45 protein-coding genes and 1 tRNA gene (1 of these 46 only partly in view) are annotated in these 57,174 nt (G+C 73.4%); 24 read left to right on the top strand and 22 right to left on the bottom strand.

Going from position 1 to position 57,174, the window contains the following annotated elements; genetic code table 11:
- Positions 1-86 carry the 3' portion of a PadR family transcriptional regulator gene (locus ACZ6X9_RS10085; protein ID WP_469777676.1) on the top strand. 484 nt of this gene lie to the left of the window's left edge, so only the last 86 of its 570 coding nucleotides appear in the window; the start codon falls outside the window, past its left edge; it ends in the stop codon at positions 84-86.
- A gap of 408 nt (positions 87-494) precedes the next feature.
- The gene (locus ACZ6X9_RS10080; protein ID WP_469777455.1) at positions 495-1,724 is read left to right on the top strand and encodes a glycosyltransferase; all 1,230 of its coding nucleotides are present in this window, start codon (positions 495-497) and stop codon (positions 1,722-1,724) included.
- A gap of 36 nt (positions 1,725-1,760) precedes the next feature.
- Here the strand turns inward: ACZ6X9_RS10080 and ACZ6X9_RS10075 are convergent, their stop codons facing one another.
- Positions 1,761-2,255: a hypothetical protein gene (locus ACZ6X9_RS10075; protein ID WP_469777454.1), complete on the bottom strand. Its 495-nt coding sequence runs from the start codon at positions 2,253-2,255 to the stop codon at positions 1,761-1,763.
- Between the two features lie 431 nt (positions 2,256-2,686).
- On the opposite strand from ACZ6X9_RS10075, the gene ACZ6X9_RS10070 reads away from it, so the two are divergent.
- Positions 2,687-3,088 carry an NUDIX hydrolase gene (locus ACZ6X9_RS10070; RefSeq protein WP_469777453.1) on the top strand — a complete coding sequence of 134 codons (402 nt, stop codon included), beginning with the start codon at positions 2,687-2,689 and terminating at the stop codon, positions 3,086-3,088.
- Between the two features lie 251 nt (positions 3,089-3,339).
- Complete coding sequence (locus tag ACZ6X9_RS10065) at positions 3,340-3,948, top strand: GNAT family N-acetyltransferase (RefSeq protein ID WP_469777452.1); 609 nt, start codon at positions 3,340-3,342, stop codon at positions 3,946-3,948.
- A gap of 78 nt (positions 3,949-4,026) precedes the next feature.
- On the opposite strand, the gene ACZ6X9_RS10060 is transcribed toward ACZ6X9_RS10065, so the two are convergent.
- From ACZ6X9_RS10060 to ACZ6X9_RS10050, 3 genes are all read right to left on the bottom strand, one after another.
- Positions 4,027-4,497: a VOC family protein gene (locus tag ACZ6X9_RS10060; RefSeq protein WP_469777451.1), complete on the bottom strand. Its 471-nt coding sequence runs from the start codon at positions 4,495-4,497 to the stop codon at positions 4,027-4,029.
- A gap of 655 nt (positions 4,498-5,152) precedes the next feature.
- Complete coding sequence (locus ACZ6X9_RS10055; protein ID WP_469777450.1) at positions 5,153-5,632, bottom strand: MarR family winged helix-turn-helix transcriptional regulator; 480 nt, start codon at positions 5,630-5,632, stop codon at positions 5,153-5,155.
- Positions 5,629-5,949, bottom strand: a complete 321-nt coding sequence (locus ACZ6X9_RS10050; protein ID WP_469777449.1) for a helix-turn-helix domain-containing protein — start codon at positions 5,947-5,949, stop codon at positions 5,629-5,631. The genes ACZ6X9_RS10055 and ACZ6X9_RS10050 overlap by 4 nt, the downstream gene beginning before the upstream one ends.
- Before the next feature lie 406 nt (positions 5,950-6,355).
- On the opposite strand from ACZ6X9_RS10050, the gene ACZ6X9_RS10045 reads away from it, so the two are divergent.
- Positions 6,356-6,916: a quercetin 2,3-dioxygenase gene (locus ACZ6X9_RS10045; protein ID WP_469777448.1), complete on the top strand. Its 561-nt coding sequence runs from the start codon at positions 6,356-6,358 to the stop codon at positions 6,914-6,916.
- A gap of 450 nt (positions 6,917-7,366) precedes the next feature.
- Positions 7,367-8,344, top strand: coding sequence for an amidohydrolase family protein (locus tag ACZ6X9_RS10040; protein WP_469777447.1), 978 nt, complete (start codon positions 7,367-7,369; stop codon positions 8,342-8,344).
- 545 nt (positions 8,345-8,889) lie between these two features.
- On the opposite strand, the gene ACZ6X9_RS10035 is transcribed toward ACZ6X9_RS10040, so the two are convergent.
- Positions 8,890-9,411 (bottom strand): MarR family winged helix-turn-helix transcriptional regulator, encoded by a 522-nt coding sequence (locus tag ACZ6X9_RS10035; protein ID WP_469777446.1) that lies wholly within the window; start codon positions 9,409-9,411, stop codon positions 8,890-8,892.
- A gap of 60 nt (positions 9,412-9,471) precedes the next feature.
- Between ACZ6X9_RS10035 and ACZ6X9_RS10030 the strand changes: the two genes are divergently transcribed.
- Positions 9,472-10,749 carry a multidrug effflux MFS transporter gene (locus ACZ6X9_RS10030; protein WP_469777445.1) on the top strand — a complete coding sequence of 426 codons (1,278 nt, stop codon included), beginning with the start codon at positions 9,472-9,474 and terminating at the stop codon, positions 10,747-10,749.
- A 444-nt stretch (positions 10,750-11,193) separates the two neighbouring features.
- The gene (locus tag ACZ6X9_RS10025; protein ID WP_469777444.1) at positions 11,194-12,678 is read left to right on the top strand and encodes an MFS transporter; all 1,485 of its coding nucleotides are present in this window, start codon (positions 11,194-11,196) and stop codon (positions 12,676-12,678) included.
- A 142-nt stretch (positions 12,679-12,820) separates the two neighbouring features.
- Here the strand turns inward: ACZ6X9_RS10025 and ACZ6X9_RS10020 are convergent, their stop codons facing one another.
- The gene (locus ACZ6X9_RS10020) at positions 12,821-13,924 is read right to left on the bottom strand and encodes a DNA alkylation repair protein (RefSeq protein WP_469777443.1); all 1,104 of its coding nucleotides are present in this window, start codon (positions 13,922-13,924) and stop codon (positions 12,821-12,823) included.
- A gap of 629 nt (positions 13,925-14,553) precedes the next feature.
- The gene (locus ACZ6X9_RS10015) at positions 14,554-15,396 is read right to left on the bottom strand and encodes a class I SAM-dependent methyltransferase (RefSeq protein ID WP_469777442.1); all 843 of its coding nucleotides are present in this window, start codon (positions 15,394-15,396) and stop codon (positions 14,554-14,556) included.
- Between the two features lie 84 nt (positions 15,397-15,480).
- Here ACZ6X9_RS10015 and ACZ6X9_RS10010 point away from each other — a divergent pair, with 84 nt between their 5' ends.
- Positions 15,481-16,089, top strand: a complete 609-nt coding sequence (locus ACZ6X9_RS10010) for a TetR/AcrR family transcriptional regulator (protein WP_469777441.1) — start codon at positions 15,481-15,483, stop codon at positions 16,087-16,089.
- A 961-nt stretch (positions 16,090-17,050) separates the two neighbouring features.
- Here ACZ6X9_RS10010 and ACZ6X9_RS10005 read toward each other — a convergent pair.
- On the bottom strand, positions 17,051-18,127 hold the full coding sequence (locus ACZ6X9_RS10005) for a cobalamin-independent methionine synthase II family protein (RefSeq protein WP_469777440.1): 1,077 nt from the start codon (positions 18,125-18,127) through the stop codon (positions 17,051-17,053).
- Positions 18,124-18,813, bottom strand: coding sequence for a hypothetical protein (locus tag ACZ6X9_RS10000; RefSeq protein ID WP_469777439.1), 690 nt, complete (start codon positions 18,811-18,813; stop codon positions 18,124-18,126). Before ACZ6X9_RS10000 ends, ACZ6X9_RS10005 begins: the two co-directional genes overlap by 4 nt.
- A gap of 263 nt (positions 18,814-19,076) precedes the next feature.
- Between ACZ6X9_RS10000 and ACZ6X9_RS09995 the strand changes: the two genes are divergently transcribed.
- Positions 19,077-19,577, top strand: coding sequence for an EF-hand domain-containing protein (locus ACZ6X9_RS09995; RefSeq protein WP_469777438.1), 501 nt, complete (start codon positions 19,077-19,079; stop codon positions 19,575-19,577).
- Positions 19,578-19,674: 97 nt separating this feature from the next.
- On the opposite strand, the gene ACZ6X9_RS09990 is transcribed toward ACZ6X9_RS09995, so the two are convergent.
- Positions 19,675-20,028, bottom strand: coding sequence for a VOC family protein (locus tag ACZ6X9_RS09990; RefSeq protein WP_469777437.1), 354 nt, complete (start codon positions 20,026-20,028; stop codon positions 19,675-19,677).
- Positions 20,029-20,569: 541 nt separating this feature from the next.
- On the opposite strand from ACZ6X9_RS09990, the gene ACZ6X9_RS09985 reads away from it, so the two are divergent.
- Positions 20,570-21,904 (top strand): pyridoxal phosphate-dependent aminotransferase, encoded by a 1,335-nt coding sequence (locus ACZ6X9_RS09985; protein ID WP_469777436.1) that lies wholly within the window; start codon positions 20,570-20,572, stop codon positions 21,902-21,904.
- Positions 21,905-21,991: 87 nt separating this feature from the next.
- Complete coding sequence (locus tag ACZ6X9_RS09980) at positions 21,992-23,062, top strand: MBL fold metallo-hydrolase (RefSeq protein ID WP_469777435.1); 1,071 nt, start codon at positions 21,992-21,994, stop codon at positions 23,060-23,062.
- Positions 23,063-23,292: 230 nt separating this feature from the next.
- Here the strand turns inward: ACZ6X9_RS09980 and ACZ6X9_RS09975 are convergent, their stop codons facing one another.
- Positions 23,293-26,898 carry an NACHT domain-containing protein gene (locus tag ACZ6X9_RS09975; protein WP_469777434.1) on the bottom strand — a complete coding sequence of 1,202 codons (3,606 nt, stop codon included), beginning with the start codon at positions 26,896-26,898 and terminating at the stop codon, positions 23,293-23,295.
- A 232-nt stretch (positions 26,899-27,130) separates the two neighbouring features.
- Complete coding sequence (locus ACZ6X9_RS09970; protein WP_469777433.1) at positions 27,131-27,658, bottom strand: GNAT family N-acetyltransferase; 528 nt, start codon at positions 27,656-27,658, stop codon at positions 27,131-27,133.
- A gap of 116 nt (positions 27,659-27,774) precedes the next feature.
- Here ACZ6X9_RS09970 and ACZ6X9_RS09965 point away from each other — a divergent pair, with 116 nt between their 5' ends.
- Positions 27,775-28,569 carry an SGNH/GDSL hydrolase family protein gene (locus tag ACZ6X9_RS09965; protein WP_469777432.1) on the top strand — a complete coding sequence of 265 codons (795 nt, stop codon included), beginning with the start codon at positions 27,775-27,777 and terminating at the stop codon, positions 28,567-28,569.
- Positions 28,570-28,804: 235 nt separating this feature from the next.
- On the opposite strand, the gene ACZ6X9_RS09960 is transcribed toward ACZ6X9_RS09965, so the two are convergent.
- Positions 28,805-29,680 (bottom strand): SAM-dependent methyltransferase, encoded by an 876-nt coding sequence (locus ACZ6X9_RS09960; RefSeq protein WP_469777431.1) that lies wholly within the window; start codon positions 29,678-29,680, stop codon positions 28,805-28,807.
- A gap of 475 nt (positions 29,681-30,155) precedes the next feature.
- Here ACZ6X9_RS09960 and ACZ6X9_RS09955 point away from each other — a divergent pair, with 475 nt between their 5' ends.
- Positions 30,156-31,550, top strand: a complete 1,395-nt coding sequence (locus tag ACZ6X9_RS09955; protein WP_469777430.1) for an amino acid permease — start codon at positions 30,156-30,158, stop codon at positions 31,548-31,550.
- Positions 31,551-32,092: 542 nt separating this feature from the next.
- Complete coding sequence (locus ACZ6X9_RS09950) at positions 32,093-32,461, top strand: nuclear transport factor 2 family protein (protein ID WP_469777429.1); 369 nt, start codon at positions 32,093-32,095, stop codon at positions 32,459-32,461.
- On the opposite strand, the gene ACZ6X9_RS09945 is transcribed toward ACZ6X9_RS09950, so the two are convergent.
- Positions 32,451-33,257 carry a helix-turn-helix domain-containing protein gene (locus tag ACZ6X9_RS09945; protein WP_469777428.1) on the bottom strand — a complete coding sequence of 269 codons (807 nt, stop codon included), beginning with the start codon at positions 33,255-33,257 and terminating at the stop codon, positions 32,451-32,453. The genes ACZ6X9_RS09950 and ACZ6X9_RS09945 overlap by 11 nt on opposite strands.
- Before the next feature lie 125 nt (positions 33,258-33,382).
- Between ACZ6X9_RS09945 and ACZ6X9_RS09940 the strand changes: the two genes are divergently transcribed.
- Positions 33,383-33,688, top strand: a complete 306-nt coding sequence (locus ACZ6X9_RS09940; RefSeq protein WP_469777427.1) for a 4a-hydroxytetrahydrobiopterin dehydratase — start codon at positions 33,383-33,385, stop codon at positions 33,686-33,688.
- A gap of 363 nt (positions 33,689-34,051) precedes the next feature.
- On the opposite strand, the gene ACZ6X9_RS09935 is transcribed toward ACZ6X9_RS09940, so the two are convergent.
- The 3 genes from ACZ6X9_RS09935 to ACZ6X9_RS09925 all read right to left on the bottom strand — a co-directional run bounded on the left by ACZ6X9_RS09935 (position 34,052) and on the right by ACZ6X9_RS09925 (position 38,365).
- On the bottom strand, positions 34,052-34,894 hold the full coding sequence (locus tag ACZ6X9_RS09935; RefSeq protein ID WP_469777426.1) for an aldo/keto reductase: 843 nt from the start codon (positions 34,892-34,894) through the stop codon (positions 34,052-34,054).
- A 291-nt stretch (positions 34,895-35,185) separates the two neighbouring features.
- A complete protein-coding gene (locus ACZ6X9_RS09930) occupies positions 35,186-37,018 on the bottom strand; it encodes an AMP-dependent synthetase/ligase (RefSeq protein ID WP_469777425.1) in 1,833 nt (610 codons plus the stop codon).
- Positions 37,019-37,405: 387 nt separating this feature from the next.
- The gene (locus ACZ6X9_RS09925) at positions 37,406-38,365 is read right to left on the bottom strand and encodes a LysR family transcriptional regulator (RefSeq protein WP_469777424.1); all 960 of its coding nucleotides are present in this window, start codon (positions 38,363-38,365) and stop codon (positions 37,406-37,408) included.
- A 94-nt stretch (positions 38,366-38,459) separates the two neighbouring features.
- On the opposite strand from ACZ6X9_RS09925, the gene ACZ6X9_RS09920 reads away from it, so the two are divergent.
- A complete protein-coding gene (locus ACZ6X9_RS09920; protein WP_469777423.1) occupies positions 38,460-39,638 on the top strand; it encodes a bile acid:sodium symporter in 1,179 nt (392 codons plus the stop codon).
- 74 nt (positions 39,639-39,712) lie between these two features.
- Here the strand turns inward: ACZ6X9_RS09920 and ACZ6X9_RS09915 are convergent, their stop codons facing one another.
- Positions 39,713-40,645: a quinone oxidoreductase family protein gene (locus ACZ6X9_RS09915; RefSeq protein ID WP_469777422.1), complete on the bottom strand. Its 933-nt coding sequence runs from the start codon at positions 40,643-40,645 to the stop codon at positions 39,713-39,715.
- 137 nt (positions 40,646-40,782) lie between these two features.
- Here ACZ6X9_RS09915 and ACZ6X9_RS09910 point away from each other — a divergent pair, with 137 nt between their 5' ends.
- Positions 40,783-41,244, top strand: a complete 462-nt coding sequence (locus ACZ6X9_RS09910) for a MarR family winged helix-turn-helix transcriptional regulator (protein ID WP_469777421.1) — start codon at positions 40,783-40,785, stop codon at positions 41,242-41,244.
- 504 nt (positions 41,245-41,748) lie between these two features.
- Positions 41,749-44,175: a GTPase-associated protein 1-related protein gene (locus ACZ6X9_RS09905; protein WP_469777420.1), complete on the top strand. Its 2,427-nt coding sequence runs from the start codon at positions 41,749-41,751 to the stop codon at positions 44,173-44,175.
- A 183-nt stretch (positions 44,176-44,358) separates the two neighbouring features.
- On the opposite strand, the gene fdhD is transcribed toward ACZ6X9_RS09905, so the two are convergent.
- A complete protein-coding gene (gene fdhD / locus ACZ6X9_RS09900) occupies positions 44,359-45,192 on the bottom strand; it encodes a formate dehydrogenase accessory sulfurtransferase FdhD (protein ID WP_469777419.1) in 834 nt (277 codons plus the stop codon).
- 397 nt (positions 45,193-45,589) lie between these two features.
- Between fdhD and ACZ6X9_RS09895 the strand changes: the two genes are divergently transcribed.
- The 5 genes from ACZ6X9_RS09895 to ACZ6X9_RS09875 all read left to right on the top strand — a co-directional run bounded on the left by ACZ6X9_RS09895 (position 45,590) and on the right by ACZ6X9_RS09875 (position 51,201).
- Complete coding sequence (locus ACZ6X9_RS09895; protein ID WP_469777418.1) at positions 45,590-47,143, top strand: aldehyde dehydrogenase family protein; 1,554 nt, start codon at positions 45,590-45,592, stop codon at positions 47,141-47,143.
- Positions 47,144-47,522: 379 nt separating this feature from the next.
- Positions 47,523-47,610, top strand: a tRNA-Leu gene (locus ACZ6X9_RS09890).
- Positions 47,611-47,946: 336 nt separating this feature from the next.
- A complete protein-coding gene (locus ACZ6X9_RS09885) occupies positions 47,947-48,273 on the top strand; it encodes a putative quinol monooxygenase (protein WP_469777417.1) in 327 nt (108 codons plus the stop codon).
- 105 nt (positions 48,274-48,378) lie between these two features.
- Positions 48,379-49,386 (top strand): HNH endonuclease, encoded by a 1,008-nt coding sequence (locus ACZ6X9_RS09880; protein WP_469777416.1) that lies wholly within the window; start codon positions 48,379-48,381, stop codon positions 49,384-49,386.
- A 240-nt stretch (positions 49,387-49,626) separates the two neighbouring features.
- Positions 49,627-51,201, top strand: a complete 1,575-nt coding sequence (locus ACZ6X9_RS09875; RefSeq protein ID WP_469777415.1) for an FAD-dependent oxidoreductase — start codon at positions 49,627-49,629, stop codon at positions 51,199-51,201.
- Positions 51,202-51,276: 75 nt separating this feature from the next.
- On the opposite strand, the gene ACZ6X9_RS09870 is transcribed toward ACZ6X9_RS09875, so the two are convergent.
- From ACZ6X9_RS09870 to ACZ6X9_RS09860, 3 genes are all read right to left on the bottom strand, one after another.
- Positions 51,277-52,629 carry a cytochrome P450 gene (locus ACZ6X9_RS09870; RefSeq protein WP_469777414.1) on the bottom strand — a complete coding sequence of 451 codons (1,353 nt, stop codon included), beginning with the start codon at positions 52,627-52,629 and terminating at the stop codon, positions 51,277-51,279.
- A gap of 605 nt (positions 52,630-53,234) precedes the next feature.
- Positions 53,235-54,965, bottom strand: coding sequence for an FAD-dependent monooxygenase (locus tag ACZ6X9_RS09865; RefSeq protein WP_469777413.1), 1,731 nt, complete (start codon positions 54,963-54,965; stop codon positions 53,235-53,237).
- Positions 54,966-55,045: 80 nt separating this feature from the next.
- The coding region (locus ACZ6X9_RS09860; RefSeq protein WP_469777412.1) for a ferritin-like domain-containing protein at positions 55,046-57,174 on the bottom strand (2,129 nt) is incomplete at its 5' end.

Genomic DNA, 57,174 nt, shown 5'->3' with positions numbered 1-57,174 from the left:
TGTCCTTCGAACAGGGCAACCGCGACTGGTGCGAACGCGCGATCACCGCCCTGCGGACGAGACGACCCGGGTCCGCCGGGTCCTGACGGCGCACGAGCCGCCGTCGCGCCTGCGCCTTGGCGGGCTGACCGCGTACGACGCCGTCGGCGTCCTGCGCGCGCTGCCGACCGGCACGCACGCGCTGGGTCCGGCGGCGCACACGGACGCGCGGCCTTGCTCGCACTGATCCGCGAAAAGGGGCGCAAGGTCACGGACGCGGCGGATTCACGCGGTGCGTGGGCGGTGGGCTTCACTCACCGGTGGGCCTCACTCGCCGGTGAGGCGAACCGGCTGGTGAGCGAACCCACCGGCGGGGCTGGTCGGGCGAAAGCGAGAGGAACGGGCACTCCTCGCCACTCTCAACGTATAGCCCATAGGGGGGCTTGTGGCAAGGCCCCCGTGACCCCGCACAATCGGCGGTCGAAGCCGGAATACGGGGACATGGGGGTTGTGCGATGCGAGTTCTGCTGACGACATGGGGATCGCGCGGAGACGTCGAACCGCTGGTGGGACTGGCGGCCGCAGTGCGGGAGCTCGGCGCGGAGGCGCGTCTGTGCGCGCCGCCGGACGAGGAGTTCGCGACGCTGGCGGCACGGGCCGGCGTGACGCTGGTGCCGTTCGGCCCTGAGGTGCGGCCGATCGTGTCCGGGACCCGGCCGCCGACGAAGGAGGACGCGTTCCGGCTGGCCCCGGAGCTCGTCGCCGCGCGGTTCGAGACGCTCCCGGCGGCGGCCGAGGGGTGTGACGTCGTGCTGGCGACCGGCCTGATGCCGGCCGGAGCGCGGGACGTGGCCGAGAAGCTCGGCATCCCGTACCTGTACGGGTGCTTCCACATCTTCGGGCTGCCGTCGCGGCACTTCCGCCCCGGCGTACGGCCCGGCACCCCGTCCTCACCGGACGAGACCGACCACCGGGTGCTGTGGCGGCAGGACGCCGAGCGCGTGAACGCCCTGTACGGCGAGGCGCTCAACAGCGGCCGGGCGGCGATCGGACTGCCGCCGGTCGACAACGTCCGCGACCACGTCTTCGCCGACCGCCCCCTGCTCGCGGCGGACGAGACGCTCTGCCCGTCGCGGGGCATGACGGACCTCGACCTCGTCCAGACCGGGGCGTGGATCCTGCCCGACGACCGCCCGCTCCCGGACGGGCTGGAGGCGTTCCTGGATGCCGGTGCGCCGCCGGTGTACGTGGGCTTCGGCAGCATGGCCGCGCACGCCCCGGAGGGCATCGCCCGGGTGGCCGTCGAGGCCTGCCGGGCGCGGGGCCGCCGCGTGCTCTTCGCCCGCGGCTGGGCCGACCTCGCCCCGGTGGACGACAGCGGCGACTGCTTCGTCGTCGGCGAGGTCAACCAGCAGGCGCTGTTCCGCCGGGTGGCCGCCGTGGTGCACCACGGCGGCGCGGGCACCACGACGACGGCCGCTCGCGCGGGCGTCCCCCAGGTGGTGGTCCCCCGGATCGCGGACCAGCCGCACTGGGCCTCGCGCGTCGCCGAGTTGGGCATCGGCGCCGCCCACCACGCCCCGACGCCGACCGTCGACTCCCTGTCGGCCGCGCTCGCCACGGCCCTGGCGCCCGGGACCCGCGCCCGCGCGGAGGAGGTGGCCGCCACCGTGCGTCCCGACGGGGCGACGGTCGCCGCGAAGCTGCTGCTCGACGCGGCGGCGGGACGGGGGAGGGGCCGCTGACGGCCCGCCCGGCCCGTCTCCCGCACGGCGGTCGGCTCACGTGGTGACGTCGAGCATGTAGTTGTCGGTGATGACGAACGTGACGAGATTGGTCCCGGTGCCGAAGAGGCCGGTTCCGGAGTCACGGGCCTGGGCGCTGGAACCGCGTTCCGTGGCATGGCCGGAGGCCGCGGTGGAGTCGCGGTCGAAGCGGCGGTCGATGGTGAACCGGATCACCTGGCCGGTGTCCGTCCGCGTGAGGCTGTCGCCGGTCCGGGTCGTGAAGAAGAGGGCGCCGCTGCCGGTCACCGAGCCGGAGAGGGTGAGTTGGGCGGCGAAGGACTGGTCGGGCGTCGCGCAGCGGAAGTTGCTCCCGCTCTTGCCGTCCACGGCGCCGTTGGCGGGATGCACGTTCACCGTGATCGAACCGGCGCAGTTGACCGTCGCCAGCGGTGTGCCGGGCACGACGGCCGCGGCCGGGACCGCGGCCGTCGCCGCCAGCAGCAGGGCCGCGGCCGCGGTGGACGGGACACGAGTGGACACGAGGAACATACGGTCCTCCTTCACTCCGGGGTGCGCGCGGAGCGCGCACGACACGGGCGGTGTGCGCACCGCCCGCTCCCGAGTGTGGAGCAGGGGGCCCTGGGTGGGCATCGCTCGTTCAGGTGACCGCCCGGCCGGGTGTCCCCCCGGGGCCAGAGCCACCGGCAAGCCGTCGGCCTGGTCCCCGGGAACTCCTGCCGGGGACAAGGGCGGTACCACCTTCAACGAGGGTGTGAAGGTGCTGCGTTGGCCGACGTCGTACCAAGCCTTGCGACCGGTCCGGCCTGCGCCTTGCGGGAGGTCGTCACCACGCACACGAAGGACCACGTACACGAACGACCACATCCGCGAAGGACCACATCCGCCAAGGAGTTGTCCGACGACTGGGAGACAGCGAGCGCGTATCCTCCTGGACCGGCCGAGTACAGGGAGACTGACGCATGACAGCGGTCATCGACAAAGTGGCGTGGATACACACCGAGAACGGCATGGTGCTGAGCACACGCTCCCGTGGCAAGGACGCGTACTACCTGCCCGGAGGGAAACGGGAACGAGGGGAAAGCGATCTCGACACGCTGTGCCGGGAGATCGGGGAGGAACTCTCCGTGCGCGTCGTGCGGGACTCGGCGGCTCTGCTGGGCGTCTTCGAAGCCCAGGCACACGGGCACCTGCCAGGCGTGGTCGTGCGCATGACCTGCTACACCGCCGCGTACGAGGGAGTGCTCGCTCCGGCCGGCGAGATCGCCGAGATGGTGTGGCTGACCTATGGAGACAGGCACCGCACGTCTCCCGTGGACCACGTCGTCTTCGACCGCCTGCGGGCCGACGGACTACTGCGCTGACCCCGGCCCGCCTCCGGTGTGGCGTCGTGGTGGTGCCGGAATCGACGCCGGCGAGGGCACATCCACCTGGCGCATCCACCTGTCCGGCCGCGTTCACGCGCGTCTCTCGCGTCGGGCGCGACGGTGATACCCGGCCGTACGCGGTGCAAGAACGCTATGGCCGTGGACGTTTCGGTCATGGCCGACCGCCCTGGAGGGGAGGAGCCGGACCCCCCTTCGGGCTACAAGATCACTGGATGCACAATGCACGTATGCCGATAACGAACACGCCGACGGCGGCGACGGTCGACGACGCCGAGCCGATCAGCCGCTTCCTGGCCCGTGCCTTCGACGACGACCCGATGATGCGCTGGTTCTTCCCCGAGGACGCCTCGCGCGAGGCGGCGTTGACCGCCTACTTCTCGACCATCTTCACCCGCCAGTACGCCGTCAACGGTGTGTGCGAGCGCACCGAGGCCGCCGCGGCGTTCTGGGTGGCGCCGGAGGCGCAGGAAAAGGCCGTTCCCGACGCCGACACCATCCAGGACCTGGTGGCCCTGCTCGGTGACCGGGCCGGGCTGTTCGGGGAGGCCGTCGAGACGGCCGCCAAGCACACGCCCCAGGAGCCGCACTGGTCCCTGGCGTTGATCGGCGCCGACCCGGCCGCGCAGGGACAAGGCCAGGGCTCCGCCCTGCTGCGCTCCGGGCTGGCCAAGGCCGACGCGTCCGGCATGCCCGTCTACCTGGAGTCCTCCAAGGAGTCCAACATCCCGGTGTACGAGCACTTCGGCTTCACCGTGCGCGAGGAGATGCGGCTGCCGGGCGGCGGGCCCACGCTGTGGGGCATGTGGCGCGCACCGCGCCGCCCGGCCGACGCCTGAGCCGCGCGGTCCGCGCCTCGGGCGGACGCATCCGTGCCGCGGGTGGACGCATCCGCGCTACGGGCGGACGCCTCCGGGCTACGGGCGGACGTAAGGCCGGGTCATGATCTCCATGTTGTGACCCGACGGATCCTCGAAGTACGCGCCGCGCCCGCCGAACCAGTCGTTCACGCGGCCCGGTTCGGTGTGGTGCGGATCGGCGTAGTAGGTGACCCCGAGCGCCTCCAGCCGGTAGATCATCCCGTCGAACGCCTCCTCGGGCACGAGGAACGCGTAGTGCTGCGACTGGATCGGTTCGTCGCGCTTCTCGCAGTAGTCCAGCGTCACCCCGTTGCCGAGGTCGACGGGGAGGAACGGCCCGAAGGGCGCGCCCACCTTCAGCCCCAGCACGGTGGCGAGGAACTCCGCCGAGAGTCGACGGTCCGCCGCGTAGACGGCGGTGTGGTTCAACTGGACGGCGGGCGCCGGGGACTGGGGCCCGGAGGCGGGGGAGTGTGCGGGGGCGGTGGAGGGAGCGGGGGCGTGCGAAGGCTGGGGTGTGCTCGGCATGAGCGGTGGGTTCTCCGTGTCTCGGGTTCGCTGGTGCGCGGCGGCGCCTCGACGGGCGCCGGCGGAGGAAGACGCGGAGAGAACGGCGGGGCTCGCGCCCGCCTCGCGCTCACGCCGAGGCCGGGAACCCTGTTCGTGTGTGGCCCATGGCCGACCCGGCAGTCACGCGGACGACTCTAGATGATCTCTGCGCGGCGGCACAACGCCGGTGCGGACCCCGGGGTGTCGGCTCCGGCGGACGCCGGCTCCCGCGGCCGGAGTTCGACCCGGCGACGCGGTCGCTGACCGAGTGGAACCAGGCGAAGGCGGCCGAGTTGGGAGTGAGACGCGGACGGTGGAGCGCAAGCGGTCGCGCTGCCTGAAGCAGGGGCTTGGGGGGCTGGCCGATCAGCGCACGACGCTCCGGTGGGAGGCCACGGTCCCGGCGGATGCCCGGCTGGTGGCCGCGGTCCGCGAAGTGCTCGACGGCGAACGCCCCTTTCGGCCGGCACGCGGTCGCGGCTGATCCGCTGCGTGATCAAACGGCGGAGGCCGCCGCTTGAGACGACTGGGCGCGTGCAACGGAAGTGTCGCGTTGCAGTTCTCGGACGGCCGACGAAGCGGAAGGGCGGGGTCAACCCGGCGGCTGACCCCGGTGTGAGTGGTCGGGGCCGCGTCAGGGCCGGGGCGGGGTGCCGTCCTCTGCCTCCGGCGTCGCCCCGCCGGCTTCGAGGACGGCCGGGCCCCAGGGGCGTTCGAGGGTCTGGCGCAGGGCGGTGAGTGAGGACGGGCCGAGGCGTCTGCCGAGTTCGTCCTCGAGGCGGGCGATCAGGGTGCGGGCGAGGTTGTGCACGCGTCGGCCTTCGGCGGTCATGACGATGATGCGGCGGCGCGCGGACGCGGGGTCGGGGGTTTGTTCGAGCAGGCCCATGGCGATGAGGGCATGGACGGCCTGGTGGGCGCTTTGGCGTGCGACGTTCATCCAGCGGGCCAAGTCGGAGACGGTGGCGCCGTCGGGCGGCAGGTGAGCGAAGACGTTCTGCTGGCCGAGGGTGATGGGCCGCTCTCCCGAGTCCGCCATGGCGTCGGCGAGCGCGGTGTCGAACCAGTTCCTGGCGTCGGCGAGGAGTTGGGGGAGGTTGCGGTCGGAGCTCATGAGGAATCCTTGGGGGAGTCGCCGGCGGCCGGCTGAGAGCCGCCGAGGTGCCGGGTGGCGAGGATGATGCCGGCGCCCCAGGCCCGGGAGGCGGCGGGCATGGTGCCGGTGCGGCGGCGGAAGAAAGCGCCGAAGGCGGTGGCGTGGTGGAAGCCGACGCGTTCACCGATGACGGCGAGGGACAGGTCCGTGTGGGCGGGGAGGCGTTCGGCCTCCGGCAGGACACGGTCGCCGATGAGGCGTTCGACTCCACAGCCGGCGGCTGTCCGGGTCCGCGAACTGCCGGCCGTCACCACCGGGGCCCTGCACTGTTCCACTGACTTCAGCACCTTCGACCTCACTCCCGGCTGCCGGCTGTGGGTGCGTCCCGGGCGCCCGCGAGAAGAAGCCGTATGCCCGAGCGGGCTGTGTGTCCCCGCTGCACCCACCCCATGATCGCGCAGTTGTCCGCCTCTCCCGTCCCCGGGGCGTAAGGCGTCCTGCCGTGTGAGCAGTGCCTGTACTGCCTGCGCACCAGCGAAACCGGTACGTCGCACGACGGGTGCCGCGTGTCCCGACAGCTTCAGGGCTGACCGTCGAAGACATCCGCAACGCGCCGGAGACCCTCGCCGTCCCCCGCTGCCCCCGGGATCGTGGAGACCATGGGACATCTCACGCGACCGGAGACCGCCCAAGCCCTTGTGTCAGGTACCCTGACATAAAGCTCGTGAAGGAGAAACAGCCATGACCGCAGAGTTCGCGACTCGCTACCGCACCCGCTCGCACATTCCCGCCGAGCCGGGTGTCCCCTACTTCATCGAGAAGGGCATGGGCGACCGCGCCCACCTCTTCGGTGACCTGGTCACCATCTACGCGGGCGGTGAGCAGACCGAGAACACGTTCAACTTCTTCACCGTCGAAGGCCCGAAGGGCGACATCATCCCGGCCCACACCCACCCCGACACCCATGAGGTCTTCTACATCACCGACGGGGCCGTGCGGCTGTTCGTCGAGGACCTCAAGGGCAACCAGTACGAGAAGCTGCTGGCACCCGGCGACTTCGGCTTCGTCCCGAAGAACTGCCCGCACGCCTACCGCATCGAGCGTCACCACAGCCGTGTCGTCGGCGTCGCGGCCGGGCCGGGCGGGACGTTCGAGCGGTTCTTCGAGAACTTCGGCGCCCCCACCGACGACCTCACCCTGCCCCAGGCACCCGTCGTGCCGGGCCGGGAGAAGTTCGCCACGGTGCCGCAGGAGTACGACGTGCGCTTCATGCCCGACCACCAGTGGCGCACCGGAAGCTGAAACGGGGCCAAGCCCCCTCGTCTTAGTGAAAGCCCTGTTCGCAGGGCTTCTGGTGGGGAGCGGGTGTGTGGTGGTGCGGGGGAGTCCCCCCCGCACCACCGCCGGTCGCCGGGTGCGGCCTGCTGAGCGTGCTGCTCGGCCGGACCACGCTGGGGCGCTGGGAAAGCCCCGGTGCGCACCGTGCCGTCCCGGCGCTGTGCGTGCGCCGTGCGGGCCGGGGACGCGATCGCGGCCGGACTGCTCATGGAAGTCCTCGACCGGGGCGTAGGTATCGCCAGGAGGCATCGCCTCGCCGCCCCGCCGCTGCTCGCCCTGACCGGTTGGGCCCGGCATCGTCCTGGGCGAGCGCACCGCGACCGCCCTCCGCACTGCCCCACCCCCCCACTGCGCCACCCCCCACTGCCCCACCCGCCTCGCTTCCCGTTCTCGGATTCAAGAGGAGACAGTCCCATGACGCCCGCGCAGTTCACCGACGAGCCCGGTCTCGTCGACGTTCACGCCCACTTCGTCACCGACTCCTACGTGCGCCAGGCCAAGACCGCGGGTCACGCCATGCCCGACGGCGTTCCCGCCTGGCCGTCCTGGTCGGCCCGGGAACACCTCGCGCTGATGGACCGCTGCGGCATCGACACCGCGATGCTGTCGATCTCGTCACCCGGCGTGCACTTCGGCGACGATGCGGCCGCCCGCCGGCTGGCCCGGGAGGTCAACGAGGCCGGTGCCGAGGCCGTCCGCGACCATCCCGGCCGCTTCGGCCTCTTCGCCTCCCTTCCCCTTCCGGACGCCGACGGCGCTCTCGAAGAGATCGCGTACGCCTTCGACACCCTCGGCGCCGACGGCGTGGTCCTGGAGACCAACACCCACGGCACCTACCTCGGCAACCCGCGGCTGGAGCCGGTCTTCGCCGAACTCGACCGGCGCGGCGCCATCGTCTTCCTCCACCCCACCTCGCCCGTCTGCTGGGAACAGTCCGCCCTCGGCCGCCCCCGGCCGATGATCGAGTTCGTCTTCGACACCGCCCGCACGGTCACCGACCTGCTGATGGCCGGTTCCCTGGAACGCCACCGGAACCTGAAGATCATCGTGCCGCACTGCGGCGGCGCCCTCCCGGTCCTGGCCGACCGCATCAACGGGTTCATGAAGATGTTCATGCCCGCCGGTACCCAGGCCCCGGATGCCGTGGAGCAGTTGCGGCGCCTGTACTACGACCTCGCCGGACCCGCCCTGCCGCGCCAGATGCCCGCCCTGCTCTCCCTCGCCGACCCCCGGAACGTGCTGTACGGCAGCGACCATGTCTGGACACCCGCGGCGGGCGTGGAGGAACACGTCAAAAGCCTTGCCACCGCCCCCGCCCCCGAGGGTGAAACCGGCTGGCGGGCCCTGACCACCGCCAACGCCCACCGCATCCTGCCCCGCCTGAGCCGCTGACCCCACAGGCGCGCACAACCGCCACTGCCCCCCGGCTTCCCCGTGCATCTGCCGGCTCCGGCCGATTCGGCCAGGCTGGCGTCTGCCGTCTGCCGTCTGCCGTCTGCCGCCTGCCGCCTGCCGCGCGCTCCGGGCGGGGGGCGGTTGTCGTGAACGGCCGTGTACGCCGCACCCGACGGCGGCCGGCCCCTCGCCCTGGCCCCATGGCGGCCCGGGGGAGCCGGTGAACCGCTCCGTTGACCGTCGTCGTGCACGGCGGTGGCCGGCGCACCGGGCAGCGCGCCGCCCTCGGCCCCCGGCTTCGACGGTGCTCAGCCGGTTGGATGACCACCCGTCCTGGTCTCGGCCGCCCGTCCCAGCCGTGACCCGCCCCTCCCGGTCGTGGCCGCCTGTCCCAGTCATGACCGCCCGTCCTGGTCGTGGCCACCCGTCCCGGTCGTGACCGCCCGTCCCGGCTGGATGACCACGCCCATCCCGGTTGGATGACCACTCGTCCCAGCCGTGGCCACTCGTCCCAGCCGTGGCCACCCGTTCCGGTCGGCCTCTCATGCCCCGCCGTGCTCCGCGGCCGCTGTGGCGGCGGCAAGGCCGTGCTCCATGGCCTCGGCCAGGCGCTCCAGCGCCTGGAGCACCTCCTCGCGGTGCTCGCCGAGCGCCTCCAGCAGTCGGGCCTCGACCTCCAGTTGGCGGGGGAACAACGCGTCCATCGCGGCCTTGCCCGCCTCCGTGATGCTCACCAGAGTGGCGCGCCGGTCGGCGGGGTGGGACGTGCGCTCGACGAATCCGCGCTTCTCCAGCTTCGCCAGGGCCTTGCTGACGCCCGCCCGGGACATCCCCCGGTGTTCGGCGATGCGGCGTGCGATGACCGGTTCGTCCAGATGCCGCAGCGGTACCAGCAGGTCGACCTCGGGCGCGGTCAGCGTCGCTCCTTCGTACAGCGGCTCCACGCCGCTGTCACGCAGCGCCATGATCCGCTTCAGGAGGCCGACGACCTCCATGGGCGACGTGTCGAGCCCCGAGCCGTGAGCGGCCCACCGGGCGCGGACGGAGGATTCGGAAGGGAGCACAGGCACCACCTTTGTGATCGAACTTTGTAAACCGGTGAACCACTAGTTATCGTTGTACTCATGATATCGAGTTCCACTTCCACGTCAGAGGACCGGGAGCCGGTCGGCGCCGCCGGTCCGCCCGCCTCGTCCGCGCGCACCGGCGGGCTGCTGGTCGTGCTCGGCGCGCTGACGGCGGTCGCCCCGCTGGCCACCGACATGTACGTACCGGGCTTCCCGACGATGGGTTCCGCCCTGCACACCGGCAGTTCCGCGATTCAGCTCACCATGACGGCCTTCCTGGTGGGCCTGGTCGTCGGCCAGCTCCTCCTGGGCCCCCTCAGCGACAGCCTGGGACGACGCAGGCCGCTGCTGGCCGGCGCCACCGCGTTCGTCGTCTTCTCCCTGCTCTGCGCGGTCGCACCGAACGTGTACCTGCTGGTGGCCGCGCGCTTCCTGCAGGGCGTGGCGGGTGCGGTCGGCATGGTGCTCGCCCGGGCCGTGATCACCGACCGCTTCGCCGGGCCGGACATCCCCCGCTACTTCGCTGTGCTCTCCCAGATCCTCGGCGTGGCCCCGGTCGCCGCCCCCGTCCTCGGCGGGGCGATCCTGGCCGTCTCCACCTGGCGGGCGGTCTTCGGGGTGCTGACCGTGATCGGTGTCCTGCTGCTGCTCGGAGTGCTCATCAAGGTCCCCGAATCGCTGCCGCCGGAGCGCCGCCACGGCGGCGGGCTCTCCGGTACGTTCCGGGCCATGGGGCGCCTGATGGGCAACCGCCCCTTCATGGGGTACGTCCTCGTCCTGGGCGCGGCCTCGGCGGCCCTGTTCGCCTACATCAGCGGATCCAGTTTCGTCTTCGAGCACGTCCACGGCGTCTCCGCCGGCACCTACTCGCTCATCTTCGCCGTCAACGCCGTCGGCATGCTGCTCGCCGGCACCGTCTTCGCCCGGCTCGCCCGGCGGGTCCGGCTGAACACGCTGCTCGCCGGCGGCGTCGCCACCGCGGCCGCCGGAGCGCTGGCCCAGGTGGTCGTCAGGCTCACCGTCGGCGAGTCCTTCGCCGGGACCTGGATCACCCTGTGCGTCGTCATGTGCGGCATCGGCATGATCATCCCGGCGACCATGAGTCTGGGCCAGAACCTGGGCCGTACCACCCCGGGAGCCGCCTCCGCCCTCCTCGGCGGCCTGCAATTCCTCTGCGGCGCCATCGCCTCCCCGCTGGTCGGCGTCTTCGGCGAGGACAGCTCCCTGCCGATGGCCGCCATCATGCTCGTTTCCCTCGCACTGGCCGTTCTGGCGCTGCTCTTCCTGGTCCGCCCCCGGCAGGCCCACGGCGAAGTGGCCGCGGAAGCCCACTGACGCGACCGCGAACCCGACGGGGGCCCGGCCGCGCGGCCGAACCGTGGTACGCCGCTCACACCGGGGTGCCGGGTCCGGTGGCGGCAGGGCCCGGAGTGGGGCGGCGCCCAGCGGCGAGGGATGTGAGTCATCGCGTTGCATGGCCGCCGGAGCAGCCTTTATCCTGTTTGAGTTCCGCTTGTGCCCATTCCGGGGCCCGGCGCTGTGTTTCGAGGTGACGACTTATCTCCCAGGCCAAGTAGCCGTCCGCAGATCCCCCACGTTCTGATCGTTCAGACGTGTCCGGGGGCGGACGTCGCACTGGCCTGAGTTGCGTCACCCACCCCCGCATTTCCCTGTCGTTTTCCGGGTGCAGCTCTGCCGTCTGCCCCGGGTTTCGTGTTTTCCGGCCCCGGTGCGGCTGACGGCATGGCTCCCCGACTCCGTGTATCAGGAGCCCCCGCAGTGCCTTCCTCCGCGCTCGACAACGAGCCGCAGCACACCACCGAGCCCCCACACCACCCCGCACCAGGACCGTCGAGGATGGGCCTGGCCGCCTGGATCGCCCTTCTGGTGCTGCTGGGTGCCGAGCTGATGGACATGATCGATCAGTCGGTCGTCCTGACCGCCCTGCCCGCGATCCAGGAGTCGACCGGCGCCGGACCGGACGCGGTGCAATGGCTGACCACCGGTTACTCCCTGCCCGTCGCCGTCGGGCTGATCACCGGCGGACGCCTCGGCGACCTCTATGGCCGGCGAAAGATCCTCCTCATCGGCACCGTCGCGTTCACCGCGGCCTCGTTGCTGTGCGGCCTCGCCGCCGGGCCCGGCGTGCTGATCGGCGCCCGCGCCCTGCAAGGCGTGGGCGTGGCCATCATGATCCCGCAGATCCTGGCCACCCTCCACGTCACCTTCGAGGGGCAGAACCGCAGCAAGGTGTTCGGTCTGTACGGGGCCGTCATGTCGCTCGCCAACGTCCTGGGCCCGGTGATGGGCGGCCTCCTCACCGAGGCCGACCTGTTCGGACTGTCCTGGCGGCCGATCTTCCTGGTCAACGTGCCCGTCGGCCTCGCCGTGCTCCTCCTGGGACGACGGTTCATCCCCGAGTCGACCGTGAAGAAGGCCGCCCGGCTGGACCTGACCGGCATGCTGCTGTCCGCCCTGGCCATCGTCCTGATGGTCTTCCCCCTCACCGAGGGGCACCTCCGTCACTGGCCGCTGTGGTGCTTCGCCCTGCTCGCCGCCGGTCTCCTCGCCCTCGCCGCCTTCCTGCGCCAGCAGCAGCGCAAGCAGAACGACGCACCCCTGGTCGCACTGTCCCTCTTCCGGGGCAGGCAGTTCTCCGGCGGCATGGCCGCGCAGCTCATGCACGGCCTGCTGTGCGGGCTGTTCTTCATGACCTGGACCCTCTACCTCCAGCGCGGACTGGGCATGAGCCCCCTCCGCGCGGCCCTGGCGTTCGTGCTGCTCTCCATCGGAGAGCTGGCCGGTGCGACCATCACCGCGAAGAGCGGCGGACGCTTCGCCCGCCGGTTGCCGCAGGCCGGAGTCCTCATCACGCTCGCCGCGATGGCTGCCTACGGGCTTCAGATCGACGCAGGCCAGGGGGGCCTGACCCTGCCGGCGATGACCGCTCCGGTGGTGCTGATCGGGTTCGGCCTCGGCATGGTCAGCGGCCCGCTCGCCGACATGTCGCTGGCCAGGGTCCCGCACGAGGACGCCGGGTCCGCCTCGGGCCTGTTCAACACCGTCATGCACCTGGGCATCGCCCTCGGCACCGCACTGACCGCCCTGGTGTTCTTCACCACCACCGGCGGCTCGCCCGACGCCGCACTCAACCGCGACGCGTTCGTCACCGTGCTGTGGTGGGTCGGCGGCCTCCTCGCCCTGATGTGGGCTCTGATGTTCTTCCTGCCCAAGCCCGAGCGCACGAACAACCGGGCCGGGTAAGCCGGGTTCCCAAGGCGGCGGCACCTCCTCCCGGTGCCGCCGCCTCTCCCCGTACACCTCACACGGCCACGAGGGCCGAATGCTCGGGCGCAGGTGATCCCGTGAGCCCGCCCCGGGGCGCCGCGCGTTCGGCTCAGCAGCCTCAGGCCGGGCCCCGCGGTGTCTCGGCGGCGGTGACGTAGACCTCGGTCGCACCGAGGATGCGTCCGTTGGTCTGGATCTCGATGCGGTGAGGGCCGGGGTGGATCGTGCGGACCGACAGACTCGCGAAGCGGTGGCGGCGTGAGAACCGGACCGCTTCGCCCGCGGGAAGGTCCCGGACGGTCAGCTTGAACACCTTGCCCGCCTTGGGACCGCGGACGCCTTGGTAATGGACCAGGTAATCGATCGCCGCCGTCGTCGCCTCGGTGGCGTGCAGCGTGAACGTGACGGTGGTCGCCTCCCCGATGGAGACGGTGGACGGTGAGCAGGCGAGGTCCGTGATGCCGATCGGGGCCTGGTGATCGAACCCGAGAACCGCGAGAGCCTCCGGGTGCCCTCGTTTGACGAGCGTCCGCAGACCGTGGCGCACGACGAAATCGCCCCGCGTACTGGTGCGGGACCATCGCCGTGCGGTGTCGAGGACGAGGTCGGGGTGGTCCTTGCTGACGTCGTTCAGGTGGTTCGCCACGGAACGGCGCACGTAGAGGGACTCGTCGTTGACGAGAGTCTCCAGGAGCGCCAGCGCGGGAGCGGGATCGGCGACGAACCGGGAGAGCTGCTTCGCCCAAGGCAGGCGCGGGCGCGTGCCCTCCGAGACGAGCCGCCGAACGTGTTCGTCCGGGTCGGTGGTCCACGCCCTGAGCCGGTCCATCGTCACCTCGTAGTGGGCGTCGACGAACGGGCGGATCGCGAACTCGGCGGTGTAGCGGGGAGTGAGTGCGGCCAGCAGCGGCAGCGCGACGTCGGGCCGGTCCAGCAGCGCCGAGGCGACGTAGGCGTTGACGGGCATGGAAGCCCACCCCGAGAGGCCCCCGCCGTCAAGGGCGCCGCGGATCACCCGGTCAGCCTCTTCGGGGGAGGCCGGCATCGTCGCCGCGAGGGCACGGGCGATCCGGTCGACACGGGCCATCAATTCCAGTTCACCGATACCGGTGCCCGCGAGCTGCTCGAACGTTGTCCGGTCGAACGACGCCGAGGCACCCGCCAAGTCACCCGCGAGACGCCCGATGAGCTCCGGCGACAGTTCTTCCTTGAAATCCGCCATCTCAACGCCCGCCAACGGTCACGTCGAGGCCGGCGACCGCTCGCCCGGTACGGCCCTCGGCCGACGGAAGAACGGGCTCGATGCTCTCCGTCTGTCCGTTCGGGAGCGGCGGGAATTTCGACCTGGACATCATGGTCTCGAGTCTGCCACGGACCACTGACACACAGCCGGGCATCAACCCTCTGAGCTGCGACGACACCCCGCGTCGAGCAGCTTCGGGACCATGGACGACCACGCATCGGACCTGGAAGACGAGGTCGTCGCAGTCCACCGGTCCTCGCCGACCGCGATGCCCCGCGGAATTTCCTCTCGGTCGACGGCCGTATGTTGTCGCCCCGCTCGCCTTGGCGGAGCCTGCCCGACACCGCTGTTATGGGCGCAGAAGAACCGGAACCGGTGCGACGGGATGCCCATGGTCGTCCCGTCAGCGATGTGATCGTCTCCGGCGGCGCAGCCTTCGGCTGCACGAGACAACCGGGCTCCGTCGGGCTCAGGGGGGCCGAGCTCGGGATCGTGGGCTCAGGGAGCGCCGGGTTCATGACCGCCGGGCTCAAGGGCGCTGTCCTCAGAACGGCCGGGCCCAGGGGCGCCGAGCTTGGGCGCGGGCGCTGTGCTCACGACCGCCGGGCTCATGAGCGCCGGGTGCGCGTCGCGGTGACCGCCACGGCGGCGTACCGCAGGGTGAACGAGCCCCCCAAGGCGTCCACGGCGGCGCCGACCTCCTCCGGCAGCCGCTCCCGGACCTCCGGCGGGAACCCGGAGTGGAGCGCGCTCGTGGGCAGTTGGTCCAGCCATTCCTCCCGGCTGTACACGCGCTCCCAGTCGTGCCGCCATTCCTCCGGTTCGTCGAACGCTCCCGTGTTCCGGATGTCGTCGGCCGCCCGCGCGGACAGCGGCCGGTAGGCGTCCGGGTCGGCCGTCCACTGGTGGGCGGCGAGTGAGCCGGGCAGAAGCCGGTCGTAGACCGCGGCGAAGGCCTCGGCCACCTCGGGCGACGGCAGCGCCACGTTCCAGAACACGGCCAGCCGGCCGCCCGGCCGCAGCACCTCGGCGGCCTTCGCCGGACCGGCGGCGGGGTCGATCCAGTGCCAGCTCTGGCCGGAGACGACGGCGTCGAAGGACCGGCCGGCGGGATCCCAGGTCTCGAAGGCGGCGGTCTCCACGTCGAGGCCGCCGCGCCGCGCCCAGGCGGCCATCCGTTCGTCGACCTCGACGCCGAGCACTCTGTGGCCGGCCGCCGCGAACTGCCGGGCGACGATGCCCGTTCCCGCGCCGACGTCGAGGATGTCGAGGGTGCCGAGGGTGGCGGAACCGGAACTTCCGGTGGTGATCCGGCGTAGGAGCGCGTCGGGGTAGCGGGGCCGTGTCCGGTCGTAGCGCGCGGGATCCGTGCCGAACGACTCCGCGGCGCGGCGGGCGAGATGGAGCGCGTGAGCTGGGGGATATGCTCCCCCCGGCTGAGGAGTGGGCATGTGCCCACCCTAGTGGGCAAGCGCCCACTTGTCAGGAGGTCGATCGACGGTCCCGCCGCCCGGCGGGGAAGGGAACGGTGTGCGATGCCGACGGGCGTGGCCATGCGGGACGTGCGGGAGCGGCTGTTCGGCGCGGCGGAACGGGTCCTGCTGCGGGACGGGCCGTCGGCGTTGACCAGCCGGGCGGTCACCGAGGAGGCGGGCTGCGCCAAGGGCGTCCTGCACCGGCACTTCACCGACTTCGACGCCTTCCTCGCCGAGCTCGTACTGGATCGCGCCCACCGGATCCGGGCCCTGGGCGCGGCCCTGTGCGCGTCCGCAGGGACGGGGGACGTCACCGGCCGCCTCGCCGACGCCCTCACCGAGGTGTTCGAGTCGGTGGCCGTGGCGATCGTCGGGCTCGTCACCTCCCGGGACGGGCTGCGGGCCCGGCTGCGCGGCGAACGCCCCACCGGCATCCCGCTTTTGACGGACGCGGCCACCGCACTCGCCACCTACCTCGCCGCCGAACGCGACCTGGGCCGCCTCGCACCCAACACCGACGTCGACGCCCTCGCCCCCACCCTGATCGGCGCGGCACACCTGCTCTTCGCCGACCGGACAGGCCCGCCGCCCGCGGCGGAGGCGGTGCGCAGGACCGTCACGACGGTCGTCGGCGGGGCGCTGCTGGGCGAGCGGGGCGGGCGGGTCTGAGCGGACCGGGCTTGGAGGGGCGGGTCCGAGTGGGGCAGACCGGGAAGGGCTGCCGGGGGTCGGGGGCCGGGGGCGGGTGGGCGTGGCATGGCCGGACAGGCCGGGGCTGGCGTCGGCCGTGCCCGGCGGGTTCGACGGTGGCCGGAGTCGTCAGGGTTTGGGGTGGCCGGCCCGGGCGCATACAGCGGGACCGGGTCACGCCGGGGTGCCGCACTCGGGCCCGGCGTCCCGGCCGCGCTCAGGTCTGATGCTCGGGCGGAAGCTCGTGCCTGGGACGGCCGTTCGGGCCGGTCCCCGTCAGCCGGTTGTCCACCGGTGGTCGGGGAGGAAGCGGACGTCGTGCCGCCGGGGGACCGTGGCGAACTTCTCGGGGTGGGGACGACGGGCTCGTGCGGCAGGCCGAGCGCGTCCGCCGGGGCGCCGAAGGCCTCGAAGAACCGCTCGAACGTGCCCCCGGGACCGGCGGCGACGCCGACGACCCGGCTGTGGTGGCGCTCCGACCGGTAGGCACGCGGGCCGTTGCGGGGGACGTGGGCGCGCCTCCGGGGGCGCTCCCGGGCGTCGGCGGGGGAGTAGCGGCCGGGGCCTCGGCCGGCCGGCGTGTGAGCTGTGGGGAGGAAGGCGCCGGCCGGTCCGGGCAGGGGATCGGACGGCGGCCGACGCCGATCGGACGGTGGGGCGCGAACTCCGTCCGGGAGGAAGCGAGCACCGTTCGGAACGGTTGAGTGCTGCTCGGGGAGAAGTGAGCGCCGTTCGGGAAGGCGTGAGTGCTGCTCGGAGAGAAGCGAGCGCCCTTCGAGCAGAAGCGAGCGACGCCGTTCCGGAAGACGCGAGCAGCGCCCGGGAGGGGCGTCGGCGCCGCACAGGAAAGCGCCGGCGCCCCTCCCCGATCGCGCACGCGCACGGCACGTGCACGGCACGCGAACACGAACGCTCACACGAGCACGAACGCGAACACCGCTCAGGAAAGCCCGAGTTCCCTTTCTGCCAGCGCCGTCCCCTCGATCCTGGCCCGGATCTTGGCGAAGGCCGTCTCGCGCGACGTCGACACGTCGTCGGAGAAGGGCGCGAAGCCGCAGTCGTCGCACGTGCCCAGCCGGTCCGCGGGGAGGTGCCGGGCCGCTGCCAGGACGCGGTCGCGGACCTCCTCGGGGGTTTCGATCCGGGGGTCGACCGGATCGGTGACGCCCACGAACACCCGGGCGTCCGCGGGCAGGTGCTCGCCCACGACCGACAGGACCCGCTCCGGATCCGCTTCGCTCGCCAACTGGAGGTAGAAGGCGCCCGCCTTCAGTCGGAACAGCCGCGGGAGCAGCCCCGCGTAGTCGACGTCCAGGCTGTGGGTCGAGTCCTGGTCGCCGCCCGGGCAGGTGTGGACGCCGATCCGGGCCCGCTCGGCGTCGGAGAAACGCTCCAGGACACGGTTGTTGAGGGCGACGAACGATTCCAGCAGGCTCCCGCTCGGGTCGAGCTTCAGAGACAACCGGGCCTCGGTGAAGTCGAGCTGCACGCGGTGCGCGCCCGCGTCCAGGCAGCCCCGGATGTCGGCCTCCGCCTCCGCGGCCAGGTCGTCGAGGAACGCCTCGCGGGGGTAGCCCTCGATGCCGTCGGACGGGAACAGGAGGCTGAGGGCGGAGGGGGCGATGACGGCCTGTTTGACCGGAACGGTGGCGTGCCGCCGGGCTTCCCGCAGGTAGTTCTCGGCGCGGAGGGCGTAGCGGAACGGCCCTGCCGTCAGGCGCGGCAGGCGGCGCTCGTGGCCGTCGGCGAACGGGATGACCACGCCGTCGGGCGCCAGGTTCGGCGCACCGGCCAGCGGGTAGGTGGCGAAGCTCGGTTTGGCCTGCTCGCCGTCGGTCACGACCGGCGAACCCAGCTTCTCCAGGCGCCGGACGGTGTCGCGCACCGCGGCGTCCCGGGCGGCGGCGAGTCGGGCGTCGTCCGTCCGCCCGGCCGCGTGTTCCGCCAGGGCCGTCAGCAGCTCGGCGGGCCGGGGGAGGCTGCCGATGGGCTCGGTGGGAATCCCGGCGCGCGTCACGGGCGGATCTCCAGTTGGGCGCCGCCGGTGCTGCCGCGCAGGCCTTCGGAGAGGCACTGGGTGGGCGGCTGGCCGGGCAGCGCCTGGACGTCCCGTTCCGCGAGGCTCCCGGCCCCCCGCCCCCCGACGACCTCGCCCGTCAGCCGCACCGTGAGGACGCCGGCGACGCGGACGGTGGTGCCGTTCCGGTAGTCGATCACCGAGCGGGTGCCGTCCGCGTACCGCACCGTCTCCCTGATGCGGGGGGTGGCCACCGAGAGGCAGGAGGCGCCCGGCGACACCCCGTCGAGGGTGCCGGTGGCCGGCAGCGTCCGGCCGGGCGTGAGGGTGCACTCGTAGCGGGCCACCGTGTGGACGCGGGTGTCGCGCGGCGTGAACGTCAGGGGCGGGTCGTAGCTGCTCTCGCTGGGACCGGTGCACAGGACGCCCCCGGAGCCGTGGGTGCCTCTGCCGTCGGTGCCCGCGTGCCCGCCCTTCTCGTGCCCGCCCTTCTCGTGCCCGCCCTTCTCGTGCCCGCCGTTCCCCCGCTCGGCCTTGCCGTGCCCACTGTCACTGTTCCCGTGCCCGTTTCCGTACCTGTTCCCGTGCCCGCCCCCGTCCGCCTGCCCGGCCGGGGCGCACAGGACGGACGTGCAGAACAGGACCAGTGAACCGATGGCAATCGCCGCGCCGCGCGTGCCGGACATACGCCCTCCAGGGTTCCGTCGATGGACCGCCGCCCCAGCCCTACCCCACGGGTATGCCACCGCCTCCCGCTCATCGCAGCGGACCTGCGGCGTGAAACCCGGCCGTGCGCCCGGGCGCGCACCCCGTACGCGGGACCGCCCCGCCGCACCCTGCCGGGAGCGGAGCGCTCCGGATGGACGGCGGTCCGGTCGGGTAGCCACAACCGGACGGGTCGGTCGCACGGGGACGAAGGGGACGACCGCCCGGGGACGAAGGGACGACGATGGGACACACGAGTGCCAAGGCGCGCGTCTTCGCCATGCTCGACGCGGACGGCGACGGGGTCATCTCCGCCCGGGAATACCTGGCCCGCGCCCGGAACGTGATCCGGGCGACGGGGAGGCCGGACGACGACCCGCTGGTGGTCGTCGCGCGCGAGTCCGGAGCGCGCGCGTGGGCCGCCATGGACGCGGACGGCGACGGCGGCGTGACCTTCGAGGAGTACGACGCCTGGGCCGGGGCCGAGGCGTTCGAAGCCGTCTGCCGGGCGACCCTGGGCGCGCTCTTCGACCTGGCCGACGGGGACGGCGACGGCAGCCTCACCCGGTCCGAGTTCCTGCTGCTGCGGACCGCGCTCGGCAACCCCGAGGAGAACGCGCGGGCCGCGTTCGACGAACTGGACACCGACGGCGACGGCCTCGTCGGCCGTGACGACTACCTGGCGTCGATCCGTGCGCACGTCGCCGAGGAGGGGTCGGCGATGGGCAAGGCACTGTACGGATGAGGCGGGCCGCGCCCCGCCGGCGGCCGGGTCGCCGGCCTCCTCCCTCCGGCGGCGGGTCATGGCCCCCCGCCGGAGGAGGCGCCCCTCCGGCCCGACGTCAGCCGGTCCGCGCCCGGTCCACGTACTCGAAGACCGAACCGTCGGGATGGCGGGCCACCAGGTTGCGGCCGATGGGCGTCGGCACCGGACCGGCGATGATCTCGGCGCCGACCGCCTTGAGATCGCGGACCGCCTCGTCCACGTCCCTCACGGCCAGGGTGGCGGTGATCTTGCGCAGGATCGACAGCTCCGCCTCCGGGCCGCTCATCAGGAAGAAGCAGCCGACCGCGGCGACCGCCACGCCGCCCCGCCGGAAGCGCACGGCCTCCGCGCCGGTCAGCCGTTCGTAGACGGCGATCGCCGCCTCCAGGTCACCGACGCACACCCTCAGCGAAGTCCCCAGAATGTTCATGGCAGCCAGGCTAGTTGCCCCGGGGCGGGGCGGAAGACGGCCTCGGGTCGTCGAACGGCCGTGTCCTGCACGGAAGTTCGGTGTGAGAGTGGACCGGGCGGACCCGGGCGGACCCGGGCGGAGCCGGGCGGGGCCACGGGGTGAATGGGAGGCGGGGGGCGGGTGCGGCGGTCGGGCGCGCGCACTCGTCCTCTTCCCGGCCGCCCCGCCCGTCGGGCATGGTGGTCCGCGTCCGGGACTCTCCGCCGCCTCGCCTCGCCTCGCCTCGTCCCGCACCCGCCTCCGGGCCCGGAGCGTCCCACCCCCGGACCCGGAGCGCCCCGCGACCGGTCCCGCACGCCCGTGCCCGGTCCGGCACGCCCGTGCCCGGCATCCGGGAACGGTGTCTCGCTGGGCGGTACGGCCCGTCACCCGCCCGCTCGTGTCAGGCGGCCGTGCTCCGCCCCGATCTGCCAAGGTGGACAGAAAAACGTTTGCGGAAAAGTCCTGCCGGACAAGCGGGCGCGGCGGACGGCCATCCGCGGGACGGAGGTGCGCAGGGATGCAACAGAGCCACCCACCGCCTTCGCCTGCCGTACCGGAGGCCGCACAGCACTCCCCGGCCCCGGAATCCTCGGCCACCTCGTCCGCCTCGGCGTCCCCGGAGTCCCCGGAGTCCCCGGCGCTCAGGGCCTTCCCCGCCTTTTCCGCCTTCCCCGCCGCCGAGCGCGGGCTTCCCGTCCCGCCCGAGCTGCGCGAGCGGTTCGCCGAGGCCGCGTCCCGCACCGCGCCGGAACCCGTCGGCGGCGGCCCCGAGCTCCGTACGGCGGCCTGCGGCTACTGGTCCCGCCGCGGAACGGCCGCGGACCCCTCCGACGCCCTCGCCGCGCCCGGCGCCCAGCCGCTGCTCCTGGCCCTGCTGGCCTCCGCCGGCGGCGAGGTGCTGCTGACCCGCCCCTGCGCCCCCTGGTACGCGCCGCTCGCCCGGCTCGCCGGCCGGCTGGCGTACCACGTGCCCGTCACGGCCGAGGCCGGCGGCGTCCCCGACCCCGTCGCCCTGCTGGAGACCGTCCGCAGGATCCGTGCCGAGGGTGGCAGACCGCGCTTCCTGGTCCTGTCGGTGGCCGACGACACCACCGGCACGGTCGCCCCGCCGGAGCTCGTGCATGAGGTCTGCGAGGCCGCGGCCGGCGAGGATCTGACGGTGGTCAGCGACGAGACGTGGCGCGACGCCCGCCACGACCCGCACGCCACCGTCTTCGTCGGACCCGCCGAGATGTACCCGGACCGCGTGGTGGTCCTCACCGGGCTCGCCGGGACGCTCCTGCCGGCCGCCTGGCCCGCCGCGCTCGCTCTGTTCCCGCGTTCCGGGCCGGGGCCCGTGCTGCGGGCCCGTGTGGCGTCCGTCCTGGACGCGCTGCGCGCCGAACTCGCGCCGCCCGTGGCCGTCGCCGCCCGCTGGGCGCTGACCGAGCCGCCGCCCGTCCGTGAGCGCACCGGCGCCGCCGCGCGGCTGTACGGGACGACGGCCGCCGCCGTCCTGGAGCGGATCACCGCCGCGGGGGCGCTCGCCCGCCCGCCACAGGCCGGCCCCCACCTCTACGCCGACCTCGGCGAGCTGCGCGCCGGCCTCGCCCGGCGGGGCGTCACCGACTCCGTCGAGCTGGAGGCGCATCTGAGCACGGCGCTCGGCCACCCGGTCTGCGGCGGCCACCGCTTCGGGGACGACCCGGACGCCCTGCGCGTCCGGCTCTCCGTCCTGCCGCTCCTCGGAGCAGACGACGAACCACGGCAGCGGGCCCTCGACTCCCCGGACCCGCCGGCCCTGCCGGAGGTCGCCGAGGCGCTGGCCGGACTGGAAGCGGCGTTCCACGCCCTGGCCGGCACCGGCACCTGAGCGTCGTCCCGACCCCCGTCGACGAGCGTGCCGCCGCCCCGCCCCGCCCCGTGCCGGCACCCCGGTCCCCCCGAACGGAGCCCTCCGATGACCGAGCAGACCGAGCGCCCCCTCTCGGAGCCCGAGCGCCCTCTCTCGGAGCCGCGCCCGACGGGGGAGTTCCGTACCTGGCCGCGGACCTTCGCCGACCGGCTCACCGCGCCGCTGCCGGGCGTCCGGGCGCTGGCCCGGCTGGCCCGGGAGGGCATGCTGCGGCCCGGTGCCGCGGCGCTGCGGGAGATCCCCGAGCTGCCCTTCGCGCCCGGCCCGCCGCCGGCCGTCGACGCCGCCACGGTCGCCGTCACCTGGGCCGGGCACGCCAGTTGGGTGATCGGCATCGGCGGACTGACCGTCCTCACCGACCCCGTGTGGTCCCGGCGGATCCTCGGCACCCCGCCCCGGATCACCCCGGTGGGGGTCCGCTGGGAGGACCTGCCCCGGGTGGACGCCGTCGTCATCAGCCACAACCACTACGACCACCTCGACGCCCCCACCCTCAAGAGACTCCCGCGCGACACCCACCTCCTGCTCCCCGCCGGTCTCGCCCGCTGGGCCCGGCGCCGGGGCTTCATCCGGGTCACCGAACTGGACTGGTGGGAGGCGGTCGAACTGCCGGGCGCCGCCGGTCCCGTCCGCTTCGACTTCGTGCCCGCCCACCACTGGAGCAAGCGGACGGTCACCGACACCTGCCGCTCGCTGTGGGGCGGCTGGGTGCTCACGGCACCGGACGGCCGACGCGTCTACTTCGCCGGCGACACCGGCTACGGCCACTGGTTCGAACGCATCGGCACCCGCTACCCCGGCATCGACGTCGCCCTGCTGCCCATCGGCGCGTACGCCCCGCGCTGGATGCTCGGCCCGGTCCACACGGACCCCGAGGAGGCCGTCCGGGCCTGCCTGGACCTGGGCGCGCGGATCATGGCGCCCATGCACTGGGCCACCTTCCTGCTGTCGGCCGAACCGCCCATGGAGCCGCTGCGCCGGGTACGGGCCGCGTGGCGGGCGGCGGGCCGGGACCGGGACGACCTGTGGGACCTGCCGGTCGGCGGCTCCCGGGCGCTGCGGGACGGCGGCGTGGAGCAGGGGAGCACGCGACGGGCCTGGCGCGCCGCGCCCTAGGAGGTCCCCCACCCTCCCCGGAAGGGGCCCGCGACATCACCCACGGGGCCTGGGATCACCCACGGGGCCTGGGATCATCCACGGGGCCTGGGATCACCCACGGGCCTGGGAAGTTGCCCCAGGGGCCCTGTGGGCCGTCTCCACCCCAGGGGCCCCGCGGGCCATCTCCACCGCAGAGGCCCTGTGGGCCTCCCACCCCAGGGCCCCGGGAACCATCGCCCCCCGGGTTCTCACCCCCGCGACCGGGTGGCCATCGCCTCCCAGAAGCCGTGCAGCTCCTTCGCCCGCATGCCCGCCCAGTGCGGCGTCCGCCGGCGGAACACCCCGGAGGAGTGCCGCCGCACCCGCCCGCGCAACAGGGCCTGCTGCTGCCGGCAGAAGGGCTCGCGCAGCTCGGCCCGCGGCCGGACGCCGCGCGGCGGATACGGGCAGAACTGGAACGGGCAGGTGGGCAGGCAGGTGGAGCCCGGCGCCGGGAGGGCGGAGGTGCCGGCCGTCAGCTCCGGGTGCAGGGGCCGCCGGTCCTGGGTGAGGCAGGGCGGAAGCGGTGCGCCCGGCTGCCACGAGCGCCGGTACCGGTCCTCCACCTCGTCCGGCCGGCCGTCACGTTCGACGAGGTTGGTCAGGACCAGGACGTCGGCGACGAGACGCTGGGCGCGGGCGTCGAGCGTGCTCCAGCCGACCGAGGGCGGCAGCCACAGATTGTGCTTGCGGTAGTGGCGGGGTGCGCAGGCGCGTGAACCGATGGTGTCGACGACGGCTTTCTCGTCGATCCACAGGAACCGCTCGGGACGCCGCGTCTCCAGGGCGAGGGCCGCCAGGTCCCCGGCCTCGGCGACGAACGGGTGCAGGACCCGCCGCCCCGCCGCCCCGTCCGCCGGGCCGTCCGCGCCGCCGGCCCCGTCCGGTGTGCCCGCCATCGACAGCCAGCGGCGCACCGTCTGCACCGCGGTGGTCGGCCGGGCGGCGGGCGGCATCCCGTCGTCGTCCGCGCACTCCGGGCCCGCCGGCGCGTCCGCGTCCGGCCCGCCGCGGGCGATGCTGTCCGGCAGCTCCCACAGGCAGAGCGCCTGCACCAGGGTGAGCTGCGCGTACCAGCACCGGGACTGCCGGAGGACGGTCTCCGCGTGCCGGATGAGCTCGCTGCGCCCGCCCTCGTACGCCAGCGGGTGCCGCTTCCGCCGGTTCGCCGCGTACTTGAAACCCTGGGCGAGCGCGTTCTCCAGCACCAGCGGCAGGTCGGGGCTGCCACCGGTGTGCCGCGGGTCGAGGTGGCGCATCCACTTCACCAGCCGGTGGCGCGCCTCGTCGCGGTGGCCGTCGGAGACGGACCCGAGCAGCAACGGCACCGACCAGGCCCGGATGACGAACTCGCGTACCAGATCCACCCGTTGCTCTCGGTAGCGGCGGTGCAGGGCCTGCCGTTCGCGGTCGATCCGGTCCCGGGCGGGGGCGTCGGAGGAGCCCCGGCCGAACGGAACGCCCCGCGCGGCGGCGGCCCACGCGTCGTACGCCGCGCGACGCTCGTCCTTCAGCGCGTCCACCCGCGACCGGTACTCCTCCACCGGGTCGGAGTCCACCCCGACCCGCCGGCGGATCACGGCGAACGCCGCGTCGCCGCCGTCGCCGAACTCCTGGGCCGCCGCCAGCCGGACCGCGTACGACGGTTCCTGCCGGGCCAGCTCGAAGAGCTGCTCGTACAGCGGGGTGGTGTCGGTCTTCCCGTCCGCCGCGCGCAGGGCGGCGCCGAGCTGCTTGACGAGACCCAGCTTGGCCTCCTCCAGGGTCCGGCCGTCGCCCCTGATGTCCCGCCAGCGCCTGGTCAGCGTGGCGGTGACGGGCTCCAGCAACCGTGGCTCGCCCTCCACCGCGTCCATCTCCAGCGCGGCGGCGTACAGGTCGAGCGCCTTGGGGTCCGTCCGCCGGCCGGCGGCGGCGGCGAGCTGGCCGGCGAGCGACCGGCCGCTCAACGGCGACCGCCGCCACGACTCGTGCAGATCACGCCGGACGTCCGCCGCGAGACCGCCACCCGTGCCCGCGAGCTCCGCCGCCCGCGCCCGGGAGAGCAGCACCAGCGCGATGAGCAGTTCCCGGCCGGGCCCCGGCGGCGACAGGGCCTGCTGGACCAGGGCGCCGGCGCGGCGCTCCCCGAGGTGGGCGAGGAGCCGGAAGCCGAGGTACGCCTGGATGACACTGTGCGGGAATCGGACCTTCCGCTCGAACCCCTCCACCAGGCCCAGCGCGTCCGCGCGGGAGACCGCCCGGGCGAGCGCGGCCTGGCACTGTCCCGTGTTGCCCGTCGCCAACTGCCGCCGCTCGTCGTCCCCGAGGCGCTCGCGAAGGGCGTCCCAAAGCCGCTCGCGGTGCCACTCGGAGAAGGCGTCGCCGCGCTTGCCGTACCGGTCGAAACGGCGACCGGCCCACAGGTGCCCGGCCGCCGCCCCCGCCCGCCGGACCGCACCGGGATGGACGTCCCGGTCCAGCAGGTCGCCGAAACCCACCTCCAGCTTGTCCTGGAGCAACCCGGCGCAGGCCAGCGCGGACACGGCCTCCAGGGTGTCCCGGCGCTCCCGCGCCGTCAGCCCGACACCCTCCCGCAGCCGGCCCTCGACCAGCGCGTGGTACCAGGTCTCCAGCAGCCACAGCCGCAGCGTGGACCGGTCCCAGCTCCGGGTGTCCAGCCGGTGCGGGTCGTTGCGCGGCCGGTCGCGCTCCAGACTGTGGTGGCGGTGCAACTCCCGGGCGATCTGGAGGTAGAGCGGCGACTCGGTGGCCTCCGCCGTCTCCACGATCCAGTCGAGCCGGCGCTCGTCCGACTCGGCGGCGCGGTCCTCCACGAAGTGCAGCGCCTCCTCCTCGCTGAGCGGCTCCAGCTCGATGATCGCGGCGTGCGTCCCCTCCAGCGGCGTGTGCGGCCGGGACGCGATGACCAAGGGGAGCCGTTCCTCGTAGGCGCGTTCGATGGCCCGCCGGATGATGTTGTCCCGGTCGTCCTGGAACCGCTCGCCGAGCACCGCCTCCTCCAGACCGTCCGCGATCACCACCGGCTTGTCGTCCGCGAGCAGTTGCTGCCACACGCGCTCGTTCTTGCTGCGCGCCAGGATGCCCTGCGGTGCCTCCTCCGCGAACCGGCGCCGCGCCAGCTTCTCGAAGTCCAGCTCACCCTGGTCCGCCGTGTCCCGCAGCCGGACGGGCACCGGGACGGCACCCTGCCGCGCCAGCATCTCCGTCAGCCGCACCAGCACCGCCGTCTTCCCCGTCCCCAGCCCCCCGACCAGCAGATACGGCCGCCGGGAGGCCCGGTCGCGCAGCCGCTCCGCGATCACCTGCGCCACCTCCTGACGCCCGACGATCTCCGCCGTGTCCGGCCCGGCGGTCGGGACCAGCTCGTGCGGACGGCGCCGGGCCTTGGCCAGATAGCGCCGCTTGGTCCACCCGTACCAGCAGAACAGGAACGCCGCCGAGGCGATCCCGGCCGTCAGCACCGGCCCGACGAAGCGGATCAGCGCATCGAACCCCGCGTTCCCCTTGCGCCACGTCTCGAACGGCGTCGTCTGCCCGGTGACCACGATGTACACCCCCTCCACACACCAGGCGGCCACCACCAGCGCGATCAGCAGACAGCAGGCCCGCGAAACGGCGGTGTACGAGTTCCACCGGCGCCACTTGCCCGGACGCGGAGCACCATGCCGCGCTTCACGGCGGACCGCCCGGCGGTGGCGGCGCGACACCACGGCCCAGTGCGCCCTTGCCGCCGCTCGACGGAGGGGGAGCGTCAGGACGGGGGCGCCGCGGGGGCGGACCTTGCCGGGCGGGCGGCGGACGACCTGCGTCATGCTGCGTCTCCTCCCGGAGGGGACGGGGAGGTTTGGCTGCGTTGCACGCGGGGTTCGTCTCACCGTAGGCACGGGCGGGACGGGGCCGCAAGCGGGGGCGTCTGCGCCCCGAAACCGCGTCCCGCGCGGTTGTCCACGCCGACCTGACGGCGAGCGGCGAAGCCGCGATCAGGGGGGGCCGGGGGCGCAGCCCCCGGGAAACGGCGAAAGGGAGGGACCGGGGCGCACCCCCCTACGGCCGAGCCTCCAGCACGTGCACACGAAGAAGCGCCCCGGACATCGGATGCCGAGCCTCCCGCTCACACCGCATCCCAAGCTTCCGCATCACCCGCTCCGAAGCGTCGTTCCCCACCGCGTGCACACTGACGATCCGCGCCAACCCCCGCTCCCGCAACGCGAAATCGAGTACGGCCCGCGCCCCTTCCGTCGCCAGCCCGCGCCCCCAGTAGGGCCGGCCGAGCCGCCACCCGATCTCCACGGCGGGCAGGATCTCCGGCAGGTAGCGCGGCACGGACAGCCCGACGAACCCGATCAGACGCCGCTCCTCCCGCAGTTCGGCCGCGAAGAGGCCGATGCCCTGCTCCTCCCACTCCCGTTCCCAGGCGGCGATCGACGCGGCCGTCTGGGCGCGGTCCTGAACCGAGCCGTCCCTGATCCACCGCATCACGTCCGGGTCGCCGTTGATGGCCGCCATCGGTTCGAGGTCGTCCTCGCGCCAGCGGCGCAGCGTCAGTCGCGGGGTGCGCAGGGTGATCGTCATGGGGGCATCCTGCCCACTCGGACGCCCCTTAGAGGTGAATCGGGCCACGCTTGACCGCTCTTGAGGCCCTCGGGAGTGGTAGGAACGGCGCACCGTCCACGACCCGGGGAGATCCTGTGCGTCCGACTTTCCGTGCCGCCCGCCTCGTCGCCGTCCTCGCCGCCGCCTCGTCCCTGCTCTGGTCCACGCCGTCGCCCGCCACCGCCGGAGCACCCCCGTCCTCGTACGCCGCGCTCGGCGACTCCTTCTCCTCCGGTGTCGGCGCCGGGCCTTACGACCCGACGGGCGGACTGTGCCTCAGGAGCCCGCGCGCATACGGCCCGTTGTGGGCCGCCGCGCACGGGGTGCGCGACTTCCGGTTCCCCGCCTGCTCCGGAGCCACCAGCGACGACGTCCGGCGGAAGCAGGCCGCCGTGCTGGACCCGGGCACCCGCCTCGTGACCCTGACGCTCGGCGGCAACGACGTGGGTTACACCCGTGTCATGCTCACCTGCAGCCTCGGCACACCCGGCGCGTGCGACGGGGAGGCGGACCGGGCGGAGGACGAGATGGACCACTCCCTGCCCCGCCGGCTGGACGCCGCGTACCACGCGATCGGCCAACGGGCGCCGGGGGCACGGGTGGTGGTGCTGGGCTACCCACACCTCTTCGACGGATCCCCCTGCCTGATCCCCTCCCCGCCGAACGCCCGGCGGATGGACGAAGCACTCGACCACCTGGACGCGGTGATCGCCGACCGCGCCCGTGCCGCGCACTTCACCTACGTCGAGGCCCGCCGGGCCTTCGCCGGGCACGGGGCCTGCGCCGAGGCGCCGTGGATCAACCCGGCCGGCCCGCTGTTCTGGGAGTCCTACCACCCCAACGGCGCCGGGCAGCGCGGGTACTTCGACCTCTTGCCGCACCGCCTCTGACGGGCGGCCGCGTCACGGTGCCACGGCGTCGCCGGGGCCTCGCGTCACGGCCTCACCACGTCACGGCCTCACCACGTCATGGCGTCACCGCGCGAGGGCGTCCGGCCTCGCCGCCGCACGGCGACACCGCGTCGCGGCGCCACCGGCGCACGGCGTCATCGGCGCACGGCGTCATCGGCTCGCGGCGTCACTGCCTCACCGCGTCACCGGCTCAGGGCGTCACTGCGTCGCGGACTCACCGGGGCGGCCGTGGCGCGGAGGCCACCACGATCGCGTACCCGACCTCGGGCGTGGTGGCGAGCCGGTCCATCGCCTCCATCATGGCCCGGCGCTCCTCCCGCTCCTCCTCGGATTCGGGCTCGGGCTCGGGCTCGGACTCATCGGTTCCGTCCGCCCGGAGGGCCGCGCACAGGGCGCGGAAGGTCTGCGGGACGCTGTGGTCCGAGACGTCCGTGACGCTCTCCACGACCAGTCCCGCGTCGGCCAGCAGCCCCGGGTAGTCGGCAAGTGGCAGGATCGCGGCGATCCTGTTGAGTTCGCAGAAGGTGTCCAGGGCCGGACGGCTCGTGGCCGGCAGGGGCGCGCGTTCGACCACGTTGGCGATGGCGAGCCGGGCGCCCGGGCGCAGCACGTCGTGGATCCGGCGCAGGACGTGCCGGGGGTCGGGCATGTGGAGGAGGGACTCGAACAGCCATGCCCCGTCGAAGGAGCCGGACGGGAAGGGGAGCTCGGCCGCGTCGGCGAGCCGGAAGGAGACGCGGTCGGACAGCCCCTCGGCGTCCGCCGCGGCGGACGCCAGGCGGACCTGCTCGCCGCTGAGGGTGATGCCGGTGACGGTGGCGCCGGTGGTGCGGGCGAGGCGCAGCGCGGGCCGGCCGGTTCCGCAGCCGACGTCCAGGACGCGGTCGCCCGGTCCGACCTCCAGGGCATCGGTCATCAGCCGGGTCATCCGGTCGGACGCGGCGGCGACGGAGACGAAGGTGTCCTCCGCCGCGTCCGGCCAGTGGCCGAAGTGGATGCTGCCGCCGAGCAGCGCGGCGGTCCGTTCGCTGTACCGGTCGTAGAGCTCCGCGATGGCTTGGGGCGTGACGTCCCGGTAACCACTGATCATGGTGGATCCCTCCTGTGGTGGGCGACGGGAACGGGCACGGTCGAAGAGCGTGATCGAGATCGACGGACGTGATCGACATCGGCAGATGCGATCGACGACGACGGTGCGATCGACATCGACAGATGCGATTGCCAACGACGGTGTGATCGACGACGACGGGTGTGATCGACGATGTCGCCCGCGGAGACGCGGACGATCTCCCGAACGTTGCCCCGGGAGCAGCCAGGCCGTGAGGGACGCGTCCGGCGAAACGGGACGCAAGCGGCGGCCCGGCGGCCGGAACGGCCCGCGCGCCCGTTCGAGAGGGGGTGGACGAATCACGGTCGACACGTCGCCGAACTGGACCTTTTACGGCGGACGGCGGCACTCCGCGGGACAAAAAAGAGCGATTTTGCGCCACGGTCCGCACTGGTCACCATGTGCTTCAGTCGCACGGATCTGCGACCTGCCCGCAGGATGAGAGGCGCACCACCCCATGCACGAAACCGACGGCACCCCCGCGCGCCGTTTCGGCCTCCCCACGGCGATAGCGCTGGTCATGGGGAACATCATCGGCGGCGGCATCTTCCTGCTGCCCGCCTCCGTCGCCCCGTACGGCACCGTCAGCCTGCTCGCCTTCGGCGTGCTGACGGTCGGGGCCATCGCGCTCGCCCTGGTCTTCGGACGGCTCGCGGAGCGGCATCCGCGCACCGGCGGCCCGTACGTGTACGCGCGCGAGGCCTTCGGCGACTTCGCCGGGTTCCTCTCCGCGTGGTCGTACTGGACCATGACCTGGGTCAGCAACGCCGCGCTGGCGGTGGCCGGCGTCGGCTACTTCCACGCGCTGACGGGCGGGAAGGGCTCCATGGGCAGCGACCTGGCCGTGGCCCTGCTGATGCTGTGGCTGCCGGCCCTGGCCAACCTCGCCGGCACCCGCTGGGTGGGGGCCGTCCAGTTGGTCTCCACGGTGCTCAAGTTCGTCCCGCTGCTGTTCGTGGCGGTCGTCGGGCTGTTCTACTTCGACCCGCACAACCTCGGTTCGTTCACCGAGGGCGGCGGGAACTGGGCCGGCGGCCTCACCGCGTCCGCCGCGATCCTGCTCTACAGCTACGTCGGCGTCGAGTCGGCGGCCATGAGCGCGGGCGAGGTCCGCGACCCGGAGCGCAACGTCGGCCGGGCGAGCGTCTTCGGCACCATCGGCGCGGCCCTCGTGTACCTGCTCGGCACCCTCGCGGTCTTCGGCACGGTGCCGCACGGCACGCTGGTCGCCTCCTCGGCGCCGTTCTCCGACGCCGTGAACGCGATGTTCGGGGGCGAGTGGGGCGGCACCCTGATCGCCGCCGCCGCCGTGATCTCCATCGTGGGCGCGCTCAACGGCTGGACGCTGATGAGCGCCCAGGCCCCGTACGCGGCGGCGAAGGACGGCCTGTTCCCGGCCGCGTTCGCACGCAAGCGGCGCGGCGTGCCGACGGTCGGCGTCCTCGCCGCGTCCGTGCTGGCCACCCTGCTGACCGTGATCAACTACGTCTCGGGCGCGGGCGGGGTCTTCGAGATCCTGGTACTGGTCACCACCTTCTCCGCGACCGTCCCGTACCTGCTGGCCGCCGCCGCCCAGGTCTACTTCCTGCTGACGGGCCGCCGCGACCGGGTGCGCCCGGGCCGGCTGACCCGCGACATGGTGCTGGCACTCGGCGCCTTCGCCTTCTCCTTCTGGCTCGTCGCGGGCGCCGGCTACAAGGCGGTCTACCAGGGCGTGCTGTTCCTCTTCGCGGGCGTCCTCGTCTACGTGTGGATGGCGGCCCGCCGGACCGCGGCCGCGGCCGGCGAAGCCGGGGACGACGAGCCCCCGGCCGCCGCGGAGCCCGCCCCGGAGGCGGCCCTGAAGCGCTGAGCCCCGGTGCCGAGCCCTCGGGCGAAGCGAGCTTTCAGGGGGCGTGCGGGTGGTGTACGCGAGCGGGCGGCACGTCGTTACGACGGCGTGCCGCCCGTCGTCGTACCGGCCCCTGTCGTCGTACCGGCCCTTTGGGCGCGGGCGGCAGCGTGGGCGGCCACCGCGGGTGGCGGCGTGCCCCGGCCTTCCGCCGGGCAGCGCCCGATGCCGGTGCGCTTCGGCCCTGCCGCCGATCAGCGCCCACGACGGCCGGGGGCCGCGGGCGCCGGTCGGGTGCCGAAGCCGGCGGCGGGCTGCGAAGCCGGCGGCCGGGTGCGAAGCCGGCGGCCGGGTGCGAAGTCGGCGGTCGTTCGTCGTTCGTCGTTCGTCGTTCGTCGCTCGGGCTCGGGCTCGGGCTCGGGGCTCGGGCGTCGGGAGGCCGTCGCTACCTGGGAGGTAATCGCGGTCCGTGCGCGCGCCCGGCAGGCTGTGGGCATGCCTCCGGACCCGGGCGCTCGGGGTTCGGAGGCCCCCAAGCCGCATCAGCAGGAAGAGAGTTCGCCATGTCCGTCTACGAGACCGCCGTCGCCCGCTACCTCGCCGCCTGGAACGCCGACGCGGAGTCCCGCGCCGCGGCCGTCGCCGCCGCCTGGACCGAGGACGGCTCCTACACCGACCCGCTGGCCGACGTCGCCGGGCACGAGGGGATCGCCGCCGTGATAGCCGGGGCCCGGGAGCAGTTCCCCGGCTTCGAGTTCCGCGGGACCGGTGCCGTGGACGGGCACCACCACACCGTCCGCTTCGGCTGGGAGCTGGTCTCCACCACCGACGGCTCGGCGCCCGTCGCCGGCTTCGACGTGGCCGTGCTCGCCGAGGACGGCCGCATCCGCGGCGTCCTCGGCTTCCTCGACCGGGTGCCCGCTACGGCGTGAGGCTCCGCAGGTACGCGGCCGTCTCCGCGTCGGCGGGGAGGAAGGTCTCCAGCGCCAGCTCGGAGACGGTCACGTCCAGCGGGGTGTTGAAGGTGGCGATGGTGGAGACGAACGACAGCGTCCGGCCGTCGTGCTCGATCATCATCGGCAGCGCGTAGGACGCGCACCGGTCGCCCGCCCGCTCCTCACCGCACGGGTCGGGCATCGGGAAGGCCACCACCTCGTCGTACAGGGCACGCAGCGGGGCGGACCGCATCAGGGACAACTGGCGGTCCATCTGGTGCAGCAGGTGACAGCGCCACTCAGGGAAGTTGCGGATGCGCGGGGCCATGCCACGGGGGTGCAGGGTCAGGCGCATCGCGTTCAGCGGCGGGACGAGCAGGTCCTCGTCGACCCCTTCCAACAGCATGGTGACACCCCGGTTGGCCGCCACCACCCGGTACGTGCCGTCCACGACCAGCGCGGGGAACGGTTCGTAACCGCGCAACAGGACGTCCAGGTTCTCGCGCACGTCGCTCAGCGCCGGATCGTCCAGCGACCGTTCCGGGTAGCGCGGGGCGTAACCCGCCGCCATGAGGAGGGTGTTCCGCTCCCGGAAGGGGACGTCGAGGTGGTCGGCGAGGCGCAGCACCATCTCCTCGCTCGGCCGGGACCGGCCCGTCTCGATGAAGCTGATGTGCCGGGCCGAGGAGTCCGCGCGCAGGGCCAGTTCGAGCTGGCTGATCCGCCGGCGGTTCCGCCAGGAGCGCAGGAGTTCCCCCACTTGCGGGACGGTCGCGGTCGCAGTAATCGTCATGCGTGCGACCGTAACCCGCCGCCCCTCGGGCCGGCGGGACACCACCTCCGCCCCGTGGGACGCTTGGGGTGCCGGCGGTGCGCGGTGCGCCGACGAGGGGGGCACGGGCGACGAGAGGAACTGTCATGACGGTGGAACCGCTGTCGCAGCAGGACGTCGAGGAACGCCTCCGGGAGCTCCCCGGCTGGACGACGGACGGCCTGCTGCTGCGCCGCACCTACACCTTCGCCGGGCATCTCGCGGCGGCGGCACTGGTGCTGCACATCGCGGTGATCCAGGAGGAGTTGGGACACCACGCCGAGGTCACACTCGGCTACGACTCGGTCGGTGTCGCGGTCAACACACACAGCGTGGGCGGCAAGGTGACCGGTCTGGACATCGAACTCGCGCGCAGGATCGAGGCGGTGGCCCCGGGGCACGGGGCGCGCTGACGGCCGGTGACCGCCACTGTCCGCCGCCGGCCACGGCCGGCCACGGCCGGCCTCCGCCGACCGCCACCGACCGGTCCGGCGGCCCTCACCGACACCGACCGCCCGTCCGTTCGCCCGCCCCCGGCCGGCCCGCGCGGTACCGGTTCGTCCGGTACCGGCCGCTCAGCGCGGGCCGGCCGGGGGCGGGCATCGGAGCATCCGACGGACGCCGGGCGGAGCGGAACGTCGGGCGCGGCGGATTCCGCCGCGCCCGACGCGCCTGCCTGAGGTGTCCTCCCGGGTCTTCGCACCGGCCAGGGGGCCGGCCTCGGACTCGTCTCCGGGAACTCGCCCGGAACGTGCCCGGAATCGCCCCGGACCCGCCTAGAACTCGTCGAACGTGTCCGGGTGCGGGCCCAGCCGGGTCCCGCTGTCCAGGGTGGCGAACGCCGCCATGTCCTCGCCGTCCAGCTCGAACCCGAAGACGTCGAAGTTCTCGCGGATGCGGGCCGGTGTCACGGACTTGGGGATGACCACGTTGCCGAGCTGGAGGTGCCAGCGGAGGACGGCCTGCGCGGGCGTCCGGCCGTGCTTCTCGGCGATGCGGGCGACCACCGGGTCGCCCAGGAGCTCCTTGCCCTGACCCAGCGGCGACCAGGCCTCGGTCGCGATGCCGTGGCCCGCGTGGTAGGCGCGGAGTTCGGTCTGCTGGAGGTAGGGGTGCAGCTCCACCTGGTTGACGGCGGGGACCACCGAGGTCTCCTCCAGGACGCGGTTCAGGTGCGCGGACTGGAAGTTGGAGACGCCCACGGCCCGGGCCCGGCCGCTCTCGGCGATCTCGCCGAAGGTGCGGAGGACGGTGAGGTAGTCGTCGCGGACGGCGCGCGGCCAGTGGATCAGGTAGAGGTCGACGTAGTCCAGGCCGAGCCGGGAGAGGGAGGCGTCGAACTCGCGGAGGACGCTGTCACGCGTCCAGGACTCGGAAGCGCTGTTCCAGAGTTTGGTGGTGATGAAAAGGTCCTCGCGGGCGATGCCCGAGGCGGCGATGGCCTTTCCCGTGCCCTCCTCGTTCTGGTAGACCGCCGCGGTGTCGATGCTGCGATACCCCGCCTCGAGGGCGTTCGTCACGGCTGCGGTGGCCTCGTCGTCCGGCACCTGCCAGACGCCGAAGCCGAGCTGCGGCATCTGCACACCGTTGTTGAGGGTGATGGAAGGGACCTTGCTCACAAGCGATCGTTCCTTTACGTGCTGACGGCTGCTTGCTTTCGGCGACAACAAGCGGTTCTGGTGGCACATTCCCGGAAACGACATGAATTTTCGGGTGAAGTGGAGGAGGGCGTCCGGAGCGCCGTCGCGAGGGACGGATGCCGGGACGGCGGCGGGCCACCGCGACGGGGAGGCACCGCGACGGACCGGCTCCTGCGGCGCGGCGCCGACGCTTACGCCCGGCGACGGCATCTGCGGCACGGCGATGACGCCTACGGTGCGGCGCCGACGCCTACGGCACGGCGACGGCATCTACGAAACGGCGACGCGGTAGAGCGCGTCGACGTCCGTCGCGTACGCCTTCTCTATCGCCCGCCGCTTGAGCTTCATGGTGGGTGTCAGAAGCCCCTGCTCCTCGGTGAACTGCCCGGCGAGGATGCGGAACGTACGGATCGACTCGGCCGGTGGCGCCTGCGCGTTGGCCGCCACGACGGCGCGCCGGATCTCGGCCTCCAGCTCCGTGTCGCGCACCAGTTCGCCCGGCGGCGGGACGGGCCGGCCCTGCATCGCACACCAGTGCGCCACCGCCGCCCGGTCGAGGGTGACCAGCGCCGCCAGGAACGGACGGCCGCCGCCGACGACCAGACAGCGGTCCACGAGCGGGTGCGCCCGGACCCGTTCCTCCAGAGCGGACGGCAGGACGCCGGTCCCGTCGGAGGTCACCAGGTACTCCGATTTGCGTCCCCTTATCGTCAGGTACCCGTCGGGGTCGAGGGCGCCCAGGTCTCCGGTGGCCAGCCAGCCCTCCCGGAAGACCGCCTCCGTGCCACGCGGGTCGCCCAGGTAGCCGGCGAAGACCTGCGGGCCGCGCAGCCACACCTCGCCGTCGTCCGCTATCCGTACGCCAGTGCCGGGGACGGGCGTGCCGACCGTGCCGAAGCGGGGGCGCCCGAGCGGGTTGGCCGTCACCGCGCCCGAGGTCTCCGTCAGCCCGTAGCCCTCCACGAGGGTGATGCCGGCGCCCGCGAAGAAGAGGCCGAGACGCCGGTCGAGCACGGCGCCGCCCGACAGCGCGAACCGCAGCCGGCCGCCCACGCGCTCCCGGATCCCGGAATAGACGAGACGGTCGAAGGCCCGGCGCCGGAGGCGCAGCGCGGTACCCGGGCCCGGGCCGGTGCCGGACGCCCGTTCCTCCAGGGCGCTCGCGTGGCGGACGGCCACCTCCACGGCCGCCTCGAACGTCTTCCCGCGGCCCGCGCGCTCGGCCTCCCGCCGGGCCGCGGCGAAGAGCCGCTCGAACACGTAGGGCACCGCGGTGAGGAACGTCGGACGGAAACTCCGCAGCTCCGGCAGGAGCACCGGCTCCGACATCCGGGGCTGGTGCCCCACCCGGACCCCGGCCCGTACCGCGGCGACCTGCATCATCCGGCCGAGGACATGGGTGAGCGGCAGGACGAGCAGGGTGGACGCCTGCTCCCCGGGACCGGGGCGGAAGACCCGGTCCAGGCGGCTCACGACGTTGTCGGCCTCGACCATGAGATTGGCGTGGGTGAGGACGCAGGCCTTGGGGCGGCCGGTGGTGCCCGCGGTGTAGAGGACGGTGGCCGGCGTCTCGGGAGTGACGGCCGCGCGCCGGCGGTCGACCTCCTCGTCCGGCACCCCGGCGCCGGCGGCGACCAGGTCGTCGACGGCGCCCGCGTCGAGCTGCCACAGCCGGCGCAGTGCCGGCAGCCGGTCGATGACGGAACCCACGGTCATGGCGTGATCGCCGTGCTCGACGACGCAGGCGGACACCTCCGCGTCGTGCAGCGTCCAGTAGACCTGTTCCACGGACGCCCCCGGGTACAGCGGCACCGACTGGGCGCCGACACACCACAGCGCGTAGTCGAAGAGCGTCCACTCGTAGCGCGTCCGGGAGACGATCGCGACCCGGTCACCGGCGCGGACGCCCTCGGCCAACAGCCCCTTGGCCACGGCCGTGACCTCGTCCCGGAAGCCCGCCGCCGTCACGTCCTCCCACCCGTCGGCTCTCCTGCGGGCGAACGTCACGCGGCGCGGCGTGACGGCGGCATGCTCGAACACCGGATCCGCCAGGCCGCCGGAGACAGGCGGCGGTACCAGGGGTGGGACGGTGATCTCGCGCACAACCTCGCTCCTCGCCACGCTCCGCACAGCGCGGGTGACCGTACCCGATCCCGTCCCGGTGAATCCTGAGGTTCCGATAGACGGACGGGGCTCACGGTATCTGCACGAAATCTCCGTGACCTGGACCGATCAACTGCCGTCCAACTCCCGTCCAGTCACTGACCGGCTGTCGACCGCCTGCCGACCATTCACGACCGTTCACCCCGCCGAAGCCCTCGGCCGCCGTGAGCGCCTTTGGCCGCCGTATACGCCCTTGGCCGCCGTGAGCGCCCTCGGCCGCGATGAACGCCCGCGCCGGCCCCGAACGCTCGCTTACGATGCCGGCCGCTTCAGCCGCTGTCGGCCGTGCCAGGAACTGCCGGCCGTGCCAGGAACTGCCGGGCGGGTTCAGTAACTGCCGGGCGCTTCAGACGCCGCCCCGGGCGCCCCATCCGTTCCGGCGTCGGCACCGGCACTCGGACCGGCAGGCCCGACCGCCGTGTGCAGACGGTCGCCGGCCGCCAGGATCGCCTGGGACAGTGCCTCCGCGCTGCCCCGCACGGCGGCGTCGCGTTCGGGGCCGGGGCCCTGCAACAGGACGACGTCGATGGCGCCGAGCTCCGGCAACCCGGCGCGGGCCGGGACGGGTGTCAGCCCCGGCGGGATCATGCCGCGCGTATGGGCCATCACCCCCAGCCCCGCCCGGGCGGCGGCGACCAGTCCGTTGAGGCTGCGGCTGGTGCATGTCACCCGCCAGGCGCGGCCGTCGCGCTCCAGGACGTCCAGGGCCCGGGCCCGGGTGATCGCGGGGGCCGGGAAGACGACCAGGGGCAACGGCCGACGGGCGTCCAGGCGCAGCCGCTCGCTGCCGATCCACACCAGGCGGTCACGCCAGACGAGGCGGCCGTTCTGTGGCTGCCGGGGGTGGCGTTTGACCAGCACCAGGTCGAAACGTCCGGCCGCCATCTGCTCGTGCAGTGTGTCCGACAGGTCCACCGTGAGCTCCAGGTCGACCTCCGGGTGCTCCCGCCGGAAGCGCTCCAGCACCTCGGGCAGCCGGGTGAGAACGAAGTCCTCGGAGGCCCCGAACCGCAGCCGTCCGCGCAACCGCGTCCCCGCGAACCAGTGGGCGGCCCGCTCGTTCGCCTCCAGGATCGTCCGGGCGAAGCCGAGCATGGCCTCGCCGTCCTCGGTCAGCTCCACGCTGTGCGTGTCGCGGACGAACAACTGCCGTCCGGCGGCCTCCTCCAGCTTGCGCACCTGCTGGCTGACGGTCGACTGGCGCACCCCGAGGCGGTGGGCGGCCTGCGTGAAGCTGAGCGTCTGCGAGACCGCGAGGAAGGTCCGCAACTGCACCGGATCGAACACGCCTCCCAGCCTAGCGCCCCATCGCCTTTCGTGATGGCAGTCACCACGGTGAACGGGGTTCCCGATGACCGCGCCCCCAGGCAGGCTGGCGAGCATGCGCCCACCGTCCTTCCTGACCTCCCTCCGTTCGCGAATACCCGTCGACCCCTACGTGGCCGCCCTGCTCGGCACGGTGCTGCTGGCGATCCTGCTGCCGGCCTGCGGTCCGGCGGCGACGGCGGCCGGCGTGGCCGCCAAGATCCTCGTGGGCCTGCTCTTCTTCCTCTACGGCGCCCGCCTCTCCACCCGGGAGACCGTCGAAGGGCTACGCCACTGGCGGTTGCACACCGCGGTCCTCTGCTGCACCTTCGTGCTCTTCCCCCTCCTCGGACTCGCCGCCCGCGGCCTCGTCCCCTACGTCCTCACACCGAGCCTCTACGACGGCTTCCTCTTCCTCTGCCTGGTGCCCTCCACTATCCAGTCGGCCATCGCCTTCACCTCCATCGCCCGTGGCAACGTGGCGGCGGCCATCTGCGCGGGCTCCTTCTCCAGCCTCGTGGGTATCGTCCTCACCCCCCTCCTCGCAGCCGCGCTGCTCGGCAACAGCGGCGCCGGCTTCTCCCTCGACTCCCTGCTGTCGATCGTCCTGCAACTGCTCGCGCCCTTCCTCGCCGGCCAGGCGCTGCGCCCCTGGATCGGCGGCTTCCTCACCCGCCACCGCACCGTCCTGGGCCGCGTCGACCGCACCTCGGTGCTGACGGTCGTCTACGTGGCCTTCAGCGCGGGCATGGTGCGCGGCGTCTGGAGCCAGGTGACCCCGTGGCGGCTGCTGGCCCTGCTGGGCGTGGAAGCGGTCCTGCTGACGGTCATGCTCGTCCTCACCGGCTACGGCGCCCGCCGGCTCGGCTTCTCCCGCCCCGACCGCATCGCCATCGTCTTCGCCGGCTCGAAGAAGGGCCTGGCGGCCGGACTGCCCATGGCCACCGTCCTCTTCGGGCCCGAATCCAGCCTCGCCGTGCTGCCCCTGATGCTCTTCCACCAACTCCAACTGATGGTGTGTGCCGTCCTCGCCAAGCGATTCGCCCGCCAGACGGAGGGCGGGGCTCCGGAAGCGGAGAGCAAAGCCGCGGAGACGGAAAGCAAAGCCACCGAGGTGGAGTCCGTGGCTCCCGAGGCAGAGTCCGTAGCCCCCGAGGCGGCGTCCGTGGCTCCCGAGACGGAGACCAAAGCCGCCGAGGCGGAGAACAGGCCCCTGCAAGTGGAGAACGCGGGCGCCCAAGGGCGCACCGTATGACCCCGCTATCGCGCCACCCGGCACCCCGCCGGCTCACACGCACCACACCGCACCGCACCGGCGTCCTCGCGGCGTCACACCGGTCGCAGGACCACTTTCCCCTGATTGGCGCGCGCTTCCATGATCTCGTGCGCCTTCGCGGCCTCCTCGAGAGGCAGTTCGGCGTGGACACACGGCCGTATCCGGCCCTCGGCGTACAGCGTCCAGAGGTCCTGCCGCCACTGCTCCATCAGGTCGGGTCGGTGACGGGCTATCAGGGCCATCTGGAACCCGATCGCCGCTTTCGCGCCGACCAGCAGGTCGTGCACCTGGAGAGTTCCGCCGCCGGAGCTGTAGGCCACCAACCGTCCGCCGGGCCCGAGCGCCCGCACGGCGGGGGAGAGGAGCTCGCCGCCGACCGCGTCCAGGACGACGTCCACCGGGTCGCCCCAGGACTCCTCCGTGTAGGTGATGGCCTCATCGGCGCCCAGCGACCGGACGAACGCGAGCTTCTCCGGCGAGCCCACCGCCGCCACCACCCGGCCCGCCCCGCGGGCCCGGGCGATCTGGACGGCCAGGTGCCCGGCACCGCCCGCCGCCCCGGTGATCAGCACCGACTCGCCCGGGGCGGGGCGTGCCGCCTCGTAGGCGCCTCGCGCCACCAGCCCGCAGCGGACGAGGGCGACGGCGTCCGTGGCGCTCGCACCGTCGGGGACCCGGGAGGCCATCGACGTGTTCAGCAGGGCGTAGTCCGCGTACCCGTCACCGAAGCAGAGGCCCGTGACCCGCTCGCCCGGCCGGAACCCGGTCACGTCAGGGCCGACCGCGACGACTTCCCCCGCGACGTCACCACCCAGCCCCGCCGGGAGGTGCTGCCCGCCCTCCCGGACCTTGCGGGTCACGGGGAGCGTGACGCCGACCGCCTCGACGCGCACGAGCAGTTCGCCCGGGCCGGGGCGGGGCACTTCGGTCTCCTCGACCCGCAAGACTTCAGGGCCGCCGTTCTCGTAATAGCGGACACGTCGCATGGCACACCTCCACAGCCGTCGGCTACGCCGGACACCATCATTGGGTGCCCCAACGTTTTCGACTGTAGCGGATTCCGTTGGGAATTCCAACGGTTTTCCGTGGGGAGACCCAACGAGTTCCGGGCTACCCTCAAGGCATGGCACACACACGTACGGACCCCGACGCCGGCGAGGCCGCCCTCACCCACATCCAGTCCCTCCCGAGCTGGCTGCTCAACCGCGCCTCCGCCCGCGGGCGCCGCCTCGTCGCCGAGGCCCTCGCCCAGGACGGCATGCGGATGCCCCACCACGCCGTCCTGTCCGCCGTGGCCGACCTCGGCCCCGTCGCCCAGGCGGAGCTCGGCCGTACCACCGGTTTCGATCCCAAGGACATGGTCGGCATCCTCAACGACCTCCAGGCGCAGGAGCTGATCACCCGCGCCCCCGATCCGTCCGACCGCCGCAAGAACGCCATCACGCTCACGGATGAAGGCCGCAAGCGTCTCGCCCGTCTCACCGAGCTGGGCGACGAAGCCAACGAGGAACTGCTGTCCGCCCTTTCGCCGGCCGAGCGTCAACTCTTCCTTGCCCTGCTCGCCCGCGTCGTCGACCAGGGCTGACCCGCTCGGGGGTGGTTGCCGGGCCACCGCTCCGCCCCGAACGGCGAACGGCGAACGGTGACTGGCGAATGGTGAAGGCGCGATGGTGATGTGCGGCGCCAAACCCGCGGGGCCGTGGGACCCACATAGGGGAAAGCCCGGAGGCGACCCCGAGGCAACCCGGAGGGGGCCCTGATATTCGGCCAAACCCCGGACGACCTGCCCTCGGATCTGGTGGGATGGCTTCGCGTGGACGGGCGGTCGAGGAAACGGGGTGGTGGGAGTGGCGTGGGGCGCCGGGAGCCTCGCGGGCTCGCGGGACGCGGCACGGAGCGGACGGCCGGGCACGGACGAGCCGCGGCTCCCGTACCGGCGGGAGACGGCTGAAATCACCGTTCCCGCCCGCACCATGACGCTCGTGGTCTCACAGAGCCCGCCGCGACCGCCGTGCGGTCACACATGCCAACCCCCTCGAAGACGTCGGCGCACCCCATGTCGTACCCGCGTACCGCGAAAGGAGCCCGAGTGACCCTGCAACAACTGCACTACTCCTGCTCGTCCGCGGTCTCGGGCCCCCGCTTCACCGCCGCCAGCCCCGACCTGCCGGCGCTCCTGCTCGGAGAGACCGAGCCTCTGCTCGCCTACGAGCCACCGGACGTCACTCACTCTCCGTCCACCCCGACTCGTGAAACCCCTGCCCTCAGCGCCGCTTCAGCCGCCACTCTCACCTCTCTCCCCACCGCTGCCCCCTACTCCCACGCGGACTGCGCCGAACTCACCGACCTCCCCGTCGTCTTCAGCCACAACCGCCTCTCCGACGGCACCCGCTTGCTCTGCCGCACCGTCTGCACCGGCACCTACCTCCGCGGCCGGCGCCACGCCTTCCACGCGCACGCCATCCGGCTGACGCAGGACGGGCCCCTCCCCGGGGGCCTGCTCCCCATCGAGGCCTGGGAATCGCCCTCCTGGGCCGAGACCACCCCGGACGACGGCGTTCCCGTTCCGCTGACGTCCCTCACGCCGGCGCGGCGCATCGGCAAGGAGGGGCTGCTGAAGTTCGTCACCGCTCGCGCCGAGCGGCTGGAGCCGTTCCTGACGGACGTACGGGCCCTGTTCCGCAGCCCCGACTCGCCCCAACTCCTGGTCATCGAACGGGACACCACCCGCATCGCGCACTGGATCGCCGTCGCCAGCGCCGTCCTGCCCCGGGAACACGCCCACCGCCTCACCTTCACCACCTACACCCGCCGGCCTCTGCTCGCCCGGCACCAAATCGTCGGCGCCCTTCCCGGATCGGACTTCGACTACGCCCACGTGGCGGCCGACCGCCGGTACCGCGTCCACGACTGCGCGGGCGGGCAGTCCAGCCCCGCCCGGGAGGAACCCGATCCCTGGGCCGTCGTGGCCGCCCGAGTGCTTCTGGCGGGGAGGCCCGCGCTGTTCACGGAGGCCGCCCGGCTCCGCACATCCGGTGATCGCGACACCACGCACGACGCGGGCCGGCTGGCCGCCGTCGCGCTCCGCGAAGGGATCGTCCTCGACGCGGCGGGACGGGCGGCCGCCGCCCGCTGGGCACGCCAGCACACCGGGGGCAACCGCGCGGACGGAAACACGCAGGGGGGTCCGGACCCGGTGGTCGCCGCCCTGGCCCGCGGCGGCACCCCCCGCACCACGGCCGAGTGGGCCGCCCTCGCCGAACTCGCCGACAGATTCGCGACCTTGGCCGACCACCCCGCAGGGGACAGGCTCAGACGCGACCTGCGCGCGGAACTCGACCGTGCCGCCCCCGGCGAACCACTCGAGCAGGTGCTGTCCCTCCTCCGCCTCGCCGAGGCCCTGCGCGTCGACCACACCCCCGTTCTCACCGCACGGCTGAGCGCCGCCCTCCTCGGCGACGCCGCCCAGGACCGGGAGCGCGTCTGGGCGGCGGTCACCGGACGCCCGGGGCTCACGGCGGCCGTCCTCGACGCCCTCGAGCGCACCGCCGCCACCGGTGACCCGTCGTCCGTCGTGCGCCTCCTCAGCACCGGCTTCCCCAGGGAACAGTTGGTGGACCATCCCCACCTGCGCATGGCGGCGGCCGTGGCCGACCGGCCGCTCCCGCCCGACGAGGACCGCACCGACCTCCTCGCGGCGCTCGTCCGCACGGCCGGCCGCCGCCACGGTTCCGACCCGGCCGTGCTGCGCACCGCCTACCGGCTGGTCTGGGGCAGTGCCCGGCCCACCCCGGCCGAGGCCGCCGCCCTGCTGGCCCGGCTGCCCGCCGAACGGCACCGCGCCGCGGGCCTCGACGACGCGTTCGTCCGGTCCGCGCTCGAGAGCGGACCGGACGACGAGCACGCGCCCGCCGTCGCCCGGACCCTGATCCTGCGGTGCGGCCGGCGGCTCGACCCCCGCCGACGCGCGGCCCTCCTCCTGCTCGACCAGGCGGGAGCCCTCGCCGACGGAGAGGAACTGCCGGGCTTCGCCGCCAGGGTCCTCGCCCTCCGCGAGCAGGCGGCGCCACTGGAACCGGCCATCGACGAGCGGGTGTGCGGCGCCCTCCTCCGCAGGCTGCTCTCCGGCGAACCGTGCCACGACGAGCTGTCCGCGCTCGTCCGCTCCGGTGACGAGGAGCTGATCACCGCATACGCCCGCATGGCGCGCAGCGGGGTGGCGGACCTTGTCCTGCGGCGTTCGCCCGAGTTCGCGGGCGTGTGCTTCATCGCCTGGAACGTCGAAGAGGGTACGAGCGACCTCTGGGACGGGATCCGGAACGATCTGCTCACCGGGATCCTGCGCCCCGCCGTCCGCCGGCTGACCCGGGAGGAGCTGGACGAGGTCCAGTGGTTCCTGAGTGAACAGGACGGACCGTGGGCCGAGATGTTCCTTGACTGGAACAGACGCCCCGGCGTCCTCGGCAGACTCGGCTCCCTCTGCCGGACGGCGGGAGGGAGGGCGCGGGCGGACTGAGCACTCGTGCTTCGCCGGGCCCGGTCGGGCCGGATCGAGACTTCCGGGCACCCCGGGCACCCCGGTGCAGCCTGGGCATCCCGGTGCAGCCTGGGCTCACCCGGGCTGTGCCGGATTCGCCCGCTTCCTCGGCCCGTCCGGGCGAGCACTCGCGGCGCCTCCCCTGGGGCACAGCGCGGCCCGTCACGGCAGCAGGATGCGCTCCTCGCCCGCGTAGACGTTCATCGAGGAGCCGCGCAGGAACCCCACCAGAGTCATTCCGGTCTCCGACGCCAAGTCGACCGCCAGGGAGGACGGCGCCGACACGGCGGCCAGGACGGGGATCCCGGCCATGACCGCCTTCTGCGCGAGCTCGAAGGAGGCCCGCCCGGAGACGAGCAGGACGGTGCCGGACAGGGGCAGCGACCCCTCGCGCAACGCCCTGCCGACGAGTTTGTCGACCGCGTTGTGCCGCCCGACGTCCTCCCGCACGTCGAGCAGTTCACCCTCGGCGGTGAAGAGGGCCGCGCCGTGCAGACCGCCGGTGCGGTCGAAGACCGTCTGGGCCGCCCGCAACCGGTCGGGCAGAGCGGTCAGCAGAGCAGGCGAGAGCCGGACCGGAGCCGTGCCGTCCGAAATCGGCCACCGGGCCGTGGTCCGCACCGCGTCCAGGCTGGCCTTCCCGCACAGCCCGCACGACGACGTGGTGTAGACGTTGCGTTCCAGGCTCACGTCCGGGACCGGTACACCGGGAGCGAGCCGGACGTCGACGACGTTGTAGGTGTTGGAGCCGTCGTCCCTGGCCCCCGCGCAGTAGACGATGTTGGCCAGCTCCTCGGCCCGTCCGAGCACTCCCTCGCTGACCAGGAACCCCGCCGCCAGCGCGAAGTCGTCGCCCGGTGTGCGCATGGTGATCGCCAGTGGCTTGCCGTTGAGCCGGATCTCCAGCGGCTCCTCCGCCACCAGGGTGTCGGGGCGCGTGTTCACCACCCCGTCCCGGATGCGGATGACGCGGCGGCGTGCGGTGACCCGTCCCATGCTGATCGGTTCCGTTGCTGTCGGCGGCGGTGGACGGCCTCATTGTCACCGGCGTCGCGGGTGGCACGAGAACCGGGGCCATGGCCGGGGCCGGGGCCGGACGAGGTGGTGACGACCCACAAGGCGGGCCCGGCTCGCCGGAACCCGGTTCTCTCCCACGCCGGTTGACGACTTCCCCCCACGCCGGTTGACGACGGCTACGCCGATTGACGGCGGAGACGACGGCCGAAACCCTCACCCACCCCGCTCGGCGCCCACCCCCCTTACCCGCGGTCGTACGTGACGTGTGCCTCATCGCGTACCAGGCGCCCTCCCTACGGGCCGGACGTGAGGCTACCGTTCAGTAGGCAACGTGCTGTTCCCCGCCCCGACTGTGCACCGAGAGCGGAGAAACCTCATGGCACCGACCCTCAGCACCCTTGTCCTGCGCCCCGGCGCCGAGTGGGACAACGCCTGGCAGCGCTGCCTGGAGCTGGCCCCCGAGGCGTTCCGGGACGACCGCGTCCTCAACCTCTGGAACGGCGCCTGGCACGCGGACGGCCGTCCGCTGCCGGCCGTCACCCCGGTCGACGGCACACCCGTCGCCGGGCCGCCGCGCCTCGACGCCGAGGCCGCCCACCGTGCCGTACGCGCCGCGCTCGACCAGCACCGGAGTTGGCGCGAAGTGCCGCTCGCCGACCGCAGGGCCAGGGTGGGCGCCGCCCTGGACGCGCTGGAGGAACACCGGGACCTCCTCGCCCTCCTCCTGGTCTGGGAGATCGGCAAACCGTGGCGGCTCGCGCGGGCCGACGTGGACCGGGCGATCGACGGGGTCCGCTGGTACGTGGACGGCATCGCCGCGATGACCGAGGGACGCGCCCCGCTCCCCGGCCCGGTGTCGAACATCGCCAGTTGGAACTACCCGATGAGCGTCCTCGTCCACGCCATGCTCGTCCAGGCCCTGGCGGGCAACGCGGTGATCGCCAAGACCCCGACCGACGGCGGCCTGTCCTGCCTGACGCTGGCCTGCGCCCTCGCCGTGCGCGAGGGGTTGCCGCTGACGCTGGTCAGCGGCAGCGGTGGCGAGCTGTGCGAGGCCCTCGTCCGGGCGCCCGAGATCGGCTGCGTCTCCTTCGTCGGCGGCCGGGACACCGGAGCCCGGGTCGCCACCGCCGTCGCCGACCTGGGCAAACGCCACATCCTGGAGCAGGAGGGCCTCAACGCCTGGGGCATCTGGAACTTCACCGACTGGGACGCCCTCGCCCCGCGGATCCGGAAGTCCTTCGACTACGGCAAGCAGCGGTGCACGGCCTACCCCCGCTTCGTCGTGCAGCGCTCGGCGTTCGCGGACTTCCTCGCCGTGTACCTGCCGGCGGTGCGGTCGGTGCGCTTCGGACACCCGCTGGCCACCGAATGGCCGGCGGACGACCTCCCGGACCTGGACTTCGGCCCCCTGATCAACGCGGCCAAGGCGAAGGAGCTCACCGACCAGGTCGCCGAGGCGATCGACCGGGGCGCCGTCCCGCTGCACCAGGGTTCCCTGGCGGACGGGCATTTCCTGCCCGGTCAGGACCGGAGCGCGTACGTCCCGCCCGTCGCCCTGCTCAACCCACCGCCCTCGTCACCCCTGCACCACGCGGAACCGTTCGGTCCCGTGGACACCATCGTCCTGGTGGACACGGAAGCGGAACTGCTCGCCGCCATGAACGCGAGCAACGGCGCCCTGGTCGCCACCCTCTCCTGTGACGACCGCGCGACCTTCGACCGCCTCGCCCCCCAGATCAGGGCCTTCAAGGTCGGCCACGGGAAGCCGCGCTCGCGCGGCGACCGCGACGAACTGTTCGGCGGCTTCGGCGCGTCCTGGCGGGGCGCCTTCGTGGGCGGGCACCTGCTGGTCAAGGCGGTGACGCAGGGCCCGTCGACGGACGAGCGCCTGCCGGGCAACTTCCCGGAGTACCACCTGATGCCCTGACGCGAGGGCCGATGCAGGACGCGAGGGCCGATGTAGGAGGGGCGTGCGGTGCGGGTGGCCCACACCCGTCCGCACAGCGCGGCCACCCTCCTTCTCATGTCCCCGGAAGCCCGCCGAAGCCCGGGCCCACCCACAGCCCGCCCCGGCCGGCCACCCCAAACAGCGGAGACCCCGCCCCGGGGGAGGCGGCCTCCGCCCGTCACACGCCACCCGTCACAGGCCATGCGCCACGCGCCGCCCGCCGTCCCGCCACGACGCTGCCGAGTATGCCCATAAAAGCCCTTTATGGGCGAGCCAAAAGCCCTGGTCAAAGGCGCTCCGAAACCTTGATAGAGTTATCCATGTCGCCGCGGGGAACGCCCCGAGGAGACAACACCTAGTCCGGGTGGCGGAATGGCAGACGCGCTAGCTTGAGGTGCTAGTGCCCTTTATCGGGCGTGGGGGTTCAAGTCCCCCCTCGGACACCAGCAGAAACCCCAGTTCACCTGGGGTTTTTCTGTTTCCCCGAGCCGGACAAGCGGAGCCTGCCCAATCGCCCGCCCCGTGGCAGTCCTCGAAATCCGGGGACGCCCTCCTCCTGCTCTCGGCCCCTAACGATCTTTGCCGAATCTCCGGCGGCAACGCCGCCGGTCTGCGCTCGTCCGGTGACCGGGGGAGGGGCCCTGCGCGCATTGCTGCCGTCCGTTCGGTGAACCGCCGGGAGCCCCCCGGCGATCTTCCGGGATCGGTACGCGGCATAATCGGACATCCGGGGTGAAACCCCGGTCCCGACAGCCCCGACAGGCAAGCGCAGGAGCACGTTCATGATCTTCATCGTCGTCAAGTTCACCGTCCGCCCGGAGCGGAGCGAGGACTGGCTCGGCCTCGTCGAGGACTTCACCCGTGGCACCCGTGAGGAGCCGGGCAACCTCCTCTTCGAGTGGTCCCGCAGCGTCGAGGACCCCCACCAGTTCGTTCTCGTCGAGGCCTTCAAGGACGCCGCCGCCGGCGAGGCGCACGTCAACTCGGAGCACTTCAAGACGGCCATGGCCTGGATGCCCGACCTGATCGCCAAGACCCCCGAGATCGTCAACGTCGAGGTCCCCTCCGAGGGCTGGTCGGCGATGGCGGAGCTGTCGCCGCGCGGCTGATCCGACGGCACGCGGCCCGGGCCCCGTTCGTCCTCCGTGGGAGGGTGGGCGGGGTCTTGGCGTCTTCGCCGGCGGGATGCGCCGTCGGTGTCGGGAGGGGATGGAGTGACGGCCGAATCGTTTTACCGGACCGAACCGTCGGAGCGCGCCGCCTGGCGGCTCGCGATCCTGATGGGGGCGAACACACGGACGTACAAGTTCGCGCTCGGTTCCGCGCTTCTCGCCTGTGCCGAGCGGGGGGAGGACGCCGCTCCGCTCCGGGACGTCGCCGCGGCGTACGCGATGGGCGTCGTGGGCCGGCGGGCCGATGCCCCGCAGGCCCCGGCCGGGACGTCGGGCGGGGACGCCGACTTCCTCGCCGTCGTCGGGCGGGAGGGGGAGGAGTCGCGCCGGCTCGGCCGGCCCACGGAAGCGTTGCTGGACGCCGCCGTCCGGACCATGCCGGGGATGGTCATGCGGAAGTTCCACAACCTGCGGGGCGACACCGAACTGCCGCATCGTTTCTACGAGCTGACCGGCCGCGGGGTCGGCCGCGTCGTACGGCTGTCCCCGCGACTGCGGCGGCTGGCGAGGGACGGGCAGGTCCGCGTGCTGCGGGCGGAGCTGGAGGCGCGGTGGAGCATCGTGGAGAGCTCCTTCTCGACGGAGGTCGGCCGCAGCCTCATGTCCGACGGCGTCCACGTCGACTGGGAGACCCGGACCCTCACCGACCGGCGCAGGCGCAGGTCGGTGGCCGGGGTCGCGGACGCCCTGATCGGCTTCCAGCACGGACGGTGCCTCGTCTGCGGGGACCTCATCGCGCCGGAGGACGGGATGGCCGTCGACCATGTGTTCCCGCACGCCTTGATGCGGCGGTTCGGCGCCGTCTCCGCGTGGTCGGGGCCCGATCTCGACGTCATCTGGAACCTCGCGCCGGCCCACGCCTCCTGCAACGGCGTGAAGAGCGACCGACTGCCGACCGACGCCGAACTGGCCGCGCTCGCCCGGCGGAACGAAGCGATCATGGATTCTCCGCATCCTCTGAGGAAGACGCTCCGGCTCACCCTGGAGGCGGCCGGAAGCGGCGGGTGGCCGCAGTTCCTGCGGGATGTCCAGGGGGTGTGCTGGTGCTGATGAGCGGACCGCACCGAGGAGCCTGGTAAGGGGGGAAGGAGCGGAGCGGTGCCCCGTCCCCCGCGCCGGGTTGTCGGCCGGCTCGTCGACCCCTGCTGTTCCGGAAGGGTGGTTCCGGCCCGGAAGGGTGGTTCCGGAAGTTTTGGGTGGATCGGGGGAGAGGCGCCATTGATGGCGAGGTGGTGGGTACCGCACGATTGGGGGTGAAGCGGTGGTGGTGTCGGGGAGGGCGGGGGCGGCGTGGTGGAGGCGCGGGATGTCGTGGTCGTCGGGGCCGGGCCCACCGGGCTGGCCCTGGCGATCGCGCTGCGGCGGTACGGGCTGGACGTGCTGGTCGTCGAGAAGGAGCCCAGTACGAAGAAGGAGGCCCGCGCGTGTGTCATCTGGCAGCGGGCCCTCGAAGCGCTGCGGGACCTGGGGTGTGCCGACGACCTGGTCGGCGAGGGACTGGCGGTGCGGCGCGGGGCGTTCCGGCTGCGCGGGCGGCTGTGCGGGGAGTACGACATGGCCGTGCCGGGAACGGCGTTCCCCCGTCCCCTCTCCATCGAGCAGGACGCCACCGAGCGGCTGCTCCGCGGCCGGCTGCGGGCGTCGGGGGACGATGTCCGGTGGGCCACCGAAGCGGTGGCGGTACGGGTGGGGGCTGACGGGGCCGAGGCCGATCTGCGGGGGCCGGACGGGCGGGTGCGTACCGTCGGGTGCCGGTGGCTCGTGGGGTGCGAGGGGGCGCACAGCATCGTGCGCAAGACACTGGGGATTCCCTTCGAGGGTGAGCGCCGCGCCGGTCTCCAGGCGGTGCAGATGAACGCCAAGCCCGACTGGGACTTCCCACAGGACCCCTCCCTCACCCAGATCTTCCTGCACCGGGGCGTCTCGCTGATCGTCAGTCCGCTGCCCGGCGGGGTACAGCGGTTCTTCGCCTTCCGTGACGACCCCGAACCGCGCAGCGAGGAACCGCCGGACGTCGAGGAGATGCGGGAGCTCGTCGCGCGCGCCACCGGTGACCCCGGCGTCCGGCTCGTGCCGACGACTCCGCCGTGGAGCAGCCGGGCCCGCTTCCACGACCGGCTCGCCGCCACGCTCCGCCACGGTGCCGCCCTGCTCGCCGGTGACAGCGCCCACCTGTGGGCGCCCGTCGGCGGGCACGGCCTCAACGCCGGTCTCTGCGCGGCCCACAACCTGGGCTGGAAGCTCGCGGCCGTCCACCAGGGGCGCTGCCGCGAGGCGCTGCTCGACACCTACTCCGCCGAACAACGCCGCACGGCCGCCGGGGTGATGCACGACATGCGCCACAACCTCACCGAACTCCCGCCCGGCCCCCTGACGCTCGCGGCCCTGAGCCTCGCCGCTCCGGTGGTCATCGGCAGCGGGCGGGCCGAACGGCGGACGCGGCTGCTGCTGAGCGACTTCACCCGGAACCACCGGCCGAGCGCCCTCTCCGCCGACGCCGCCGGCCGACGGGTGCGGCGCGGGCCGCTGCGCGCCGGCGACCGCCTCCCGGACCTCCCCGTCCGCGAGCGCGGCGGCCCCCGACGGCGCCTCCACGACCTGCTCTCCTACGGGCGGTGGACGTTGCTGGTCTTCGAGGACGGGACCGGCGGCGGCGCCGACACCTCCGGGCTCGGGCAACGGTACAACGGTGCCTTCGAGGAGTTCCGGGTTCGCCCCGAGGGCGATACGGGCGATGCCGTGCCTCCCGGGACGTCGCTCCTCGTCCGCCCGGACGGGTACGTGGGTCTTCGAGCCGCCTCCGGTGACCGGGCCGCGCTCGCGGCCTATCTGGAACGGTGGTTCGTGCCCGCTCGGGAGGGGTGAGGGCGGGCAGGGACGGCCGGCCACGGACGCCCCCTGCCTTGGGAGTCTTTCTCGTTTCAGGAGTCCCGCCGCGCTTCAGCGGCCCCCGCGTACCACCATCCTCGACGGGCCGTGGAAGACGAGGTCGTCCGCGTACCGCACCGCGCCGTCCGGTTCGTCCTCCGCCAGCCGCAGGTCCGGCAGCCCGCTCAGCAGCCGGCCGAGGCCGGCCTCCGCCTCCACACGGGCCAGCGGAGCGCCGAGGCAGTAATGGGCGCCCAGCCCGAAGCCGCAGTGACGGCGGGCGTCGCGGCGGACGTCCAGCCGGTCGGGGTGCGGGAAGCGGCGGGGGTCGCGGTTGGCCGAGCCCAGGACCAGGGTCACCTTGTCGCCCTTCAGGACGCGGTGGCCGGCGATCTCACCCTCCTCGTGCGCGCGGCGGCTGATCAACTGGACCGGGCCGTCGTAGCGGACCAGTTCCTCCACCGCTCCCGGCAGCAACTCCGGCCGCTCCCGCAGCAGTCCGAGCTGGTAGGGGTGGCCCAGCAGGGCGAGTAGACCCTTGCAGAGGAGGTTGGTGGTGGTCTCGTGGCCGGCCGTGAGCAGATGGACGCAGGTGCCGACGAGGACGTCATCGCCCAGCGGCTCCTCCTCGGCCGCCCGCAGCATGGCCGCTATCAGGTCGTCCCCGCCGTCACCGCGCCCGTCGCCACTCCCGTCGTGGCCTCCGTCGTGGCCCCCGGCCGGGCCGGCGGCCCGGCGCCGGGCCAGTTCGGCGCGGAAGTACGCGTCGAGTTCGCGGGCCGCCGCGTCCGCGACCCGGTAGGCGTCGCTCCGCCGGGCGGCACGGGCGCTCGTGGCCTGCTGGAGGTCGACGGCGCGGGCCCGGAACCACGGCCGGTCGTCCGCCCGCACCCCCAGCAGCTCACTGATCACCAGAATGGGAAAGGGCGCGGCGAACCGCTCCACCAGGTCGGCCCGCCCGTCCTCGGCCAGGGTCTCGGCCAGCGCGGCGGTCAGCCGGCCCGCGAGCGCGTCGACGCGGGGGCGCAGCCGTTCGACCACGCGGGGCGTGAAGCTTTTCGCGACCAGCGCGCGGACGCGGGTGTGCCGGGGCGGGTCCATGAAGACCATCCAGTCTGAGGCGGTCCGTCGCAGGTGCGGGCAGTCGGGCGGCAGCGGCGCAGGCAGCCCGCCGCGGCCGTACCGGCGGTCGGACAGGACGGCGGCGACCTCGGCGTGGCGGAAGACGTACCAGCCGTCCTCGCCCCGGTGGACGGGGGCGTCCTCGCGGTAGCGCTCGTAGAGCGGGTACGGATCGGGGACGTGGACGTCGGAGAGACGGAAGGGGCCTAGTGGGCGGAGGGGGTCCGGGGAGCCGAGGGGGTCTGGGGAGCTGAGGGCGCCTGGGGAGCCAAGGGGGTCCAGGGGGCCGAGGGGCGTCGTCATGTGTTGCCGCCTTCCAAATGCGGTCGCCCGGATGTGGTCTGCGGGATGTGGTTTGCCGGATGTGGTCTCCCCGACGCGGGCTCCGGGACGGTCTCCGTGTGAGGGTCTTCCGGGCCGCGCCGTTCGCCCGCACGTCTGCGATCCGCGGGTCCCCCACCGACGTCCGCCAAACTCCGGCGCGGGGTTGGCGTCTGCGCGTCTCCGGCAGAGGTTGGCGTCGCCAATCTCTGGTCGGGGTGGGCGCCTGTGCGACTTCGGCTGGGGTCGGCGTCCGCGCGTCTTCTGCTGGGGTCGGCGTCGCCAACCTCCGGCTAGGGTCGGTGTCTGCGCGTCTCCGGCCGGGGACGGCGTCGCCAACCTCTGGCCGGGGTGGGCGTCTGTGCGACTTCGGCTGGGGTCGGCGTCCGCGTGTCTCCGGCCGGGGTCGGCGTCGCCAACCTCTGGCCGGGGTCGGCGTCCGCAGGCCTTCCGCTGAGGCCGGCGCCCCCGCGCGTTCGCCGAGGTCGGCGTCCGCCCGTCTCCCACCTGCGCCAGCCCCGCCTGCGCTGGCCCCACCTGCGTCGGCCCCGCCCGCGCCGGTCCTGGCCGCCCGAAATCGCGCGGCCTCACCGCGCCCCCCGCACCGTGTCCGCCAGCAGCCCCGGGTCCGGCGGCGGGTATGTGCTGCGCCAGGCGACGTGCCCGTCGGGGCGCACCAGGACGTACCGCCTGCTGTACAGCCGCGCCACCAGTCGGTCGTGGCAGCGGGTCACCGCCAGCGGGACGCCCCGCCGGGCGAAGGCCTCGGAGAAACCGTCCGGTGGTGGGGAGTCGGTGAAGCACAGCAGGTGGAAGCCGGTGCCGAACAGGTCCAGCGTCGACGTCCCACCGCCGAGCCAGGCGTGCGGGGCGCGGGCGCCGGGCAGGGCGCGGGAACGCCAGTCCCCGTCGTCGCCGTCCCGGCTGTCGTCGCCCCCGTCGTCGCCGTCCGGGTCGGCGACGATCAGCGGGGAGGCGTAGCGGTGGCCGAAGTGCAGGTCGGGAGCGTCGAATTCGGCGCGGACGGCCGGGCTCCGCAATTGTCGGGCGAGCGCCGCGCGGGCCCGGGCGCCCTCCGGGGTGTCGAGCAGGATCTCCTTGGGGAGCGCGCGGCCGACCGTGCGCCGGAGGTTGGCGCCGGCTGCCTCCAGGCCGCGTTCCGCGACCGGGCGGCGTTCGGTCTCGTACGCGTCGAGCAGTCCCGGCCCCGCCCACCCGGCCAGCTCGGCGGCGAGCTTCCAGCCGAGGTCGGCGGCGTCGGCGATGCCGGTGTTCATCCCGAAGCCGCCCGACGGCGAGAGGGTGTGCGCCGCGTCCCCCGCGAGCAGCACCCGGCCGACGCGGAAACGGTCGGCGATCCGGTGTGTCAGGTGCCACACGTGCTCGGACACCACCTCCAGCGGCGTGTCCACGGCGACGGCGGACCGCAGCAGCGCCGCCGGGTCCTGATGGCTCACCGTCTCGGCGGGGGCGATCAGCCGGTAGAGCCCGTGTCCGTCCATCGCCCGCAAGGGGTAGCGCAGGTCGGGCGGCCGGGTGAGGAAATAGACGAGGGCCCGCCGGTCCCCGAGTCGTGCGTCGAGCTCCGGCGCGCGGAAAAGGATGTTGCGGAAGGTGCGGGTGGGGTAGCGGGAGGGGGCCGTGACGCCGAGAAGGGCGCGGACGGTCGAGGAGGCGCCGTCGCAGCCGACGAGCCAGCGTGCCCGTACGGTGAGGGCGGCGCCGTCGGCGAGGCGGGTTGCGGAGGCGGTGACGCCGTCGGCGTCCTGGACGAAGGCGTCGAGGCGGCAGCCGTGGCGCAGCGGACCGTCCGGGTGAACGCCGATCGCGCGGGCCAGCAACGGCGCCAACAGGTGCTGTGGGCAGACCTGTTCGGGCTCGGGCGTCCAGGGGAGCGGTGGCCGGCTGTCGGAGGTGCCGAACGAAAGGCGGTGGATCTCGTGGCCGCCGACCGCGGTCACCCAGACGACGTCCAGCGGGTGGTCGCCGGGCCAGCCGGCCGTGCGGATGGCGTGCGCGAGGCCCCAGCGGCGGAACAGCTCCATCGAACGCGGCCCCACCGTACCGACCTTGGGATGGTCCACCCGCCCGTCGGAGGCGTCCAGGAGCAGGAAGCGGACGCCCCGGTGTCTCAGGTCCAGGGCGAGGGCCAGCCCGACCGGGCCGCCGCCGACGATCAGTACGTCGGTGTCGAGCGGGCCGCCGGTGTCAGGCAGGCCGCCGGTGTCGAGTGGGCCGTCGACGCTGAGCGGGCCGTCGGCCCCGAGCGGGATGTCGATGCCGAGCGGGTCGCCGCCTCCGCCCGCCGCCGCTTCCACGCCGCTTCCCGCACCCTTCCGCGTATGCGTATGCGTATGCGCACGCGGACCCGTGCCCGTGCCCGTACCCTCGTCGTCCCTCATCCGTGGCCCCTCCCCTTCGTCCTCTGCGGGTCCGCCGCTCCCCGGAACACGTCGGCGTAGAACGCCGCCATGTCGCCGACCTGGTCCGGCACCCGCGGGCAGGCGCGCGCCGCGGCGGACAGGTGGGCGAAGCGCAGGGCGAGGGCGCGCCGGGCGACGTCGGGGCGGGGGACGGGCGCGGGCGCGGCGTCGAGCTCGAACGTCGGGCCCGCCGTCCGGCCCCGGCGCCCCGAGTCCATGGTGACCAGCAGCTCCGCCAGCGGGCGCATCATGCCGGTCATGACGTCGATGGAGGCGTTCATCAGCTTGGAACGGCGCAGGCTGCCGTCGGCCCCCTCGCCGAAATGCTGGACCATCAGCCGCAGCATCAGCTCGTACGCCTGGTTGAACAGCCGGGCCACGGCGCGCGCCTCGGGATCGGTGACGGGGTCCTTGGCCGCGTCGCCGCTGCCGAGGGTGGGGTTGCGCAGCACGGGATAGGCGGGGTCCCAGGGGAGCAGCCGGCCGTGCGGTCCGGGGGCGCGCTCGGTGGTGAGGAGTTCACCGATGCGCAGGAACGTCTCGAAGTGCGAGGTCTCCGGCGGGGACGTGGCGCCGGAACCGCCCTCGCCCTGCTCGGTGATGAGGTCGACGGCGAACAGCGCGCTGGACAGGTCGTCGACCTCGAGCTGGTAGTCCGGGTGCGCGGTGTTGACGGACTCCCGCAGGAAGAGGTGGTGTTCGCCGCCGCCACGGCCCTTCTCCACCAGGAACAGGTCCGGGACGCGCCGCAGTCCCTCGCGGATGGCCGCGTACAGCTCGCTGATCGATCCCCAGGCGCCGGCGCGCGGCGCGTCCGGGCCGGCCGGCGTGCCCTCCCGCCGTAGGGCGGGGGTGAGTCCGGCGGGCTGTTCGACGGCGATGTACCGCTGGACGCTGCCGATGCTCAGCCCTTCCAGGGCGAAGTCCAGGGGCACGGGCAGCCGCCCGTTGAGCGTGCCGAAGTCGATGACGGGCACGTGGAACGGTTCGCCGAGGGCCGTGATGATGTTGTTGACCAGCAGGAAGTGGATCATCTCCTCGCGGGCGACGGTCAGCAGCGCGCCGCGGATCCCGTCGTCGAGCGTCGCCCCGCCCTGGCCGCAGACGAGCTGCAGTTGGCGCGGTGTCCACAGGCCGCGCCGGACGAGGACGCGGCCCGCGCCGTGCGTCGGCAGCGAGAACGCGGCGTACAAGTACTGGAGCATCACCGCGAGTTCCAGAGTGGCCGCCTGTTTCAGGACGGCCCACAGCCGGCCCCGGGTGGTGATCGCCGGCGGCCCGGGCGGCGGCGCGGGCACGGTGAGCGGCGGGCGGGTACGGGCCTGCTGGTTGCGCAGGTAGGCGAGGAGCAGCCGGGCCTTGGGGTCGGTGAGATCGCGGGTGGGCGGCATGTAGTACGTGCGGCCCTTGTTGCGCGGGTCGCACATCTGCCAGGCGAGCTCGGCGTACGTCTCCACCTTGCAGCGGTCGGCGAGGCTGAAGACCTCGGACTTCATGAAGGTGGACACGTGCTCGTAGTAGGCGAACACCTCGCGGTGCAGGAGATCGAAGTCGACGTCCTCGCGGGGGATCGCGTCGAGGTGCCAGTCGTCCGGCAGGACGCGGACGGCCAGCGAACCGGCGCCCGCCCAGAAGCCGAGCGCGTCCGCGTCGTCGTACGCGGTCCAGGCGGAGCCCGGGGCCCGGGGGTCGGTACGCGGGGCGTCGGCGGCGCCGGTCGAGAGCAGCACCCGGCAGGTGCCCGCGCGGTCACCGCGCAGGAGGAGCTCTCCGTGGCCGCGGGCGTCGGTGGTGAGGGTGCACTCCGGCGCGTAGGGCGGCGGGGTGGGCTCTGTCTGCGCCGGGGCGGGCGCGAGGGGTGCCGGGGTGGGACCGGGCGCGGGGGTGTGCGCGGGGGTGGGTGAGGAGGTGTGCGCGGGGGCGGGCGCGGGGCTCGCGCCGCGCGCTCGGTCGTCCGGCCGGCGGGTGCCCGCCGCGTGGCTGTCCGGCGCCTCGGCGCGAGCGCCGTCCGGCCCGCCGGCTCGGGCGCCCGGTGCGTCGCCCGTTCCGCCGGTTCGGCTGTCCGGCTCGCTGCCCATTCCCCCCACCCGGCCGTTGGGCCCGC

This window comes from Streptomyces sp. NPDC052910 (genome assembly GCF_055585605.1).
The sequence above is the reverse complement of the archived record's forward strand: the minus strand, read 5'-3'. Positions and strand labels throughout refer to the sequence as shown.

What these genes read in the sequence shown, in the direction of transcription:
- ACZ6X9_RS10080 (WP_469777455.1), top strand. Translation starts at nt 495, where the DNA reads ATGCGAGTTCTGCTGACGACATGGGGATCGCGCGGAGACGTCGAACCG.
- ACZ6X9_RS10075 (WP_469777454.1), bottom strand. Translation starts at nt 2,255, where the DNA reads ATGTTCCTCGTGTCCACTCGTGTCCCGTCCACCGCGGCCGCGGCCCTG.
- ACZ6X9_RS10070 (WP_469777453.1), top strand. Translation starts at nt 2,687, where the DNA reads ATGACAGCGGTCATCGACAAAGTGGCGTGGATACACACCGAGAACGGC.
- ACZ6X9_RS10065 (WP_469777452.1), top strand. Translation starts at nt 3,340, where the DNA reads ATGCCGATAACGAACACGCCGACGGCGGCGACGGTCGACGACGCCGAG.
- ACZ6X9_RS10060 (WP_469777451.1), bottom strand. Translation starts at nt 4,497, where the DNA reads ATGCCGAGCACACCCCAGCCTTCGCACGCCCCCGCTCCCTCCACCGCC.
- ACZ6X9_RS10055 (WP_469777450.1), bottom strand. Translation starts at nt 5,632, where the DNA reads ATGAGCTCCGACCGCAACCTCCCCCAACTCCTCGCCGACGCCAGGAAC.
- ACZ6X9_RS10045 (WP_469777448.1), top strand. Translation starts at nt 6,356, where the DNA reads ATGACCGCAGAGTTCGCGACTCGCTACCGCACCCGCTCGCACATTCCC.
- ACZ6X9_RS10040 (WP_469777447.1), top strand. Translation starts at nt 7,367, where the DNA reads ATGACGCCCGCGCAGTTCACCGACGAGCCCGGTCTCGTCGACGTTCAC.
- ACZ6X9_RS10030 (WP_469777445.1), top strand. Translation starts at nt 9,472, where the DNA reads ATGATATCGAGTTCCACTTCCACGTCAGAGGACCGGGAGCCGGTCGGC.
- ACZ6X9_RS10020 (WP_469777443.1), bottom strand. Translation starts at nt 13,924, where the DNA reads ATGGCGGATTTCAAGGAAGAACTGTCGCCGGAGCTCATCGGGCGTCTC.
- ACZ6X9_RS10015 (WP_469777442.1), bottom strand. Translation starts at nt 15,396, where the DNA reads ATGCCCACTCCTCAGCCGGGGGGAGCATATCCCCCAGCTCACGCGCTC.
- ACZ6X9_RS10010 (WP_469777441.1), top strand. Translation starts at nt 15,481, where the DNA reads ATGCCGACGGGCGTGGCCATGCGGGACGTGCGGGAGCGGCTGTTCGGC.
- ACZ6X9_RS10000 (WP_469777439.1), bottom strand. Translation starts at nt 18,813, where the DNA reads ATGTCCGGCACGCGCGGCGCGGCGATTGCCATCGGTTCACTGGTCCTG.
- ACZ6X9_RS09995 (WP_469777438.1), top strand. Translation starts at nt 19,077, where the DNA reads ATGGGACACACGAGTGCCAAGGCGCGCGTCTTCGCCATGCTCGACGCG.
- ACZ6X9_RS09990 (WP_469777437.1), bottom strand. Translation starts at nt 20,028, where the DNA reads ATGAACATTCTGGGGACTTCGCTGAGGGTGTGCGTCGGTGACCTGGAG.
- ACZ6X9_RS09985 (WP_469777436.1), top strand. Translation starts at nt 20,570, where the DNA reads ATGCAACAGAGCCACCCACCGCCTTCGCCTGCCGTACCGGAGGCCGCA.
- ACZ6X9_RS09980 (WP_469777435.1), top strand. Translation starts at nt 21,992, where the DNA reads ATGACCGAGCAGACCGAGCGCCCCCTCTCGGAGCCCGAGCGCCCTCTC.
- ACZ6X9_RS09975 (WP_469777434.1), bottom strand. Translation starts at nt 26,898, where the DNA reads ATGACGCAGGTCGTCCGCCGCCCGCCCGGCAAGGTCCGCCCCCGCGGC.
- ACZ6X9_RS09970 (WP_469777433.1), bottom strand. Translation starts at nt 27,658, where the DNA reads ATGACGATCACCCTGCGCACCCCGCGACTGACGCTGCGCCGCTGGCGC.
- ACZ6X9_RS09960 (WP_469777431.1), bottom strand. Translation starts at nt 29,680, where the DNA reads ATGATCAGTGGTTACCGGGACGTCACGCCCCAAGCCATCGCGGAGCTC.
- ACZ6X9_RS09955 (WP_469777430.1), top strand. Translation starts at nt 30,156, where the DNA reads ATGCACGAAACCGACGGCACCCCCGCGCGCCGTTTCGGCCTCCCCACG.
- ACZ6X9_RS09950 (WP_469777429.1), top strand. Translation starts at nt 32,093, where the DNA reads ATGTCCGTCTACGAGACCGCCGTCGCCCGCTACCTCGCCGCCTGGAAC.
- ACZ6X9_RS09945 (WP_469777428.1), bottom strand. Translation starts at nt 33,257, where the DNA reads ATGACGATTACTGCGACCGCGACCGTCCCGCAAGTGGGGGAACTCCTG.
- ACZ6X9_RS09940 (WP_469777427.1), top strand. Translation starts at nt 33,383, where the DNA reads ATGACGGTGGAACCGCTGTCGCAGCAGGACGTCGAGGAACGCCTCCGG.
- ACZ6X9_RS09920 (WP_469777423.1), top strand. Translation starts at nt 38,460, where the DNA reads ATGCGCCCACCGTCCTTCCTGACCTCCCTCCGTTCGCGAATACCCGTC.
- ACZ6X9_RS09915 (WP_469777422.1), bottom strand. Translation starts at nt 40,645, where the DNA reads ATGCGACGTGTCCGCTATTACGAGAACGGCGGCCCTGAAGTCTTGCGG.
- ACZ6X9_RS09910 (WP_469777421.1), top strand. Translation starts at nt 40,783, where the DNA reads ATGGCACACACACGTACGGACCCCGACGCCGGCGAGGCCGCCCTCACC.
- fdhD (WP_469777419.1), bottom strand. Translation starts at nt 45,192, where the DNA reads ATGGGACGGGTCACCGCACGCCGCCGCGTCATCCGCATCCGGGACGGG.
- ACZ6X9_RS09895 (WP_469777418.1), top strand. Translation starts at nt 45,590, where the DNA reads ATGGCACCGACCCTCAGCACCCTTGTCCTGCGCCCCGGCGCCGAGTGG.
- ACZ6X9_RS09885 (WP_469777417.1), top strand. Translation starts at nt 47,947, where the DNA reads ATGATCTTCATCGTCGTCAAGTTCACCGTCCGCCCGGAGCGGAGCGAG.
- ACZ6X9_RS09870 (WP_469777414.1), bottom strand. Translation starts at nt 52,629, where the DNA reads ATGACGACGCCCCTCGGCCCCCTGGACCCCCTTGGCTCCCCAGGCGCC.